The organism is Streptomyces sp. NPDC001787, from assembly GCF_040297465.1.
GTDB lineage: Bacteria > Actinomycetota > Actinomycetes > Streptomycetales > Streptomycetaceae > Streptomyces.
In genome coordinates this window covers 402001-458247 of the sequence record NZ_JBEOZE010000001.1, presented here as the reverse complement: position 1 = coordinate 458247, position 56247 = coordinate 402001, and the positions used below count along the sequence as shown (strand labels likewise).

At 71.2% G+C, this 56247-nt stretch carries 56 protein-coding genes and 2 riboswitches (2 of these 58 cut by a window edge); of the genes, 20 read left to right on the top strand and 36 right to left on the bottom strand.

The annotated features are described in order from the left end of the window. Positions 1 to 175 carry the final stretch of a phytoene desaturase family protein gene (locus tag ABT170_RS01950; RefSeq protein ID WP_351863446.1) on the top strand. The gene continues 1343 nt to the left of window position 1, outside the view, so 175 of the gene's 1518 nt are visible here — the last part of the coding sequence; its start codon lies beyond the left edge, outside the window; its stop codon occupies positions 173 to 175. 97 nt (positions 176 to 272) lie between these two features. Here ABT170_RS01950 and ABT170_RS01945 read toward each other — a convergent pair whose 3' ends face one another. The 5 genes from ABT170_RS01945 to ABT170_RS01925 form a co-directional block, all read right to left on the bottom strand. After that, entirely contained in the window at positions 273 to 1178 is a 906-nt protein-coding gene (locus ABT170_RS01945) for a hypothetical protein (protein ID WP_329945665.1), read from the bottom strand. 50 nt (positions 1179 to 1228) lie between these two features. Beyond that, entirely contained in the window at positions 1229 to 2146 is a 918-nt protein-coding gene (gene metF, locus ABT170_RS01940) for a methylenetetrahydrofolate reductase [NAD(P)H] (protein ID WP_329945664.1), read from the bottom strand. Positions 2147 to 2270: 124 nt separating this feature from the next. Further along, a complete protein-coding gene (gene thiE, locus ABT170_RS01935; protein WP_329945663.1) occupies positions 2271 to 2921 on the bottom strand; it encodes a thiamine phosphate synthase in 651 nt (216 codons plus the stop codon). 75 nt (positions 2922 to 2996) lie between these two features. Beyond that, entirely contained in the window at positions 2997 to 3362 is a 366-nt protein-coding gene (locus tag ABT170_RS01930) for an Rv2175c family DNA-binding protein (RefSeq protein ID WP_266929924.1), read from the bottom strand. A 69-nt stretch (positions 3363 to 3431) separates the two neighbouring features. After that, the gene (locus ABT170_RS01925; RefSeq protein WP_351863442.1) at positions 3432 to 4676 is read right to left on the bottom strand and encodes an NAD(P)/FAD-dependent oxidoreductase; all 1245 of its coding nucleotides are present in this window, start codon (positions 4674 to 4676) and stop codon (positions 3432 to 3434) included. A gap of 151 nt (positions 4677 to 4827) precedes the next feature. Further along, a riboswitch (TPP riboswitch) is annotated at positions 4828 to 4940 on the top strand. On the opposite strand from ABT170_RS01925, the gene thiO reads away from it, so the two are divergent. From thiO to ABT170_RS01900, 5 genes are all read left to right on the top strand, one after another. Continuing rightward, a complete protein-coding gene (gene thiO, locus ABT170_RS01920; RefSeq protein WP_329945661.1) occupies positions 4938 to 6137 on the top strand; it encodes a glycine oxidase ThiO in 1200 nt (399 codons plus the stop codon). It overlaps the preceding riboswitch by 3 nt. Beyond that, positions 6134 to 6448: a sulfur carrier protein ThiS gene (gene thiS, locus ABT170_RS01915; protein WP_502970458.1), complete on the top strand. Its 315-nt coding sequence runs from the start codon at positions 6134 to 6136 to the stop codon at positions 6446 to 6448. Before thiO ends, thiS begins: the two co-directional genes overlap by 4 nt. A gap of 2 nt (positions 6449 to 6450) precedes the next feature. After that, positions 6451 to 7245, top strand: coding sequence for a thiazole synthase (locus ABT170_RS01910; protein WP_329945660.1), 795 nt, complete (start codon positions 6451 to 6453; stop codon positions 7243 to 7245). A gap of 137 nt (positions 7246 to 7382) precedes the next feature. Continuing rightward, positions 7383 to 9305, top strand: coding sequence for a Stk1 family PASTA domain-containing Ser/Thr kinase (pknB, locus tag ABT170_RS01905; RefSeq protein ID WP_351863439.1), 1923 nt, complete (start codon positions 7383 to 7385; stop codon positions 9303 to 9305). A 3-nt stretch (positions 9306 to 9308) separates the two neighbouring features. Next, entirely contained in the window at positions 9309 to 10172 is an 864-nt protein-coding gene (locus tag ABT170_RS01900) for a deoxyribonuclease IV (protein ID WP_329945658.1), read from the top strand. Between the two features lie 91 nt (positions 10173 to 10263). On the opposite strand, the gene ABT170_RS01895 is transcribed toward ABT170_RS01900, so the two are convergent. After that, positions 10264 to 10896, bottom strand: coding sequence for a sulfite oxidase-like oxidoreductase (locus ABT170_RS01895; protein ID WP_329945657.1), 633 nt, complete (start codon positions 10894 to 10896; stop codon positions 10264 to 10266). 154 nt (positions 10897 to 11050) lie between these two features. Here ABT170_RS01895 and bfr point away from each other — a divergent pair, with 154 nt between their 5' ends. Further along, positions 11051 to 11530, top strand: coding sequence for a bacterioferritin (gene bfr / locus ABT170_RS01890; protein WP_266929938.1), 480 nt, complete (start codon positions 11051 to 11053; stop codon positions 11528 to 11530). Positions 11531 to 11559: 29 nt separating this feature from the next. Here bfr and ABT170_RS01885 read toward each other — a convergent pair whose 3' ends face one another. Beyond that, positions 11560 to 11826, bottom strand: a complete 267-nt coding sequence (locus ABT170_RS01885) for a (2Fe-2S)-binding protein (protein ID WP_329945656.1) — start codon at positions 11824 to 11826, stop codon at positions 11560 to 11562. A gap of 163 nt (positions 11827 to 11989) precedes the next feature. Continuing rightward, positions 11990 to 13336 (bottom strand): class II 3-deoxy-7-phosphoheptulonate synthase, encoded by a 1347-nt coding sequence (locus ABT170_RS01880; protein ID WP_329945759.1) that lies wholly within the window; start codon positions 13334 to 13336, stop codon positions 11990 to 11992. Positions 13337 to 13439: 103 nt separating this feature from the next. Here ABT170_RS01880 and ABT170_RS01875 point away from each other — a divergent pair, with 103 nt between their 5' ends. Both ABT170_RS01875 and ABT170_RS01870 read left to right on the top strand, forming a co-directional pair. Further along, positions 13440 to 13508, top strand: a complete 69-nt coding sequence (locus tag ABT170_RS01875) for a trp operon leader peptide (protein ID WP_351863589.1) — start codon at positions 13440 to 13442, stop codon at positions 13506 to 13508. Positions 13509 to 13604: 96 nt separating this feature from the next. Further along, the gene (locus ABT170_RS01870) at positions 13605 to 15491 is read left to right on the top strand and encodes an anthranilate synthase family protein (protein WP_329945655.1); all 1887 of its coding nucleotides are present in this window, start codon (positions 13605 to 13607) and stop codon (positions 15489 to 15491) included. Positions 15492 to 15536: 45 nt separating this feature from the next. Here ABT170_RS01870 and ABT170_RS01865 read toward each other — a convergent pair whose 3' ends face one another. From ABT170_RS01865 to ABT170_RS01850, 4 genes are all read right to left on the bottom strand, one after another. Further along, entirely contained in the window at positions 15537 to 16541 is a 1005-nt protein-coding gene (locus ABT170_RS01865) for a 2-hydroxyacid dehydrogenase (RefSeq protein ID WP_329945654.1), read from the bottom strand. 67 nt (positions 16542 to 16608) lie between these two features. After that, positions 16609 to 17301, bottom strand: coding sequence for a response regulator (locus ABT170_RS01860; protein WP_329945653.1), 693 nt, complete (start codon positions 17299 to 17301; stop codon positions 16609 to 16611). After that, on the bottom strand, positions 17298 to 18536 hold the full coding sequence (macS, locus tag ABT170_RS01855) for a MacS family sensor histidine kinase (protein WP_351863435.1): 1239 nt from the start codon (positions 18534 to 18536) through the stop codon (positions 17298 to 17300). The genes ABT170_RS01860 and macS overlap by 4 nt, the downstream gene beginning before the upstream one ends. Positions 18537 to 18569: 33 nt before the next feature. Then, on the bottom strand, positions 18570 to 19340 hold the full coding sequence (locus ABT170_RS01850) for a lysophospholipid acyltransferase family protein (RefSeq protein WP_502970457.1): 771 nt from the start codon (positions 19338 to 19340) through the stop codon (positions 18570 to 18572). A gap of 206 nt (positions 19341 to 19546) precedes the next feature. Here ABT170_RS01850 and ABT170_RS01845 point away from each other — a divergent pair, with 206 nt between their 5' ends. Next, a complete protein-coding gene (locus ABT170_RS01845; RefSeq protein WP_266929949.1) occupies positions 19547 to 20326 on the top strand; it encodes an alpha/beta hydrolase in 780 nt (259 codons plus the stop codon). After that, complete coding sequence (locus tag ABT170_RS01840; RefSeq protein ID WP_351863433.1) at positions 20319 to 21008, top strand: hypothetical protein; 690 nt, start codon at positions 20319 to 20321, stop codon at positions 21006 to 21008. The genes ABT170_RS01845 and ABT170_RS01840 overlap by 8 nt, the downstream gene beginning before the upstream one ends. 41 nt (positions 21009 to 21049) lie before the next feature. Here ABT170_RS01840 and ABT170_RS01835 read toward each other — a convergent pair whose 3' ends face one another. From ABT170_RS01835 to ABT170_RS01810, 6 genes are all read right to left on the bottom strand, one after another. Then, a complete protein-coding gene (locus tag ABT170_RS01835) occupies positions 21050 to 21817 on the bottom strand; it encodes an endonuclease/exonuclease/phosphatase family protein (RefSeq protein ID WP_351863431.1) in 768 nt (255 codons plus the stop codon). 104 nt (positions 21818 to 21921) lie between these two features. Then, complete coding sequence (locus ABT170_RS01830; protein WP_329945648.1) at positions 21922 to 22863, bottom strand: ROK family glucokinase; 942 nt, start codon at positions 22861 to 22863, stop codon at positions 21922 to 21924. A gap of 101 nt (positions 22864 to 22964) precedes the next feature. Continuing rightward, on the bottom strand, positions 22965 to 23444 hold the full coding sequence (locus ABT170_RS01825) for a DUF5304 domain-containing protein (RefSeq protein WP_329945647.1): 480 nt from the start codon (positions 23442 to 23444) through the stop codon (positions 22965 to 22967). Positions 23445 to 23527: 83 nt separating this feature from the next. Continuing rightward, a complete protein-coding gene (locus ABT170_RS01820; protein WP_351863428.1) occupies positions 23528 to 24727 on the bottom strand; it encodes an ArsA family ATPase in 1200 nt (399 codons plus the stop codon). 4 nt (positions 24728 to 24731) lie between these two features. Beyond that, positions 24732 to 25181, bottom strand: coding sequence for an SRPBCC family protein (locus tag ABT170_RS01815; protein WP_329945645.1), 450 nt, complete (start codon positions 25179 to 25181; stop codon positions 24732 to 24734). Positions 25182 to 25266: 85 nt separating this feature from the next. Further along, positions 25267 to 26085, bottom strand: a complete 819-nt coding sequence (locus ABT170_RS01810; RefSeq protein WP_329945644.1) for a metallophosphoesterase family protein — start codon at positions 26083 to 26085, stop codon at positions 25267 to 25269. Between the two features lie 442 nt (positions 26086 to 26527). On the opposite strand from ABT170_RS01810, the gene ABT170_RS01805 reads away from it, so the two are divergent. Continuing rightward, the gene (locus ABT170_RS01805) at positions 26528 to 28324 is read left to right on the top strand and encodes an AMP-dependent synthetase/ligase (protein WP_351863426.1); all 1797 of its coding nucleotides are present in this window, start codon (positions 26528 to 26530) and stop codon (positions 28322 to 28324) included. Positions 28325 to 28466: 142 nt separating this feature from the next. Here ABT170_RS01805 and ABT170_RS01800 read toward each other — a convergent pair whose 3' ends face one another. Continuing rightward, positions 28467 to 29609, bottom strand: a complete 1143-nt coding sequence (locus ABT170_RS01800) for a glycosyltransferase family 4 protein (protein ID WP_329945642.1) — start codon at positions 29607 to 29609, stop codon at positions 28467 to 28469. Between the two features lie 126 nt (positions 29610 to 29735). Here ABT170_RS01800 and ABT170_RS01795 point away from each other — a divergent pair, with 126 nt between their 5' ends. Beyond that, a complete protein-coding gene (locus ABT170_RS01795) occupies positions 29736 to 31022 on the top strand; it encodes a glycosyltransferase 87 family protein (protein WP_329945641.1) in 1287 nt (428 codons plus the stop codon). Here the strand turns inward: ABT170_RS01795 and ABT170_RS01790 are convergent. From ABT170_RS01790 to ABT170_RS01770, 5 genes are all read right to left on the bottom strand, one after another. Then, complete coding sequence (locus ABT170_RS01790; protein ID WP_502970464.1) at positions 30998 to 32194, bottom strand: hypothetical protein; 1197 nt, start codon at positions 32192 to 32194, stop codon at positions 30998 to 31000. The genes ABT170_RS01795 and ABT170_RS01790 overlap by 25 nt on opposite strands. 79 nt (positions 32195 to 32273) lie before the next feature. After that, positions 32274 to 33305, bottom strand: coding sequence for a C40 family peptidase (locus tag ABT170_RS01785; RefSeq protein WP_351863421.1), 1032 nt, complete (start codon positions 33303 to 33305; stop codon positions 32274 to 32276). Positions 33306 to 33540: 235 nt separating this feature from the next. After that, positions 33541 to 34569: a C40 family peptidase gene (locus tag ABT170_RS01780; RefSeq protein WP_329945638.1), complete on the bottom strand. Its 1029-nt coding sequence runs from the start codon at positions 34567 to 34569 to the stop codon at positions 33541 to 33543. A gap of 320 nt (positions 34570 to 34889) precedes the next feature. Continuing rightward, positions 34890 to 36251, bottom strand: a complete 1362-nt coding sequence (locus tag ABT170_RS01775; protein ID WP_351863419.1) for an NYN domain-containing protein — start codon at positions 36249 to 36251, stop codon at positions 34890 to 34892. Between the two features lie 37 nt (positions 36252 to 36288). Continuing rightward, positions 36289 to 36531, bottom strand: coding sequence for a hypothetical protein (locus tag ABT170_RS01770; protein ID WP_018555472.1), 243 nt, complete (start codon positions 36529 to 36531; stop codon positions 36289 to 36291). Between the two features lie 199 nt (positions 36532 to 36730). On the opposite strand from ABT170_RS01770, the gene ABT170_RS01765 reads away from it, so the two are divergent. Further along, on the top strand, positions 36731 to 37483 hold the full coding sequence (locus ABT170_RS01765; RefSeq protein ID WP_351863417.1) for a rhomboid family intramembrane serine protease: 753 nt from the start codon (positions 36731 to 36733) through the stop codon (positions 37481 to 37483). Further along, complete coding sequence (locus ABT170_RS01760) at positions 37480 to 37761, top strand: Lrp/AsnC family transcriptional regulator (protein WP_123470113.1); 282 nt, start codon at positions 37480 to 37482, stop codon at positions 37759 to 37761. Before ABT170_RS01765 ends, ABT170_RS01760 begins: the two co-directional genes overlap by 4 nt. An 80-nt stretch (positions 37762 to 37841) precedes the next feature. On the opposite strand, the gene ABT170_RS01755 is transcribed toward ABT170_RS01760, so the two are convergent. From ABT170_RS01755 to ctaE, 6 genes are all read right to left on the bottom strand, one after another. Then, complete coding sequence (locus ABT170_RS01755) at positions 37842 to 39218, bottom strand: aminotransferase class V-fold PLP-dependent enzyme (protein WP_329945635.1); 1377 nt, start codon at positions 39216 to 39218, stop codon at positions 37842 to 37844. A 173-nt stretch (positions 39219 to 39391) separates the two neighbouring features. Next, positions 39392 to 39509: riboswitch (SAM riboswitch) on the bottom strand. Positions 39510 to 39593: 84 nt separating this feature from the next. After that, positions 39594 to 40658 (bottom strand): anthranilate phosphoribosyltransferase, encoded by a 1065-nt coding sequence (trpD, locus tag ABT170_RS01750; protein ID WP_329945634.1) that lies wholly within the window; start codon positions 40656 to 40658, stop codon positions 39594 to 39596. A gap of 123 nt (positions 40659 to 40781) precedes the next feature. Further along, on the bottom strand, positions 40782 to 42431 hold the full coding sequence (gene qcrB, locus ABT170_RS01745) for a cytochrome bc1 complex cytochrome b subunit (RefSeq protein ID WP_329945633.1): 1650 nt from the start codon (positions 42429 to 42431) through the stop codon (positions 40782 to 40784). Next, complete coding sequence (qcrA, locus tag ABT170_RS01740) at positions 42428 to 43480, bottom strand: cytochrome bc1 complex Rieske iron-sulfur subunit (RefSeq protein WP_329945632.1); 1053 nt, start codon at positions 43478 to 43480, stop codon at positions 42428 to 42430. Before qcrA ends, qcrB begins: the two co-directional genes overlap by 4 nt. Further along, positions 43477 to 44286, bottom strand: coding sequence for a cytochrome bc1 complex diheme cytochrome c subunit (gene qcrC, locus ABT170_RS01735; RefSeq protein ID WP_329945631.1), 810 nt, complete (start codon positions 44284 to 44286; stop codon positions 43477 to 43479). The genes qcrA and qcrC overlap by 4 nt, the downstream gene beginning before the upstream one ends. 55 nt (positions 44287 to 44341) lie before the next feature. Then, positions 44342 to 44962: an aa3-type cytochrome oxidase subunit III gene (ctaE, locus tag ABT170_RS01730; RefSeq protein WP_266807862.1), complete on the bottom strand. Its 621-nt coding sequence runs from the start codon at positions 44960 to 44962 to the stop codon at positions 44342 to 44344. Positions 44963 to 45149: 187 nt separating this feature from the next. On the opposite strand from ctaE, the gene ABT170_RS01725 reads away from it, so the two are divergent. Beyond that, complete coding sequence (locus ABT170_RS01725) at positions 45150 to 45551, top strand: DNA-binding transcriptional response regulator (RefSeq protein ID WP_329945630.1); 402 nt, start codon at positions 45150 to 45152, stop codon at positions 45549 to 45551. A gap of 57 nt (positions 45552 to 45608) precedes the next feature. On the opposite strand, the gene ABT170_RS01720 is transcribed toward ABT170_RS01725, so the two are convergent. From ABT170_RS01720 to ctaC, 4 genes are all read right to left on the bottom strand, one after another. Then, positions 45609 to 46862 carry a L,D-transpeptidase gene (locus tag ABT170_RS01720; protein ID WP_329945629.1) on the bottom strand — a complete coding sequence of 418 codons (1254 nt, stop codon included), beginning with the start codon at positions 46860 to 46862 and terminating at the stop codon, positions 45609 to 45611. Between the two features lie 130 nt (positions 46863 to 46992). Next, the gene (locus tag ABT170_RS01715) at positions 46993 to 47391 is read right to left on the bottom strand and encodes a cytochrome c oxidase subunit 4 (protein WP_329945628.1); all 399 of its coding nucleotides are present in this window, start codon (positions 47389 to 47391) and stop codon (positions 46993 to 46995) included. Continuing rightward, positions 47388 to 49124, bottom strand: coding sequence for an aa3-type cytochrome oxidase subunit I (gene ctaD, locus ABT170_RS01710; RefSeq protein ID WP_351863412.1), 1737 nt, complete (start codon positions 49122 to 49124; stop codon positions 47388 to 47390). The genes ABT170_RS01715 and ctaD overlap by 4 nt, the downstream gene beginning before the upstream one ends. Then, positions 49121 to 50089, bottom strand: a complete 969-nt coding sequence (gene ctaC / locus ABT170_RS01705) for an aa3-type cytochrome oxidase subunit II (protein WP_329943189.1) — start codon at positions 50087 to 50089, stop codon at positions 49121 to 49123. Before ctaC ends, ctaD begins: the two co-directional genes overlap by 4 nt. A 270-nt stretch (positions 50090 to 50359) precedes the next feature. Here ctaC and ABT170_RS01700 point away from each other — a divergent pair, with 270 nt between their 5' ends. Beyond that, positions 50360 to 51742, top strand: a complete 1383-nt coding sequence (locus tag ABT170_RS01700) for a cysteine desulfurase/sulfurtransferase TusA family protein (protein ID WP_351863409.1) — start codon at positions 50360 to 50362, stop codon at positions 51740 to 51742. Here the strand turns inward: ABT170_RS01700 and ABT170_RS01695 are convergent, their stop codons facing one another. Next, the gene (locus ABT170_RS01695) at positions 51743 to 52717 is read right to left on the bottom strand and encodes a carbohydrate kinase family protein (RefSeq protein ID WP_329943191.1); all 975 of its coding nucleotides are present in this window, start codon (positions 52715 to 52717) and stop codon (positions 51743 to 51745) included. A gap of 159 nt (positions 52718 to 52876) precedes the next feature. On the opposite strand from ABT170_RS01695, the gene ABT170_RS01690 reads away from it, so the two are divergent. Both ABT170_RS01690 and ABT170_RS01685 read left to right on the top strand, forming a co-directional pair. Continuing rightward, positions 52877 to 53074, top strand: a complete 198-nt coding sequence (locus ABT170_RS01690) for a hypothetical protein (protein ID WP_329943192.1) — start codon at positions 52877 to 52879, stop codon at positions 53072 to 53074. 209 nt (positions 53075 to 53283) lie between these two features. Next, positions 53284 to 54729 (top strand): hypothetical protein, encoded by a 1446-nt coding sequence (locus tag ABT170_RS01685; RefSeq protein WP_351863407.1) that lies wholly within the window; start codon positions 53284 to 53286, stop codon positions 54727 to 54729. A gap of 72 nt (positions 54730 to 54801) precedes the next feature. Here ABT170_RS01685 and ABT170_RS01680 read toward each other — a convergent pair whose 3' ends face one another. After that, complete coding sequence (locus tag ABT170_RS01680; protein ID WP_329943194.1) at positions 54802 to 55158, bottom strand: HesB/IscA family protein; 357 nt, start codon at positions 55156 to 55158, stop codon at positions 54802 to 54804. Between the two features lie 221 nt (positions 55159 to 55379). Between ABT170_RS01680 and nadA the strand changes: the two genes are divergently transcribed. Further along, positions 55380 to 56247 carry the 5' portion of a quinolinate synthase NadA gene (gene nadA / locus ABT170_RS01675; RefSeq protein WP_351863405.1) on the top strand. 320 nt of this gene lie beyond the right edge of the window, so the window shows 868 of its 1188 coding nt (coding positions 1–868); the start codon lies at positions 55380 to 55382; the stop codon falls past the right edge of the window.

Here is a 56247-nt window from a genome sequence, read left to right as displayed (position 1 = left end):
GCTGGCCGGGGCGGGCGGCGCGTATCTGCACCCGGCGAACCTCACCCGGCTGCCGGGCCTGTATCTGGCGGGTGGCTGGTCGCACCCGGGCGGCGGCCTCGCGCACGCCGGGATGTCGGGAACACTGGTCGCCGGACTCGTCGTGGAGGGCGACGGCTTCCGCGGCTCCCGCTGAGCACGGGGACGGGCGGGGCCGGACGCGGGCAGGGGGACGGCCGTCGCGGGCCGTCCCCCTGCCCGGCGTTACGGGCGCTCAGTGGCGGTGCGGACGCTCAGTAGCGGTACTGCTCGTTCTGGCCGGTGTCGTAGCCGTTGCCGTACGGGGCGGGCTGCGCCGGCTGCTCCTGGGGCATCGGCGGGTACTGCTCGGTGTCGCGCTGCTGCGGGACCCAGACGCCCCCGGGCGGGGTGTCCGCGCCGTACTGCTGGGCGTGCGGGTCGGCGAACTGCTGCCGGCCCCCGTAGCCGTCGAAGCCGGTGCCGTAGCCGTCGTACGGGGCGTAGGGCGCCGGCCCGGTGGTGGTGCCGCTGCCGATGTACGGATCGGAGTAGGCCGCGTAACTCTGCTCGCCCGTGCCGTAGTCGTACTGCCCCGCGTAGGTGTCCTGGGCCGGGCTGCCGTAGTCGCCGTACTGCGGCTGCGCGCCGGTCCCGGGCTGCTCCGGAGTGCCGGAGCCGAAAGCGGGGCCGCCGCCGAATCCGGGGGCGCCGCCGGGGCCGTTGGCTCCGGCGGGCTGCGTGTCGCGGGTGTAGACGCCGTACTGCCCGGTGTCGTCGGGCATCGGCTGCGGCTCGTAGACCGATGCGACCGGTGCCGCGGCGGTCTCCTGGAGCGACTGCTCGAACTCCAGGTCCGAGACCTCCAGGGTGGGCTCCTTGGTGGCCGCCCGCCCGCCGCCGCGTCGGCGGCGGCTCTCACCCGGGCTGCCCCCGATGGCCCAGCCGGTCGAGAAGCCCCGCCGGAAGGAGAGCGTCACATAGGTCTGGCCGGTGGCGAAGGCGATCGCCCCGACGACGATGACCAGCACGGAGGGGATCAGCACGCCGATCACCACGCCGAGGAACCCGCCGAAGGCGAGGAGCCGCCAGCGCAGCCGTGCCTTGTACTGCAGCAGCACCTCGCCCAGCAGCCACAACGCCACAAAGCCGAATGCGATGTAGAGGACCGTCCAGCCCACGCCCGCCCCCTCCTACGGCCACCGCCCCGGTTGGTGGCGGGTACGGCCGGTCACGACTGCTTGTGCAGTCCGAGATTCTCGTAGATTTCGAGCGTTGCCGTCGAGTTGTTGAGCGTGATGAAGTGAAGTCCGGGCACACCTTCGGACTGCAGCTTCGCGCAGAACTCCGTTGCGAACTCGATGCCAATGGAGCGTACAGCGGCCGGCTCGTCCTTGACGGCGAGGATGCGCTCTTTCAACGACGCGGGGAGGGTCGCGTTGCTGAGCTGCGCAAACCTTTCCAACTGTTTCACGCTCGTGAGCGGCATGACTTCGGGAATGACGGGGGTTTCGCAACCCGCCGCGACCACGCGGTCACGCATACGGAGATAGTCATCCGGATTGAAGAACATCTGAGTGATCGCATAATCGGCACCGGCGCGGCACTTGTCCACGAAATGCCCGATGTCGGTCTCCCAGTCGGTCGACCGCGGGTGCATTTCGGGAAACGCGGCGACGCCCACGCAGAAGTCGCCGGACTCCTTGATGAGCCGGACGAGGTCGGCGGCGTACCGCACGCCCTGCGGGTGCTCGACCCACTCGCCCATCGGGTCGCCGGGCGGGTCGCCCCGTACCGCGAGGATGTTGCGGATCCCGGCGTCGGCGTACTGCCCGATCATGTTCCGCAGTTCCGCGACGGAGTGGTTGACCGCGGTGAGGTGGGCGACCGGGGTCAGCGTGGAGTCGGCGGCGATCTGCTGGGTCGCCTTGACCGTCCCGGCGCGCGTGGAGCCTCCGGCGCCGTACGTCACCGAGACGAAGCTCGGGCGCACCGCCTCGACCCGCCGCAGCGCATTCCAGAGGTTCCGCTCGCCCTTCTCGGTCTTGGGCGCCCAGAATTCGAAGGAATACGAGGTTTTGCCGGTCGCGAGCAGGTCCCGCACGGTGCTCGCGCGGTCTGTCCTGGTGGAAGGTGTGCCAAGGGCCATACTGGGAGGTTAACCAGGGCGGGGCGGTCCCCCAACCAGGCCCTCGCTTTTTGTCTGGATTGGCCTGATTGTTGTCCACCCTTCGGACACCATCGCCCGGGGGCGCCCGGACGGCCCGGGGCCCTCAGACGGCGTGCGCCCGGACGCGCCGCGCGAGCGCGCCGGCCGCCCCGGCGGGGTCGTCCGCCTCGGTGATCGCCCGGACGACGACGACCCGGCGGGCGCCCGCCTCCAGCACCTCGTCCAGATTGCCCGCGTCGATCCCGCCGATGGCGAACCAGGGGCGCGGCTGCCGGAGCGAGGCGGCGTAGCGGACGAGGCCGAGCCCGGGGGCGTACCGGCCGGGCTTGGTCGGGGTGGGCCAGCAGGGGCCGGTGCAGAAGTAGTCCACGCCCGGCGCGGCGACGGCCGCGTCGACCTCGGCTTCGGCATGCGTGGAGCGGCCGATCACCACGTCCCGGCCGATGATCGCGCGGGCGGCCGGCACCGGCAGGTCGCCCTGGCCCAGGTGCAGCACATCCGCGCCGATGGCGTGGGCGACATCGGCGCGGTCGTTCACGGCGAGGAGCTTGCCGTGGCGCCGGCAGGCGTCGGCGAACACTTCGAGGTGTTCCAGCTCCTCGGCCGCCTCCATGCCTTTTTCCCGCAGTTGGACGATGTCGACGCCGCCGGTGAGCACGGCGTCGAGGAACGCGGGAAGGTCACCCTGTCGCCTGCGGGCGTCCGTGCAGAGGTACAGCCGGGCGTCGGACAGCAGCTCGCGAGGCGTGGGCATGGCGGAATCCCCCCGGGGTTACCGCGGTGTACGGGCCGTGCGGCACGGCCCGTACCCCGCGTGCGGTTGTCTCGGTCAGACGGCGAGCGCCTGGGCGCGGCGCTTCACCTCCGTCCCGCGATTCTCGCTCAGGGCCTGCGCGGGGGTGCCGGGCAGGGTCGGGTCGGGAGTGAAGAGCCAGTCCAGCATCTCTTCGTCGGAGTAGCCGTCGTCCCTCAGGAGCGTCAGGGTCCCCGAGAGGCCCTTGACCACCTTGTCGCCGTCGATGAAGGCGGCAGGCACCTGGAGCGTCCGGTTCTCACCACGGCGTACGGCGATGAGCTGGCCTTCCTTGACCAGCTGCCGCACCCGCGTCACCTCGATATCGAGCATTTCCGCGATGTCGGGAAGGTGGAGCCAGGCAGGGACTAGAGCATCGATCTTTGCGTCAATCTCGGTCACGAGGACAAGCGTGCCATCTGGGACTGACAGTCGGAAGCCGGGCCGACCGTACGGGGGTCGCCCGTGCCGTCACAGGGCCGTCGACTTCAGCGGTACGGAGGGGTCCGCGGCCCGTACCGGGTCGATGGGCGCGCCCGACTCGATGAGCTTGCGCCCCTGCGCCAGATCGCGCGGCCGGCCGACGGCCAGGACGGCGATCAGCGCGCCGCCGCGCAGCCAGCACACCGACCAGGCGGGGTCGGCGGGGTCGCCGCGCCACAGCAGGGTGTCGGCCCGCGCGTGGTGGCCCGCGTACTGCACGAAGCGGCCGAACTGCTCGGACCAGAAGTACGGCACGGGGTCGTACACCCCGGGCCGCCCGTCCCCGTCGAGGGCGGCGATGTCCGCGGCGACGGTCCGGGGGCCCTGGAGGGCGTTGTCCCAGTGGTGGACCAGCAGGCGTTCGCCGTAGCGGGCGGAGGGGAAGGAGGCGCAGTCACCGACCGCGTACACATCGGGCAGCGAGGTGCGCAGCGCGCCGTCGGCGGTGACGGAGCCGTCCGGGCCCAGCGCGATGCCGGAGCCGGTCAGCCAGCCGGTGGCGGGCCGGGCGCCGATCCCGACGACCACCGCACCGGCCGGGAGCATCCGGCCGTCCGCGAGGACCACGGTGCCCTCCTCGACGCGGGCGACGCGGGCGCCGGTCAGGAGTTCGGCGCCGCTCTCGGCGTACCAGTCGGCCATCGGGGCGGCGACCTCCGCGGGCAGGGCGCCGGCGAGCGGGCGTTCGGCGGCCTCGACGACGGTGACCGCGCAGCCCGCGGCGCGGGCCGCGGTGGCGAACTCGGCGCCGATCCAGCCCGCCCCCACGACCACCACGTCGTGCTGCCGCTCCAGGACGGGGCGCAGCCGGGCGGCGTCGTCGAGGGTGCGCAGCAGATGGACCCCGGGCACTCCCTCGGAGCCCGGCAGCAGCACGGGTTCGGCGCCGGTGGCGATGACCAGGACGTCGTAGGGAACGGGACCGTCCGGTGTGTCCAGTTCATGTGCGCCGGAGCGCAGGGCGCTCACGTCCGCGCCCAGGCGCAGGGTGATGTCCAGCGCCTCGAAGTCGATGTCGAACGCGGAGTCCTCCGCCTTGCCGAGCAGGACCGCCTTGGACAGCGGTGGCCGGTCGTAGGGCTGGTGCGGTTCGGCGCCGATCAGGGTCACCGGCCCGGTGAAGCCCCGTTCGCGCAGGGCCACGGCGGTCTGTACTCCCGCCATGCCCGCTCCGACGATCACGACGCGGCGCGTCCGCTGCCGTGCTGCCTGCTGTTCCGTCTGCTCGCTCACCTGTCCACCATAAACACCTGACGTACCGTCAGGAAGCGGGTTCCGTCACCGCGCTCGTCCCGCAGCCTCCCGGTGCCCCCTCCCCCGCGCCCCGCCCCGCCCCGCCGGGGGGAGCGCCTCCCGGGGGCGACTGGGTTTAGGGTGGCGGACGGAAAACACTCGCGGGAGTCCGGGCGTACCGGGCTGAGAGGGAGGCTGGACGGCCTCCGACCGTACGAACCTGATCCGGGTCATGCCGGCGAAGGGAGGGGCTGGACGCCCATGCGTTCTTCTCGTGACGGAAGCCGATCCGACGTCCTCGTCGTCGGAGGCGGAATCATCGGTCTGGTGACCGCCTGGCGGGCGGCGCAGCGCGGGCTGCGGACCACGGTCGCCGATCCCGACCCCGGTGGCGGGGCCGCGCGGGTCGCGGCCGGAATGCTGGCCGCCGTCACCGAACTCCACTACGGCGAGCAGCTGCTGCTCGGTCTCAATGTCGCCTCCGCGGCCCGCTATCCGGCGTTCGCCGAGGAGCTGACGGCGGCGAGCGGACAGGACATCGGTTTTCGCGCCTGCGGCACGCTCGCCGTCGCGCTGGACTCCGACGACCGCGCCCATCTGCGCGAACTGCACGCCCTGCAACAGCGTTCGGGGCTGGAGTCCGAGTGGCTCAGCGGCCGTGAGTGCCGTCGGCTGGAGCCGATGCTGGCCCCCGGGGTACGCGGCGGACTGCGGGTCGACGGCGACCATCAGGTGGACCCCCGGCGGCTGGCCGCCGCGCTCCTGACCGCCTGCGAGCGGGCCGGGGTGGTCCTTCACCGGGACCGGGCCGAGCGGCTCACGGTCTCGGGCGGCCGGGCCGCCGGTGCCGTGCTCGCCGACGGCACGGAGCTCGCCGCCGACCAGGTGGTGCTCGCCGCGGGCAGTCTCAGCGGGCGGCTCGCCGGGCTGCCGGACGAGGTCGTACCGCCGGTACGCCCGGTCAAGGGCCAGGTGCTGCGGCTGACCGTGCCGCCCGCGTACGCCCCCTTCCTGAGCCGGACCGTGCGCGCCGTGGTCCGCGGCAGCCACCTCTATCTCGTCCCGCGCGAGAACGGCGAGCTGGTCGTCGGAGCCACCAGCGAGGAGCTGGGCTGGGACACCACCGTCACGGCCGGCGGGGTGTACGAGTTGCTGCGCGACGCGCACGAACTGGTGCCCGGCATCACCGAACTGCCCCTCACCGAGACCCGGGCGGGCCTGCGCCCCGCCTCCCCCGACAACGCCCCGCTGCTCGGCCCCACCGCCCTGCCCGGTCTCCTTCTCGCCACCGGCCACCACCGCAACGGGGTGCTGCTGACCCCCGTCACGGGTGACGCGATGGCGGAGGTGCTGATCTCCGGCGAGCTGCCCGAGGTGGCCCGCCCCTTCGCGCCGGGCCGCTTCGCGCCCGCCGCCCGTGTACCCGCCGCCGCCCCCGTACCCCAGGAGCAGCCCGCATGACCCGGCCCGACCCGACCCGCGCCTCCGCGCCCGCCCCCGCCGCCGCGCCCGTGACGGCCCCGGCTCCCGTTCCGGCCCCTGCCGCCCGTCCGGCCCCCGGCACGGGGTCCGTCTCGGTCTCCGTGAACGGCGAGGAACGCGCCCTGCCCGCCGGCACCGCGCTGGACGCCCTCGTCGCGACGCTGACCGCCGCGCACTCCGGAGTCGCCGCCGCCGTCAACGAGAGCGTCGTCCCGCGCGGCCGGTGGTCCACCACCACGCTCGGCGACGGCGACCGGGTCGAGGTCCTCACCGCCGTGCAGGGGGGCTGACCGTGTCCGACGATCTCCTCACCCTCGGTGGCACTCCCTTCACCTCCCGGCTGATCATGGGCACCGGCGGGGCACCGAGCCTCGACGTGCTCGAACGTTCCCTGGCCGCCTCCGGCACCGAGCTGACCACCGTCGCGATGCGCCGACTCGACCCGACCGTCCAGGGCTCGGTGCTCTCCGTCCTGGAGCGGCTCGCGATCAGGGTCCTGCCGAACACGGCGGGCTGCTTCACCGCGGGCGAGGCCGTACTGACCGCCCGGCTGGCCCGGGAGGCACTCGGCACCGACTGGGTCAAGCTGGAGGTGGTGGCCGACGAACGGACGCTGCTGCCCGACCCGATCGAGCTGCTGGACGCGGCCGAGACGCTGGTCGACGACGGGTTCACGGTCCTGCCGTACACCAACGACGACCCCGTGCTGGCCCGGAAGCTGGAGGACGTGGGGTGCGCGGCGATCATGCCGCTCGGCTCCCCCATCGGATCCGGCCTCGGCATCCGCAATCCGCACAACTTCCAGCTGATCGTCGAACGGGCCGGGGTGCCGGTGATCCTGGACGCCGGGGCCGGGACCGCCTCGGACGCCGCGCAGGCGATGGAGCTGGGGTGCTCGGCGGTGATGCTGGCCTCCGCCGTGACCCGGGCGCAGGAGCCCGAGCTGATGGCGGCGGCGATGCGGCACGCGGTGGAGGGCGGACGGCTGGCCCACCGGGCGGGCCGTATCCCGCGCCGGCATTTCGCCGAGGCCTCGTCCCCGGTGGCGGGGCGGGCGGTACTGGACCCGGAGCGCCCGGCGTTCTGACGGCCCGTGGCGCGTGGTTCCGGCGCACGCACAGCACCTTCACCATGTGCGTGTCCCTGTCACGGATCGGCTGCAGTACGGCCCCGGGACCGCCCCGGCCCGTCCGGCCCGTCCGTGGTGACTCGTAGACTCATCAGGTGGATACGACCCTCCAGGACCCTCTCGTCGGGCAGCTGCTCGACGGCCGGTATCGCGTCGAGGCGCGCATCGCCGTCGGCGGCATGGCCACCGTCTACCGGGCCGTGGACACCCGCCTCGACCGGGTGCTCGCCCTCAAGGTGATGCACCCGGCGCTCGCGACCGACGTCTCCTTCGTCGAGCGCTTCATCCGCGAGGCCAAGTCGGTGGCCCGGCTCGCGCACCCCAATGTCGTCGCGGTCTTCGACCAGGGGGCGCAGGGGGCGTACGTCTATCTCGCGATGGAGTACGTCGCGGGGTGCACCCTGCGCGACGTCCTGCGCGAGCGTGGCGCCCTCCAGCCCCGGGCCGCGCTGGACATCCTGGAGCCGGTCCTGGCCGCGCTCGGCGCAGCGCACCGGGCGGGCTTCGTGCACCGCGACATGAAGCCGGAGAACGTCCTGATCGGGGACGACGGCCGGGTGAAGGTCGCCGACTTCGGTCTCGTACGGGCCGTGGGCACCGTCACCGACAGCACCGGCTCGCTCCTGGGCACCGTGTCGTACCTCGCCCCCGAGCAGATCGAGCACGGTACGGCGGACACCCGCGCCGACGTGTACGCCTGCGGGGTCGTGCTGTACGAGATGCTGACCGGCGGCAAACCGCACACCGGCGAGACCGCGGCCCAGGTCATCTACCAGCACCTCAACGAGGACGTCCCGGCCCCCTCGGCCGTGGTCCCCGGCCTTCCGGTCGCGCTGGACAGCCTGGTGGCGAGCGCCACCGCCCGGAACGCCGGGATCCGCCCGCACGACGCGGTGGTGCTGCTCGCCGAGGCCCGGGAGGCCCGTGCCGGGCTCACCGACGAGGAACTGGACGCCGTACCGCCGCAGGCCCTGACCACGGACCACGACGGCGGTGAGGACCGTACGAGCGTGATCCCGCGGGTCCTGCCCGTGGACCAGGGCACCGACCACCGCACGAGCCGGCTGGAGATGCCGCCGGCCGGCCCGCCGGGGCCGGCCCGGACCCGGCGGCGCGGCCCCTTCGGCGGCCCGCGCCGCGGGCTGTACGCGGCCCTCACCGCCCTGGTGCTGGTACTGGGGATCGGAACGGGTGTCTGGTACATCAACTCCGGGCAGTTCACCCGGGTCCCCTCCCTGCTGGGCCAGACCCAGAAGACGGCCGAGCAGCGGCTCTCGGACGCCGGACTCGACCTGGGGGACGTCGACCGGGCGTACAGCGACACGGTCGACCGCGGCGCGGTGATCAGCAGCGACCCCGCGTCGGGCGAGCGGATCCGGGGCAACGGCTCGGTCGGGCTGGTCCTCTCGCGCGGCCCGGAGATCGTGGAGGTCCCCGACGCCGAGGGCCTCTCGCTCGGCGACGCGCGGCGTGAGCTGAAGAAGGCGGGCCTGGTTCCCGGGATGGTGACCAGGGAGTTCAGCGAGGACGTCGTCCGGGGCGATGTGATCCGTACGGACCCCGAGGCCGGCACGGAGCGCCACTCCGACTCGGCCGTCGCGCTGGTCGTCAGCAAGGGCAGCCCGGTCGACGTGCCGGATGTCACGGGGCTCTCGGTCGTGGACGCCACGGCCGCGCTGGACGAGGAGGGGCTCAAGGCCGAGGTGCTGCCCGACCGGGTCAACTCCCCCGAGGTCGCGGGCGACATCGCCCACCAGACGCCGGGCGAGGGCGCCGAGGCGGCGGAGGGCGACACGGTCCAGCTCACGGTCTCCAAGGGGCCGCGGATGCTGGACGTCCCCGACGTCACCGGCAAGGACGTCGACGAGGCGAGGAGCACACTGGAGGACGCGGGGTTCGAGGTCGAGGTCGACCGGCCGTTCCTCTCCTTCAGCGACACCGTCGCGAGCCAGTCCGTGGACGGCGGCGAACAGGCCGCCGAGGGCTCCACGATCACCATCAGGACCAAGGGACTCTAGGACATGCGCAATCCGGTGGGCGGCCACGTTCCGGTGGCCGGAGGCCTCGCCAAGGTCGGTCTCGGCCACGCCCGCGAGCTGGCCGCGGAGGCCGTACAGGTCTTCGTCGCCAATCCGCGCGGGTGGGCGGCGCCCGCCGGGAACCCGGCGCAGGACGACCTGTTCCGCTCCGAGTGCGCGGCCGCGTCCATCCCCGCGTACGTCCATGCCCCGTATCTGATCAACTTCGGCTCGCACACCGAGGCCACCGTCGAGAAGTCGGTGGAGTCACTGCGCCACTCGCTGCGCCGGGCCAGGGAGATCGGCGCGCGGGGAGTCGTGGTGCACACCGGTTCGGCGACCGGGGGACGGCCCCGCGCCCAGGCCCTGGCGCAGGTGCGTACGCACATGCGGCCGCTGCTGGACGAGCTGACGCACGACGACGACCCGGATCTGCTGCTGGAGTCGACCGCCGGCCAGGGATTCTCGCTCTGCTCGCGGACCTGGGACTTCGGCCCGTACTTCGAGGCGCTGGACTCCCACCCCAAGCTGGGCGTCTGCCTCGACACCTGCCACATCTACGCCGCGGGTCACGATCTGACCGGCCCGGCGGGCATGCGGCAGACCCTCGACCTGCTGGTGGACACGGTCGGGAAGGGCCGGCTGAAACTGATCCACGCCAATGACTCCAAGGACGTCGTGGGCGCGCACAAGGACCGGCACGAGAACATCGGCGCGGGTCACATCGGCGCGGAGCCGTTCGGGGAGCTGTTCTCGCACCCGGCGACCGAAGGCGTACCGCTGATCATCGAGACGCCCGGCGGCACGGCGGGACACAAAGCGGACGTGGCGCGGCTGAAGGAGCTGCGCGCTTCGGCGACCGCTTGAGGAATGCCCCCGTGGGGGCCTCCCCGCGGCACGCCGGACACGCCGCGGCGCACCGGTACCACCGCTGAGGGGCGTACCACCGCCGCACGGCTCAGAGTTCGGGGCCGTCCCCGGGCTCCTCCTGGTAGGAGTAGCGCTGCTCGCTCCAGGGGTCACCGATGTTGTGGTAGCCGCGCTCCTCCCAGAAGCCGCGCCGGTCCGCCCTCATGTACTCGATGCCCCGGACCCACTTCGGGCCCTTCCAGGCGTACAGATGGGGAACGACCAGGCGCAGCGGGAAGCCGTGCTCGGCGGTGAGGAGTTCGCCGTCCTTGTGGGTGGCGAACAGTGTGCGGTCCGAGACGAAGTCGGCGAGCCGCAGATTCGAGGAGAAGCCGTACTCCGCCCAGACCATCACATGGGTGACGTCGGGCGCGGGCGGCGCGAGTTCGACGACGTTCCTGGCGAGCACCCCGCCCCATTCGGCGCCCAGCATGCTGAATTTCGTCACGCAGTGCAGGTCGGCGACGACCGAGGAGAACGGCAGCGCCGAGAAATCCTGGTGATTCCAGCAGTGTTTGTCACCGTCCGCCGTGGCCCCGAAGACCCGGAATTCCCAGCGGTCGGGTTTGAACTTGGGAACAGGCCCGTAGTGGGTTACCGGCCAGCCGCGCTGCAGCCGCTGACCCGGCGGAAGCTCGGACTGCTCTGATTCGCGGTATTCCCGGCTTTCCGGCTGACCCATGACTCCATGGTGACAGACAGGCAGGGGTGGTCATGACCAGGGCAGAGGCGATTCGGGCAACTCGTACTAAGCATGCACTTACTGGACGGCCGGAAGGTGTGGTGCAAGGATGCGGCCAACTTGCCCAGTTCACCGGTTGGAAGGAGCCTCTGCGATGCAGGGCGACCCGGAAGTCATCGAGTATCTCAACGAACAGCTCACGGGCGAGCTGACTGCCATCAACCAGTACTGGTTGCACTACCGAATCCAGGAAAACAACGGCTGGACAAAGCTTGCGAAGTACACGCGGGCCGAGTCCATGGACGAGATGAAACACGCGGACCGGCTCACGGAACGCATTCTGTTCCTGGACGCGCTGCCCAACTATCAGCGCCTGTTCCATGTGCGGGTGGGGCAGACGGTCACCGAGATGTTCCAGGCGGACCGGCAGGTCGAGGTGGAGGCGATCGACCGCCTCAAGCGCGGCATCGAGGTCATGCGCGGCAAGGGCGACATCACCTCGGCGCGGATCTTCGAGGACATCCTGGAGGACGAGGAGCACCACATCGACTACCTCGACACCCAGCTGGAACTCATCGAGAAGCTCGGGGAGCCGCTCTACATCGCGCAGCTCATCGAGCAGCCGGACAGCTGACCCGCGGGAACGGCCACCGCGGGAGAGGATCAGGCTGCGTCGGAGAGCCGGACGTCCGGCGGCGCCGTGGCCACCGGCGCGGCGAGCGGACCGGCGGCCGGCTCCCGGCGCCGTTCCAGCAGTTCCCGGCGCGGGCATTCGCCACGCCCGAGGAGAGCCTGGATCCTGCGGACGCAGCCGCCGCAGTCGGTGCCCGCCTTGCAGGCGGAGGCTATCTGGCGGGGCGTGCAGGCCCCGGCGTCCGCATGCTGCTTGACCTGCTGTTCCGTAACGCCGAAACACGAGCAGACGTACATGCGGTTCACCTCCCGGCGGGATCGGTCGCTGGCGCCGTCCCGATCTATTCGGTGAGGCTAACCTAACCTTACCCGTCGCTCAAGGCGCGCAAAAGTCCCGGAACGCCCGGTGGGGCACGGATCACATCGATCCGTGCCCCACCGGTGGGACCGCGCGGGATCCCTACTGGTCGCGGTACATCTCGGCGACGAGGAAGGCCAGGTCGAGGGACTGGCTGCGGTTCAGGCGCGGGTCGCAGGCCGTCTCGTACCGCTGGTGCAGGTCGTCCACGAAGATCTCGTGGCCGCCGCCGACGCACTCGGTGACATCGTCACCGGTCAGCTCGACATGGATGCCGCCCGGGTGTGTGCCCAGGCCCTTGTGCACCTCGAAGAAGCCCTTGACCTCGTCCAGCACATCGTCGAAACGGCGCGTCTTGTGGCCGGAGGCGGCCTCGAAGGTGTTGCCGTGCATCGGGTCGGTCACCCACACCACCGTGGCGCCGGAGGCGGTGACCTTCTCGACGAGCTGGGGGAGCTTGTCGCGGACCTTGTCGGCGCCCATCCGGACGATGAAGGTCAGCCGGCCGGGCTCCCGGTCGGGGTCCAGCCGGTCGATGTAGCCGAGGGCCTCGTCGACGGTGGTCGTCGGGCCGAGCTTGACCCCGATGGGGTTGCGGATCTTCGAGGCGAACTCGATGTGCGCGCCGTCCATCTGGCGGGTGCGCTCGCCGATCCAGACCATGTGGCCGGAGGTGTCGTACAGCTCGCCGGTGCGCGAGTCGGTACGGGTGAGGGCCGACTCGTAGTCCAGCAGCAGCCCCTCGTGCGAGGAGTAGAACTCGACCGCCTTGAACTCGGCCGGATCCGTACCGCACGCCTTCATGAAGTTCAGCGCGTTGTCGATCTCGCGGGCCAGTGCCTCGTAGCGCTGGCCGGAGGGCGAGGACTTCACGAAGTCCTGGTTCCAGGCGTGCACCTGGCGCAGGTCGGCGTAACCGCCGGTGGTGAAGGCACGGACCAGGTTCAGCGTGGAAGCGGATGCGTGGTACATCTGCTTCAGCCGTTCCGGGTCCGGGATCCGGGCCTTCTCGGTGAAGGCGAAGCCGTTGACGGAGTCGCCCCGGTAGGTCGGCAGCGTCACCCCGTCGCGGGTCTCGGTCGGCTTGGAGCGCGGCTTGGAGTACTGGCCCGCGATCCGGCCCACCTTCACCACGGGCACGGAGGCCGCGTAGGTCAGGACGGCGCTCATCTGGAGCAGCGTCTTCAGCTTGGCCCGGATGTGCTCGGCGGACACGGCGTCGAAGGCCTCGGCACAGTCGCCGCCCTGCAGCAGGAACGCCTCGCCCTTGGCGACGGCTCCCAGGCGGGCGCGCAGCTGGTCGCACTCGCCGGCGAAGACGAGCGGCGGATATGACGCGAGGTCCGCGAGTACATCGCGCAGCGCCTCGGAGTCGGGGTACTCGGGCTGCTGCGCCGCGGGAAGGTCTCGCCAGGTGTGGCCACCGGCGACGGAGGTATTGGCGTTCACGGTCACACGGACAACATTACGGGGTCGCGGCGTGCGTCCATTCGAACGCTCAATAATTGAGACACGTTCTCCGGCGCCCCGGACGTCCGCTAGGGTTCGGGGCATGTTCGCGCAGCAGACCCGTATCTCCATCCAGAACTGGTGGTGGACCGCTCATCCGGCGGCCCGCTGACTCGACGCGCGTAACAGACTTCGCGAAGGCCGCCCGAGGGCGGCCTTCTTTGTGTTCCGGGGCCGTTCCTCCACCTCCATCCGGAAGGAACGACCCATGTCCGACCGTGTCACCGACCTCGTCCGCCGACTGCTCCAGGACGACTGCCCGCCGTTCGCACTGCTGCGCCGCCGCACTCCCGGCCATGACCACGACATCGTCGAGCTGCTGATCGGCGAGGTGCGGGAGGCGGACCGGCTGGCCGACCTGCCGGTGGGCGAGGCGCCCTCGCTCGCGCTGGTGCCGTTCCGGCAGATCGCCGAGCGCGGTTTCGACGTCCGCGACGACGGGACCCCGCTGTCCGTGCTGGTCGCGGACGAGACGTACGAGCTGCCGCTGGAGGAGGTCCTCGCCCGGCTGCCCGGCCATGAGGTGCGGGTCGAGAACGGGGGCTTCGACGTCCCCGACGAGGAGTACGCGGGGATCGTCCGGCGGGTCATCGAGGACGAGATCGGGCAGGGCGAGGGCGCGAACTTCGTGATCCGGCGGAACTTCCTGGGCGAGATCCCGGGATTCGGGCGGGCGGACGCGCTGGCGCTGTTCCGGCGGCTGCTGGCCGGTGAGCGGGGGGCGTACTGGACGTTCGTCGTCCACACGGGGGACCGGACGCTGGTCGGCGCCAGCCCCGAGGTGCATGTCCGGATGTCCGGCGGGACGGTCGTGATGAACCCGATCAGCGGGACGTACCGCTACCCGGCCGAGGGCCCCACCCCCGAGAGCCTGCTGGCCTTCCTCGGCGACCGCAAGGAGACCGAGGAGCTCTCCATGGTGGTCGACGAGGAACTGAAGATGATGTGCACCGTCGGCGACATGGGCGGGGTGGTGATCGGACCCCGGCTGAAGGAGATGGCCCACCTCGCGCACACCGAGTACGAACTGCGGGGCAGGTCCTCCCTGGACGTCCGGGAGGTGCTGCGGGAGACCATGTTCGCGGCGACGGTCACGGGCTCGCCCGTGCAGAACGCCTGCCGCGTCATCGAGCGGTACGAGCCCGGCGGCCGGGGCTACTACGCGGGCGCGCTGGCCCTGTTGCGCCGGGACGCGGGCGGGACGCAGACCCTGGACTCGCCGATCCTGATCAGGACCGCGGACATCTCGGCCGGCGGACGGCTGAAGGTACCGGTCGGCGCCACGCTCGTACGCCACTCGGACCCGGAGAGCGAGGTGGCCGAGACGCACGCGAAGGCGGCCGGGGTCCTGACGGCGCTGGGGGTACGGCCGGGGCGGCCCCGGGAGGAGGCGGCCCGGCCGCGGCTGGCGTCCGATCCTCGGGTGCAGGCGGCGCTGGACGACCGGCGCGGCGGGCTCGCGCCCTTCTGGCTGCGGATGCAGGAGCGCACGCGGGAGCGGGCCGGCCGTGCGCTGGTGGTGGACGGCGAGGACACCTTCACCGCGATGCTGGCCCATCTGCTGCGCTCCGCGGGGCTGGAGGTGTCGGTGCGCCGGTACGACGAGCCGGGGCTGCGGGAGGACCTTCGGGCGCACCGCGGGCCGGTCGTGCTGGGCCCCGGTCCCGGCAACCCGGGCGATCTCACGGACCCGAAGATGCGGCTGCTGCGCGGGTTCGCCGCCGAGCTGGTGCGCGATCACCGGCACGGGCTGCTGGGGGTCTGCCTGGGCCATGAGCTGATCGCGGCCGAGCTGGGGATGGACGTCGTGCGCAAGGCCGTGCCCCACCAGGGCGCGCAGACCCGGATCGAGCTGTTCGGCCGGCCGGAGACGGTCGGCTTCTACAACAGCTTCACCGCGCGCTGCGACGGGGCGAGCGCCGCCGAACTGGCCGCGCACGGCATCGAGGTGAGCCGGGACGAGGCCACCGGCGAGCTGCACGCGCTGCGCGGGGAGGGATTCGCCTCGGTGCAGTTCCACCCGGAGTCGGTGCTCACGATCCGCGGGGCCGCGATCGTGTCCGAGCTGCTGGCGGGGCTGCCGGTCCTCAGCTGAGAACGGCGGCCGGACGGCTGACGGTCCGTCCGGCCGCCGGGTCCGTCAGCTCTTCGGCGGTGCCGGGACGAGGACGTTCTCGCTGCTCCGGCGGGCCAGGTAGTCGGCGACGTTGCGTACGGTGGCGTCGATGATCTGGCCCACCGCGTCCTCGGTGTAGTACGCCTGGTGCGAGGTCACGATGACGTTGGGGAAGGTGACCAGCCGGGCCAGGGTGTCGTCGTCGACGCCCTCCAGGGACTTGTCCAGGAAGAAGAGCCCGGCCTCGGCCTCGTACACGTCCAGGCCGACACCCAGGAAGCGGCCCGCGCGCAGCTCACCGACCAGGGCGGTGGTGTCGATCAGGCCGCCCCTGCTGGAGTTGATGAGGATCGCGTCGTCCTTCATCGCGGCCAGGGCGGCCTTGCCGATGAGGTGGTGGGTGGAGGGGAGCAGCGGTACGTGCAGGCTGATCAGGTCGGCCTCGGCGAACAGCTGCTCCTTCTCCACGTACCGCATGCCGAGTTCGGTGCAGGCCGGGTTCTCGGCGACGTCCCAGCCCAGCAGCCTCATGCCGAAGCCGTGGGCGATCCGGGTGAACGCCTCGCCGATCTTCCCGGTGCCGACCACGCCGACGGTGCGGCCCCGCATGTCCCGGCCGAGCAGCCCGTCGAGGCGGAAGTCGAAGTCCCGGGTGCGGCTCGCGGCGCGGATGATGCGCCGGTTGACCGCCATGGCGAGCGTCCAGGCGAATTCGGCGACGGAGTACGGGGAGTAGGAGGAGACCCGGGCGACGCGCAGGGCGAGACGTTCGGCGACGTCCAGGTCGATGTTGTTGAAGCCGGTGGAGCGCTGGGCGATCATCTGGGTACCGCCCGCGGCGAGGGTCTGGAGGACCTTGCCGCCGAGGTCGGCGTTGACGCTGGTGGAGATGATCTCGTAGCCCGCCGCGATGGGGGCGGTGTCCCGGTTCAGGAAGACGTCCAGGCAGCGGACCTCGTGCTGTCCGGCGAACGCCTTCTCGATCAGGGGCTTCTCGTCGGACTGCACGCCGAACGCCAGGATTTCCACTGATTCTCCCGCTCTGTACGCATACCAGGGTGATGGGCCGGATATCGCGAATATACGGCCCGCCGGGTCAGGCGTCGTCGAGCCCGCGCTCAATGGCGTACCGCACGAGCTCCACCCGGTTGTGCAGCTGGAGCTTGCCGAGGGTGTTCTGCACGTGGTTCTGCACGGTGCGGTGCGAGATGACCAGCCGTTCGGCGATCTGTTTGTACGAGAGTCCCTTGGCGACCAGCCGCAGCACCTCCGTCTCGCGCTCGGTGAGCCGCGGGGCCTTCGGTTCGTCGGAGGCGACCGGGGCGGGGTCGGAGGCCAGCCTGCGGTACTCGCCGAGGACGAGCCCGGCGAGGCCGGGGGTGAAGACCGGGTCGCCCGCGGCGGTGGAGCGGACGGCGTCGGTCAGCTCCTGGGTGGAGGCGGACTTCAGCAGATAGCCGGTGGCGCCGGACTTCACCGCCTCCAGCACATCGGCGTGCTCACCGCTCGCGGAGAGCACCAGGACGCGCAGCCCCGGGTGGGAGCCGACCAGTTCCTTGCAGACCTGGACCCCCGGCATCCCGGGCAGGTTCAGGTCCAGGACGAGGACATCGGGATCCGCGGCCCTGGCGCGGCGTACGGCCTGCGGGCCGTCCCCGGCGGTCGCCACGACCTCGAAGCCGGACTCCGCGAGGTCGCGGGCCACCGCGTCGCGCCACATCGGGTGGTCGTCGACCACCATCACCTTGATGGGCCGCTCCGCGGCACCCCGCTCGTTGTGCGTACTCATCCGGCTGATTCTGCCTTCCCCCGGGAAACCTTCGGAACCTTCAACTCGACCTCGGTGCCCTGTCCCGGCACGGAGATCAGCTCTGCCGTGCCGCCGAGATCACGCAGCCGGCCGCGGATGGACAGGGCGACCCCGAGCCGCCCCTCCCCCTCCGCCTGGGCCAGACGCCCCTCCGGGATCCCGGGGCCGTCGTCCCGGACCGTGACGATCACCTCGTCCGGCTCGTCCTCGACCAGGATCCAGGCGTGCGCGTCCTGACCCGCGTGCACCCGCACATTGTCCAGCGCGGCACTGACAGCGGCGGCGAGCTCCCGCGCGGCCCCGGGCGGCAGCAGCACCGGAGCGCCCGGCTCCACGAAGCTGGTCCGGGAACCCGCGTGCGGGGCGAGCAGGGCACGCAGATCGCACACCTCGGCCCGGCCGGACCGCTCGGCCTCCCTGTCGTCGTCGACCTCGACCGTACGGACGACGGCGCCCTCGGCGGCGTCCTCGGAGAGCCGGGAGGTGGGCACCAGACCGCTGGAGACGAGCGTGCGCAGGGCGATCTCCTGCTCCCCCGCCATCCGGCCGAGTTCGGCGGCCTCGCCGCCGATGGCCGAACCCCGGCGCTGCACCATGGCGAGGACCTGGAGCACGCTGTCGTGGATGTCACGGGCCAGGCGCTCCCGCTCGCGGGTGGCGGCCTCGATCTCCAGGGCGCGGGCCAGGGTGCGTTCACTGGCGCGGGCGACCTCGACGACGTACCCGATGGCGATGGAGGCGACCCAGACCAGCAGGACGTTGTGGAAGGTGTCCCGGCTGGGATGGCCGCGCTCGATGATGTTGGCGACGGCGACGAAGGTGGAGGCGAAGGCCGCCCAGCGCCAGCCGCCCTTGATCGCGAAGGCCAGCACGGAACCGGCCGTCCAGATCGACGGGAGCGTAGGGCCGTCGACGTGCTGGGCGTCGAAGTCGGCGAGCGGGGTGAGCAGGATCCCGGAGAGGGCGACGACGAGGTCCATGCCCAGGAAGCGTTTGGTGCAGCTCACCGCGCCCGCGACCTTGGGCAGGGTGAACAGCGTCCACAGCACCATGACCACCAGGAAGGCGACGGCCACCCAGGGCCGTTCGTACTTGTCCCGGCCGAACACCGAGAGCAGCACCGCGTAGATCATCGTCAGTACGCGGTACGCGGTCAGCGCACGCCACAGCGGCTGCTCGACCGACATCCGTACGACCCGCTCGCGCCTGGCCATCACTTCACACCCCCCGGACGGACAACGACGCGGCTAGTCGCCGGACCGTTCCGTTCCGCCCTCGTCCGCCCCGTGACCCTGCTTGTGCGCGCGCTTCTCGTCCTCGGCCCGCCGCTTGGCCTCGTCGGCGATCCGGCGCTTGGCGGCGGTGGCGTAGATGTCCACGTACTCCTGGCCGGAGAGCTTCATGATCTCGTACATGACCTCGTCGGTCACCGAGCGCAGGATGAACCGGTCGCCGTCCATGCCCTGGTAGCGGCTGAAGTCGAGCGGCTTGCCGATCCTGATGCCCGGCCGCATCAGTTTGGGGATCACCTGGCCGGGCGGCTGGATCTTCTCCGTGTCGATCATCGCGACGGGGATGACGGGCGCTCCCGTGGCCAGTGCCACCCGGGCCAGACCGCCGGGCTTGCCGCGGTAGAGCCGTCCGTCGGGCGAGCGGGTGCCCTCGGGGTAGATCCCGAAGAGGCCGCCGCTCTCGATTACCTGGATGCCCGCCCTGATGGCCGCCTCACCGGCGCCCCGGGCGCCGGAGCGGTCGACCGGGAGCTGGCCGACGCCCTTGAAGAAGGCGGCGGTGAGCTTGCCCTTCACGCCGGGCGCGGTGAAGTACTCGGCCTTCGCGATGAAGGTGACCTTGCGGTCCAGGACGGCCGGCAGGAAGAACGAGTCGGAGAAGGACAGATGGTTGCTCGCGAGGATCGCCGGCCCGTGCTCGGGGATGTTCTCCAGGCCCTCCACCCACGGCCTGAAAGCGAGCTTCAACGAGCCGCCGATGGAGAACTTCATTGCGCCGTAGATCAACTCGGGTGCCTCCTGTGTGCTGTCGGTCAGACCTTAGCCTGTGCCCTCACCCGCTCTCCCGCCCGGCACGGGGCGGTGCTCCCGGCCGGTGCGGGCGGTACGGGCGGTGACGGCCCTGGTCGGTGTCAGTCCGGTCGCGTACGGTGAAGTCATCCTTCTCGCACTCCCCTCGCACGCCCCGCCAGCCTCACGAACAGGAGACCTTGGTGCCGGTCCTCCCTGGAGCCGAGCCGTTCCGCCACGAGGGCGGAGAGGTCGGCGTCCTCCTCTGTCATGGATTCACCGGATCGCCGCAGTCGCTGCGCCCCTGGGCCGACTATCTGGCCGAGCGCGGGCTCACCGTCTCGCTGCCGCTGCTGCCCGGACACGGCACCCGCTGGGAGGACATGGCGGTCACCGGCTGGCAGGACTGGTACGCCGAGGTGGACCGGGAGCTGCGGGCGCTTCGTGAGCGGTGCGAGCAGGTCTTCGTCTTCGGCCTGTCCATGGGCGGTGCGCTGACCCTGCGGCTGGCGGCGAAGCACGGGGACGCGATCAGCGGTCTGGTGCTCGTGAACCCGGCGAACAAGGTGCACGGCCTCTCCGCGTACGCCCTGCCGGTCGCCCGTCATCTGGTGCGTACGACCAAGGGGCTGGCCAGCGATATCGCGCTGGAGGGCGCCGAGGAGGTCGGCTACGGCCGGGTGCCGCTGCACGCGGCCCATTCGGTGCGGAAGTTCTTCCGGCTGGTCGACGCCGAGCTGCCCCAGGTGACCCAGCCGATCGTGCTGCTGCACAGCCCGCAGGACCATGTCGTGCCGCCCGCCGACTCGGCCCGGATCCTCAGCCGGGTGTCCTCGACGGATGTCGAGGAGATCCTGCTGGAACAGAGCTACCACGTGGCGACGTTGGACCACGATGCGGAGCGGATCTTCGATGAGAGCTACCGGTTCATCGGCCGCCTCGCACCCAGCGTCGGGAAGAAGGGGAGCACATCCGGTGGCTGAGCACGACGCGGAGCGCACAGGCAGCGACGAGGAGCGCGAACCACGCCCCGTGGAGGGCACGGCCGTTCCCGGGGGGACCGGGAGCGCCGAGGGGGCACCGGGCGGCAGGCCGGTCGACGAGGACGCCGCCTGGCAGGCGATCGTCGCCGGGTACGGCGAGGAGCCGCCGGACCCGCCGGGCGCCAAGCCGTTCAAGTCGATCGAGGATCTCGCCCTGCTGGAGGACGGCCAGCTGAACGTCCTGGGTCCGGACGCGGCTCCGGGCGACTCCGCCGACAAGGGGACCAAGCAGGCGCCCCCGAAGCCGCCGGAGAAGAAGCCGCTCGGCAGCTCGGTGGTCTTCGCCCCCGGTGTCGGCGGTCCGCGTGACTACGAGGTGGCGGAGCCGGGGAGCGGCGACACCGACGATCCGGACGACAGCGAGGAGGGCCACTTCGTGCCCCCCGAGCCGCCGGAGCTTCCGGAGGCCGATGTCACCGCGAAGTTCGCGTGGCTCGCGGTCGTCGGCGGCCCGGTCCTGATGCTGCTCGCGGTGCTGCTCCAGTGGGAGATGACGTGGTGGCTCTCCACGATCTGCATCGGCGGGTTCCTGGGCGGCTTCGCGACGCTGGTGGCCCGGATGCCCCATGACGACGAGGATTCCGACGGCTACGACGATCCGGGGCGCGGCGCGGTGGTCTGAGCCCCCGGGGCCGGACAGCCCCGGGGTCGTACCGGCCCGGGTCAGGCGGGCTCCGGGCCGGACGCGGGCACCCGGAGCACCGCCAGCACGGGCAGGTGGTCCGTGGCCGCCCGCAGGTCGGCCTCGTCGATGCCGGGCAGCCCCGCCGGGACACCGCAGCCGAGGACCTCGATGCCGTGCGTCGCGAAGACCGCGTCGATACGGCGTCGCGGGTCCCCGGGGGTGAAGGTGAGCTCGCCGCCCCACGGCGCCACGGCCCAGCAGTCCTGGAGCCGCCCGGCCACGTGCCGGAACGCCTTCCCGGTCGGTACGTCGTTGAGGTCGCCCGCCGCCACGGCGTGCGGCACGTCCATCGCCTCCAGCTGCCGCAGCAGCAGTTCGCTCTGGGCCAGGCGCTCCTCGCGCTGGAGGCTCAGATGGCAGCTCAGTACGCCGATCCGGGTGCCGGCGATCCGTACCACCGCCGTGGCGAAGCCCCTGCGGTGCAGCCCGGGGGTGCGGGGCAGCAGGATGTCCTCGGTGCGCTCGACCGTGGCCCGCAGCGAGCACAGCAGCATCGGCCCGGCCGCGGTGGCGCCGCCGCCGAGGACCACGAGACCGCTGCGCTTGGCGAGCCGCGCGGCGGCCTTGCGCCAGCGGAAGAAGCGCGGGGCCTCCTGGACGAGGACCAGGTCGGGGGCGCAGGCGCGGATGACCCGGGCCAGCGCCGCGGTGTCGTCGCGCATCGAGCGGACGTTGTAGGTGAGCACCCGGACGACGGCCGAACCGTCCGGCTCGGTGCGGGAGTCGGGCAACGGCGTCATGACCATGCGGGCCACGATACGACGGACGCCCGCCGCTGCCCCGAAGGGCGCGACGGGCGTCCGCTCGGTCCTGGGCCGCCGCCGGCTACCGCCCGCGCCGGCCCGCGCCGTCAGCCCTGGCGGGCCAGGTCGGCCGCGCCCACCAGACCGGCCTTGCCACCCAGTTGGGCGGCGAGCACCTGTGCGTGCGGGCGCCACTGGCCGCCGATCAGCCAGCGCCGGAACGACTTGCGGATCGGGTCGAGGACGAGTTCGCCCTCGTCCGAGACGCCGCCGCCGACAATGAACGCGGACGGATCGAAGAGCGAGGCGAGGTCGGCCAGCCCGGCGCCGGCCCAGCGGGCCAGCTCACGGAAGGAGTCCACGGCCACCGGGTCGCCCTGCCGGGCGGCCTGGCTGATGTGCTTGCCCTCGATGCCCTCCACGGTGCCGTCGCCGAGCGCGAGCAGGGCGGCGGCGTTCTCCGGGGTGGCGTTGGCGCGCTGCTTGGCGTACCGGACGAGCGCGCGGCCGGAGGCGTACTGCTCCCAGCAGCCCTGGCTGCCGCAGCCGCAGAGCAGACCGTCCGGGACGACCCGGATGTGGCCGAACTCGGCGGCCACGCCGAAGCGGCCACGCCGAAGCTTGTTGCCGATGATGATGCCGCCGCCGAGGCCGGTGCCGAGCGTGATGCAGATGACGTCGTCGTGGCCCTGGCCGGCACCGAAGCGGTATTCGCCCCAGGCCGCCGCGTTGGCGTCGTTCTCGACGACGACCGGCAGGCCGACGCGCTGCTCGACCTTGTCCTTGAGCGGCTCGTGGCGCCAGTTGATGTTCGGCGCGAAGAGTACGGTGGCGCGCTTGTCGTCGACGTATCCGGCGGCGCCGATGCCGACGGCCTCGATGTCGTGTCCCTCGCTCGCGCCGGCCACGGCCGAGCAGATGGCGTCGACGATGCCTTCGGCCGTCGGAGGGGTCGGTACCTTGAACGTCGAGAGGATCCGGCCCTCTTCGTCGACCACTCCAGCCGCGATCTTCGTGCCGCCGATATCGACGCCGATGGTGAGTCCCATGAATCCCTCAGTTCCGGTCGAGCCCCGCTAGGGCCAACCGTACCCGAGGCGGGGCATCGTCCGGTCCGTCCGTCCGTCCCGCCGGACCCGTTCCGGGCGGGTCAGTCCAGGTCGATGTGCTCGCTGCCGGCGGGGCCCTCGTCCCTCGGGTCGGAGGGGTCCTCGGCCGCCTGCTTGCGCGTACCGGAGGGAGCGCCGCTCCCGCCGGCGCCCTCCGTCGTCCGGGTCCAGCGGCCCTCCTGGCCCTCGACGGCCGAACGGTAGGCGGCCAGGAGCTCGTTGCCCGCCGCCGCGAGATGGTCGAAGAGGTCCGGGTTGCGTTCGATGACGGGTTCGACGGCCGTCCTCGCCTGCCGGATGACCTGCTGCACGGCTCCCTGCGCGGCCACGCCGAGCAGCGGCGACTGGAACGAGGCGACCTTGTCGGCCACGGCGTCGACCAGCTTGCGCAGTTCCTCGGCGGCGGAGCCGGGCTGCGGGCCGTACTGGGCGCGGCGGCGGGCCTTCTCCGCCGCGAGGTCCTCGGCGCAGGCCTCGGCCCACGCGTCGCCGTCGACGGGACGATCGGTGGCTTCACTCATGGCTGACTCCTGCGACGCGGGTTGCCGGCGACGGGCCGTACGGAACACGTACTACCGACGTTACCCGAACGGTGGTGTGCCGTTCAGGCTGTGCGCGGCCAGAGCGCCGGGTCCGGGGTGAACCGGACGCGCAGCACACCTTCGTGGAGTGCCGCGCCCGATACGGTGCAGCGCCGCAGCCCGGATTCGAGCCGCACGATCCGGTGGAACGGGCCCACGGTGAGCAGTAGTTCGTCGCCGCGGCGGACGAGCCGGAGGTCGGACTTGGCGGCTCCGGGCAGCGGCAGGCACCAGACGAGCGCCCGCTCGCGGCCGTCCTCGGCGGGGGCCTCCTCGATCCACCAGGGGTCGTCGGCCCGCCCCGGTGCCCGCTCGTCCGGCACGGCGGGGGTGAGGGCGTCGAGGTCGTCGAGACCCTGGGGGTCACGCCCGAGGTGGGGCACCTCGCACAGCGTGGTGCCGGGGGCCCACTCCGTGCGCCAGTGGTCCAGGCACTTCTCCTGCTGGGCCGCGAGCGCGGCGAACCAGGGGTCGGACGAGTGCCGGGGAAGCATCCGGCCGGCCACCAGGGTGTCGACGCGCAGCCCGTGCAGGGCGAGGCCGGTGCGGGCGGTGCGCAGGGCGTCCTCGGCGGCGGGTCCCGGTTCGGCGACCAGGCGGACGGTGGTCGCGCGGTCCTCGATCAGCGCCTGGACGGCGGCCAGCTCGGCGTCCTTGCGGGCAGCCGCCTCGTACAGCCACTGCGCGGGCATCGGGACCCCGGCGAGCTGGGCGAGCATCGGGCGCAGCGCGCGGGCGGCCTGCCGTTCCCGGGGCAGCAGGCGGCGCAGATAGCGGCGCAGCTGTTCGGGCAGGGCGAGCAGGGCGAGGGCTTCGCGCAGCGGTGGCAGGTCGACGACGAGGACGTCGTAGCCGGTTTCGGGCGAGGCCCAGTCGCCCTCGGCCGCGCGGCGCAGGGTGTGCAGGAGCGCGAGCGGGGCGCTGCCGGGCAGCTCGGTGAGTTCCTCGCCCTCCAGCCGGTTGGCGCCGAGGAGTTCGAGGACGCCCGCGGCCCGGTCCTGGAGTTCGAGGAGTTCGCCGCGGAAGTGGGCACCGGAGTCGATGCGGGCGCTGTACAGGTGGCCGGTGACCTCGGCGGGTTCCGGGCCGTCGGGGAAGCCGGGGACGGTGTCGGCGGAGATCAGGAGGGTGCGGCGGCCGCTGCGGGCGGCGGCCAGCGCGGTCGCCGCCGCGACGGTGGTACGGCCTGCGCCGCCGGGACCGGTGACCAGGACCGTACGCACCGGGTCAGGCCTGCGGGACGGACTCGACGCGCTTCTTCAGACCGGCCAGGGCGCGGTCGATGATGACCTTCTCCGCCTTGCGCTTGATCATGCCGAGGAGCGGGATCTTGACGTCGACGGCGAGCCGGTAGGTGACCTCGGTGCGGTCGCCGCCGCCGATGGGCACCAGGGCGTACGTGCCGTCCAGGGCGCGCAGCATCTGGGACTTCACCAGGCTCCAGCTGACCTCGTTCTCGCCGGTCCAGGTGTAGGCGAGGACATGGTCGTCCTTGATCGCTCCGGCGTCCAGGACGAGGCGGACCTGCTCGGCCCGGCCGCGGTCGTCGGTGGCCAGGACCTCGGCCTCCTTCACCTCGCCGGTCCACTCCGGGTAGCGGGCGAAGTCGGCGATCACGCCCATGACGTCGGCCGGTGCCGCCTCGATCGTGATGCTCGAGCTGGTGTGTTCAGCCATCGCCGTGGCCCTCCGTGCGGTGTACCGGTCGCGTTCGGCAGGAGCCTGCCGGTTGCAGGCTATCGCGTGCCCGCCCCCGCCCCGTTCACCAGGTGAGGGCCCAGGGCACCCCGGTCGAGGCGAAGTGCCCGACGTTGACGCACTCGGTCGTCCCTATCCGCATCCGGCGGACCAGCGGCTGGTGGACATGGCCGAACAGTGCGTACCGGGGGCGGGTCCGGCGGATGGCGGCGAGGAGGGCCCGGCTGCCGCGTTCGAAACGGCGGGCGACGGTGTCGTACGTCAGCTCCGGCACCTCGGGCGGGATGTGCGAGCAGAGCACGTCGACCGGACCGAGCGCCTCGACCTTGGCCGCGTACTCCTCGTCGCCGATCTCGTACGGGGTGTTCATCGGGGTCTTCAGCCCGCCGCCGACGAAGCCGAAGACCCGGCCGCCGATCTCGACGCGCTCACCGTCCAGGACGGTGGTCCCGGCGCGCGCGTACTCGGGCCACAGGGCGGGGACGTCGACGTTGCCGTAGGTGGCGTAGGTCGGGGTGGGGAAGGCGGCGAACAGCTCGGCGTACTGCTTGCGCACCGCACCGAGGATCGCGGCGTCGCGGTCCTTCCCCGCCCAGAGCGAGCGGCCGAACTCACGCGCCTCCTCGAAGCGGCGTTCGGTGCGCAGCGCGACGATGCGGTCCGCGTTCCGCTCGCCGAAGATGTCGGGGAAGATGCCGCGCGAATGGTCGGCGTAGTCGAGGAAGAGCACCAGGTCCCCCAGGCAGAGGAGGGCGTCCGCCCCGTCCCCGGCGCGGGCCAGCGCCTCGGTGTTGCCGTGCACATCGCTCACCACGTGGACACGTGTGGTGCGGCGCGCGGCCGCGTCCCGACCGTGCCGACCGTCCTGTTCGCTGCCTCGCATGGCGTTCACCCTAAGGGCTGTCCCGTGGTCCCCGGTGGATCGGTTCGCGGCTTCGGACGCGGGTGCGGCGCGAGGCGGAGGCGCGCCTCGCAGGGGACGCCCGAGGCGCCCCGTGACGGCGCCGCGCGTGTGCGTGCCGGGCGTCGCAGGTCAGGCGGGAAGTGCCGGAGGGCCCCGCGTCCCCCGGGGCCGTGTGCAGGGGCGGCCGGACCTGCGGTTACTTCCGAGTCGTGACAGGGGTGGACTACTGTGCGCGAGAGGACCACCCATGTGTGTGATGCATAAGACATCTGGCCGGAACCCCCTATCGGGAACCATGTACCGGTGGGTAACGTCCGGGCAGTCCAGTCGTGCTCACCCCACGGAGCACCTGCCAATCTTGGACCGCAGCCGGTGCGTCACACAGAGCCGTGGCACCGGAGCCCGATGAGGAGCAGCAGTCTTGCGCGAGTTCAGCCTTCCGGCCCTTTACGAGGTCCCGACGGACGGCAACCTGACGGATCTCATCCGCCGCAATGCCGCTCAGCATCCTGATGTCGCGGTGATGAGCCGCAAGGTGGCCGGTGTCTGGACGGACGTCACCGCCACCCGGTTCCTGGCCGAGGTGCGAGCCGCCGCCAAAGGGCTGATCGCCTCGGGCGTGCAGCCCGGCGACCGGGTCGCCCTGATGTCCCGTACGCGCTTCGAGTGGGTCCTGCTGGACTTCGCGATCTGGAGTGCGGGAGCGGTCACCGTGCCGGTCTACGAGACCAGCTCCGCCGAGCAGATCCAGTGGATCCTCGGTGACTCCGGCGCGGTCGCGGTGCTCGTGGAGAGCGACGGGCACGCCGAGGCGGTCGCCTCCGTACGGGACCGGCTGCCCGGGCTGTCGCACGTGTGGCAGATCGACAGCGGCGCGGTCGACGAGCTGACCGCGGCCGGCGCCGAGGTCTCGGACGAGACCCTGGACCTGCGCATGGTGAGCGCCAGGGCGGACGACCCGGCCACCATCGTCTACACCTCCGGCACCACGGGCCGCCCCAAGGGCTGTGTGCTGACGCACCGCAGCTTCTTCGCGGAGTGCGGCAACGTGGTGGAGCGGCTGAAGCCCCTCTTCCGTACCGGCGAGTGCTCGGTGCTGCTCTTCCTGCCCGCCGCGCATGTCTTCGGACGGCTGGTCGAGGTGGCCGCCGTGATGGCCCCGATCAGGCTCGGCTGTGTGCCGGACATCAAGAACCTCACCGATGAACTGGCCACGTTCCGGCCGACGCTGATCCTCGGTGTGCCGCGGGTCTTCGAGAAGGTCTACAACTCGGCGCGCGCCAAGGCGCAGGCCGACGGCAAGGGCAGGATCTTCGACCGGGCGGCCGACACCGCGATCGCCTACAGCCGTGCGCTGGGCACCCCGCAGGGTCCCTCGCTCGGCCTGCGGCTCAAGCACAGGCTCTTCGACAAGCTGGTCTTCGGCAAGCTCCGCGCGGTGCTCGGGGGGCGCGGCGAGTTCGCGATCTCCGGCGGCGCCCCGCTGGGCGAGCGGCTCGGGCACTTCTACCGGGGCATCGGCTTCACGGTGCTGGAGGGCTACGGCCTCACCGAGACCTGTGCGGCGACCGCGTTCAATCCGTGGGACCGGCAGAAGATCGGTACGGTCGGCCAGCCGCTGCCCGGTTCGGTCGTCCGGATCGCCGACGACGGCGAGGTCCTGCTGCACGGTGAGCACCTGTTCACCGGCTACTGGAACAACGAGGCGGCGACGGCCGAGGCGCTGGCCGACGGCTGGTTCCACACGGGTGACATCGGCACGCTCGACGAGGACGGCTATCTCGCGATCACCGGCCGCAAGAAGGAGATCATCGTCACGGCGGGCGGCAAGAACGTCGCCCCCGCCGTCATCGAGGACCGGATCCGCGCGCACGCCCTGGTCGCCGAGTGCATGGTGGTCGGCGACGGGCGGCCGTTCATCGGCGCGCTGATCACCGTCGACGAGGAGTTCCTGGTCCGCTGGGCCGAGGAGCACGGCAAGCCGGCCGGCTCCACGGCGGTGTCGCTGCGCGAGGACGCCGATCTGCTGGCCGCGGTGCAGCGGGCGGTGGACGACGGCAACGCCGCGGTGTCCAAGGCGGAGTCCGTACGCAAGTTCCGCATCCTGCCCACGCAGTTCACCGAGGAGGCGGGCCACATCACGCCGTCGCTGAAGCTGAAGCGCAATGTGGTGGCGAAGGACTTCGCGGACGAGGTCGAGTCGATCTACCGCGCCTGACACACGTACGAGGAAGGGGCCCGCACGGTGTGTGCGGGCCCCTTCCTCGTGTCCGGCCGGGTGGCGGGAGCGGCCCGGCCGGCTGCCCGGATGCCTCGGCTGCCCCTCGGCCGGCCCGGACGTCCGGATGCCCGTGCGCGGCTCAGAGCAGTGTCCTCAGCTCCTCGGCGAGCAGGTCCCAGCGCCACTTCTCCTCGACCCAGGCCCGGCCCCGCTCCCCCATGCTCCGCCGCAGCTCCGGATCGCCGAGCAGCGTGACGATCCGGTCGGCCGACTCCTCGGCGCTCCCGCCCCGCACCACCCACCCGGTCTCCCCGTCGAGCACCGCGTCGGGGGCACCGCCCGAGTCGCCCGCCACCACCGGCAGTCCGGTCGCGGAGGCCTCCAGGTAGACGATGCCCAGGCCCTCGACGTCGAGGCCGCCGCGCCGGGTGCGGCACGGCATGGCGAAGACGTCCCCCGCGCCGTAGTGGGCGGGCAGCTCCGCCCACGGCACCGGGCCGGTGAAGCGCACCGAGTCCAGCACGCCCGTCTCGGCGGCCAGCCGCTTCAGGTCCTTGGCGTACGGGCCGCCGCCGACGATCAGGAGCACGGCGTCCGGCACCTGAGCCAGGATCGCGGGCATGGCGAGGATCAGCGTGTCCTGGCCCTTGCGCGGCACCAGCCGCGACACACAGACGACGACGGGCCGGTCGGTGAGTCCGAGGCGGGCCCTGACCCGGTCCCCGCCGGACGCCGGGTGGAAGGTCTTCTCGTCGACCCCGGGCGGCAGCTGGACCATCCGGGCGGCCGCCTCGGGGGTGAGCGCGGCGGCGATCCGGGAGCGGGTGTACTCACCGAGGTACGTGATGGTGTCCGTACCCTCGCCGATCCGGCGCAGCAGTTGCCGGGACGCGGGCAGCTGGGCCCAGCCCGCCTCGTGCCCGTGGGTGGTGGCCACGATGCGGCGGGCGCCGGCCCTGCGCAGGGCCGGCGCCATCAGACCGAGCGGGGCGGCGGCGCCGAACCAGACGGAGGTGCAGCCGTGTGCGCGCAGCAGTCCTACGGCCTGCCGGGTGACCCGCGGGGTCGGCAGCAGCATGGTCGTACGGTCGCGCACGACGGTGAACGGCTGCTCCGCGTCGAAGGCGGCGGTGGCCGCGACACCCTCGGCACCCCGCTTCCAGGTCGAGGCGTAGACGACGAGTTGTCCGGGGTCCAGGCGCAGCGCCATGTTGTGCAGGAACGCCTGGATACCGCCGGGGCGGGGCGGGAAATCGTTCGTCACGATCAAGGTCTTGTCCATCGCCGCCGACAGTACCCAACGGCCGCGCTTCATGGCTCACGCACGGTCCCGCCCGGCATCATGACTCCCCGGGGCACGGGACGGGCACGGGCGGGACGGCGACGAGCGGGACGGGCAGGGCAGCGGATGGGGCCGGTGAAGGGTGCGGCGACGGGAGCCTGGGGCGCGCGGCTGCCGCCGCTCGTGGTGTGGGCACTGACCAGGGCGGCGCTGCTGCTGTGTGTGTTCAAGGTGTTCACGGTGCCGGGCCCGGACGTCACGGTGGATGTCTCGGTGATCTACCGGGGCTGGTACGACGTCCTGCGGACGGGCACGTACCCGCTGGACGACATCACCTGGCAGTACCCGCCCGCCGCGGCGCTGGCCATGCTGTCACCGGCGCTGCTGCCGTTCCTGGAGTACGCGGCGGCGTTCTTCGTGCTGGTGCTGCTGTGCGACGCGCTGGTCCTGGGGCTGCTGCTGTACGCCGGGCGGCGCCCGGGGATACAGGACGCGGGCGCGTGGGTGTGGGTGGCGGGGGTGCCGCTGCTGGGCCCGACCGCGTACGCCCGGTACGACCTGATGGTGACGGCGCTCGCCGTGGCGGCGCTGCTGGCCGGGCTGCGCCGCCCCCGGGTGCTGGGGGCGCTGGCCGGGTTCGGGGCGCTGCTGAAGGTGTGGCCGGTGCTGCTGCTGGTGGGTACCCGGCGCGGGCGGGCGACGCGCGGGGCGTGGGTCTCCGCGGCGGTGACGGGCGCGGTGGTGGCCGCGGGGTGCGCCCTGGCCATGCCGGGCGCCTTCGCGTTCGTGGAGTTCCAGCGGGAGCGGGGCACCGAGATCGAGTCGCTGGGGGCGCTGTTCTTCCACGGGGCCCGGCACTTCGGCTGGGAGGGACGGGTGGAGCTGCACTACGGCTCGCTGGAGTTCCTGGGACCCCACGTACCGCTGGTCTCGGCGCTGGCGCTGGGGCTGAGCCTGTCCGCGTTCGGCTGGCTGCTGGTGTGGCGGCTGCGGGCCCGTGAGTTCTCGGTGCGCACCCCGGCGGACGCGGCGTTCACGGCGGTGCTGCTGTTCACCACGACCAGTCGGGTGATCAGCCCGCAGTACCTGGTGTGGCTGGTCGGGCTCGCGGCGGTCTGTCTGGTGTTCCGGGGCGGCCGGACGGCGCTGCCCGCCTGTCTGGTGCTGCTGGCGACCGGCGTGACCCTGCTGGAGTTCCCGCTCGGGTTCGGGCATGTGGTGGCCAGTGACGCGACGGGGGTGGGTCTGCTGGTGGTCCGCAACGGTCTGCTGGTGGCGGCCTCGGTCATCGCCGGGCGGCGGCTGTGGCGGGAGACGGTGCCGGGGCGCGGGCGGCCCCCGGGGCGGGCGGGCCGGGGCGCCGCGGAGACGCTGTCCGGGGCGGTCGCTCAGCCCAGCCGGGCGCTCAGGTAGTCCCGCCAGGACTCCGTGAAGTCCTGGGGCGTCGTGTCCAGGACGGTGCGCAGCGCGTGCTCCACCGACCCGTCCCGGCCGGGGTGGCGCCCCACGGCCTCGTAGAAGGCGATCAGCTTCTCCTCGCCCCACCGGTCGGCGATCAGCGCGCAGGCCAGCCAGCCGCCCTCGTAGGCCCCGGCGAGCTTCCCGGCGTCCCCGGCGAAGGCGAAGTCCTTGTCCGCGGGCAGTTCGGCGGGCCGCTCGCCGCGCCGTACGGCCTCGGCCAGTTCGGGCGCGATCTGCTCCGCCGGGCGGTCCTCCGCGCGGTAGGCCGTCCAGTCGGCGAAGCCCTCGGAGAGCCACATCGGGGTGGCCGCGGACGTCCCGGGCCGGGTCGCCACATGGGTGGTCTCGTGGGTCAGGACGACCCGTCGGCCGAAGGTGCCGAGCATCGCGTACGCCTGCGGGTTGACGATCACCCGGTCGGCCAGGGCGGGGCGCCAGCCGGTGCCGCCGACCTCGCCGGTGGTGACGGCGGCTATGCCCCGGTAGCTCGCCTCCGGTGAGCCCAGCAGCTTCGCCATGTCCTCGACGGAGTCCGGTACGAGCACCACCACCCGGCGCGCCCAGGACCGGGGCCAGGCGCCGGAGACGGCCGGAACGGCGAGGTCGGCGGTGTCCGCGATCCGGCGCAGCTCCCCCTCGTCCCTGCCGACGCCCAGGACGAGGCTGTGCGCGCCGCGCACGACCCGGACGTCGCCCTGCTGCCAGAGCTGGTCCGCGGCGTCCTTGCCGGGCCGGTCGGCGGCGATGTACCAGCGCTCCCCCGCCCCGGCGCGGGTCAGCTCCAGGGTGCGGCGGGTGGCCATCGGGGCGCTGTCGTATCCGGCGATCCGGTAGCGCAGCTCGACATCGGCGGTGGCCCCGCGCTCGCCGTGCCCGCTGACGCCCTTGAGTTCGTACGTCCAGGACTTCAGGGGTACGTCGGCGAGGTTGGCCAGTTCGGTGCGCTGGGCGGCCCGCAGCTTCGTGGCCCGGGGGTCGAGCACGGACAGGAAGGCGGTGGGGTCGTGGGCCAGGACGGCGGCGGCCCGGTCGTCCAGGACCGCACCGATCTCCCGGGCCGTGGGGCCGGTGGCGGGGGCGTCGGGGCCGGCGCAGGCGGACGTCAGCAGCAGCCCGGCGAGCACGGCACCCGCCGTACGCCGTCCGCGGGGTCTGCCCCGCCGCGCGTCACCCCTGAGAACAGCCACCCTGCCGATCGTACGGTCAGATACGGGTGACCGAGGAGACGGGCATCATGCCGACGGGGTCGAAGCGCACCCTGGCCCCGGGGTAGGGGGCGTGGATGACCTGGCCGTTTCCCACGTACATCCCGATATGGCTGGCGTCCGCGCGGTAGGCGACCAGATCTCCCGGCCGTGCCTGGGAGAGCGGCACCATCCGGCCCGCGTACCGCTGGGCCTGCGAGGTGCGCGGCAGGCCGACCCCGGCCTGGGCGTACGCCCAGCGCATCAGCCCCGAACAGTCGAATCCCGAGGGCCCCTCGGCGCCCCACACATAGGGACGGCCGAGCGCCCGCGTGGCCGCCGCCACGGCGGCCATCCCCCTGGGTGAGCCGGGGAGGACACCGGTGAGGTCCACGGCCGCCCCGCCGCGGCCGGAGCGCGAGGCCCGGTCGAAGGAGGCGCGCTCCCCTGCGGGCAGCTCCTCCAGCAGCCGGCGGGCGCGGGCGAGCTTGGCCTCGACGGTGCGCTTGTGGCGGATGACGGCGTTCCGGCCGGCTTCCAGTTCGGCCAGCGATCCGGCGGCCTCCGCGCGGGTCTGCGCGACCTTGCGCTGGGCCCGGCGGAGCCTGTCCAGGACCAGTGACTGACGGCTGTTCACCCGTTCCAGGGTGGCGGCCCGGTCGAGATAGGTGTCGGGGTCCGAGGAGAGCAGCAGGGCGAGCGAGGGGTCGATGGCGCCGGAGCGGTACTGCGCGCCGGCGAGCGAACCGAGCGCCATACGCATCCGGTTGATGCCCTCCTGGCCGCGCGCCGCCCGGTCCTGGGCGCGGTCCACCTCCCCGCGCAGCCGCTCGACCCGCTCCCCGGCCTCGTTGAACTTCTCGGTGGCCCTCTCCGCCTCCCCGTACAGCCGGTCCACCTCGGCCCTGGCCGCCTCGGGGCTGTCCTGCGGGTCGGCGCTCGCCGGGGCCCCCGTGAGCGTCGCCGCCGCGGTGGCCGCGGCGGCCGTGAGGACAGTGGCCCGGACGCTCCGGCCGAGGCCGGACTGGGTGGAACGGCGATGGGACACCACAGGAAGCCGCACTTCCTTCCGCTGACGCAGAGGTGCGCAGCCCCTGCCGCCCGGGGCGGGCGGACCGACGACCGGGAGCTGCACAGCAGCCAGACAGTAATCGGACGGCTACGCGGCGGCCAAAGACCGCGCCGGGGGCGCGCGGGGGTGTCACACAGCTCCGCCCCGCCGGTGACCTCGGTCTCCGGCGGGGCGGGGCGTCAGTGGAGCGGGGCGTAATTCGCCCGTTCGGGCGTCAGGCGACGCGGACGCCGAACTGGAAGGTGCCCATGTATTCCATCGACTCGTAGCGGACGTTGGCGCCCGGCTTCGGAGCGTGCAGGATCTGGTTGCCGCCCGCGTACAGGCCCACGTGCGAGGTGTTGTTGAAGAACACCAGGTCGCCCGGCTTCAGCGCGCTGCGCCCGATCCGCTGACCGTCGTTGACCTGGGTGTAGGTGACACGGGAGATCTGGACGTTGGCCTGGGCGTAGGCCCACTGCGTCAGCCCGGAGCAGTCGTAGGAGCTGGGGCCGGTGCCGCCGGGGTAGTACGGCTTGCCGATCTGGGTCGCGGCGGCCTGGAGGGCGGCGGCGCCGCGGGCGGAGGCGGGAACCTCGTTGCCCAGCTCGACCCGGTCGCCCGCGGCGCGGCTGGCGCGCTGCTCGTCCGCGTCCATCTTGGCGCGCTCGGCAGCGGTCAGGGTGTTGAGCAGCCGCTGGGCCTCGGCGAGCTTGGCCGAGGACTTCTTCTTGTTCTCGCCGAGCGTCTTGCGGACCTCGGCGAGGTCGCCCAGCTTCGCCTGCGCTTCCTTGCGCTGCTGCGCGAGGGTGCGCTGCTTGGACTGGATCTTCTGGAGCGACTCGGTCTGCTTGGCCGTCAGCTGGTCCAGCGCGGAGGCCTGGTCGAGGAAGTCGTCCGGGTCCGAGGCGAGGAAGAGCTGGACGGACGGGTCGATACCGCCGGAGCGGTACTGCGCGGTGGCGATCGAACCCAGCTCGCCGCGCAGGGTGTTGAGCTCGTCCTGGCCGCGGGCGACCTTGTCCTGGAGCGCATCGACCTGCTTCTTGAGCTTGTCCTGCTGCTCCTTGGCCCCGTTGAACTTCTCGGTGGCCGCCTCCGCCTCGTGGTAGAGCTTGTCGACCTCCGACTTGACGTCGGCCTTGCTCGGCTTGGGGTCGGCGTGGGCGGCCTGGGAGGACAGGGCCACTGCCGCAGCGGCGGCCGCGGTGAGCACGTTCACGCGGGCGCGGCTCGGCTGCTTGGGACGACGGTGGGACGCCACGAAGGCGAGCTCCTTCTTCCTCGAGCCGCCTACCGGGCTGTGGGGGACTTGAATCCCCGGCTCCGTGCATGTCACGGACTCGGCGGTGCCTTCGCCGCCACCCCGAATGGGTGATCAACCGTGCGAAGGTTCGAGGCCTGACCTTAGTGACCATCTTGTGATCAGTTCAAATCCTCACAAGAAAAAACTCACCACTTCAGGCACTTCTTTACACACATCACACCGCGTGTAGCGGCGACTTGACGGTACGTTCCGGAAATCCCGGCATGCCACACATGTCGCGCATGTCGAACTAGCCGGTCATGTCCGGCCATGCGCCCTCATACGCGGGAGAGCCGCTTCAGCAGCAGGGCGGACGCGACCGGCCGGGCCCCCGCCTTGGCCACCCCGTCCGCCACCTCACGGTCGGTGGAGACCACCACGACGGGCCGGCCGGGCGGTTCCGCGCGGGCCAGTTGACGGATCAGCTCGTCCGCCGTGACCCCCGCCTTGCTGAACAGCACCCGGACCCCGCGCGGCGGGGCCAGCAGCACCGGCGCGGCCAGCTCGGCCCCGTCGAACACACAGGTCATCTCGGCGCCGGTCTGCGCCGCGAGCACCGAGAGACCGCCCAGCAGCCGCAACCGCTGCTTCTCCAGCGGCATCTGCGGATATCCGGTCTTGGTGACGTTGTAGCCGTCCACGATCAGATGGGCCTGCGGCAGCGCGAGCAGCTGGTCCAGCAGCGCCGGGTCCGTCTCCGAAAGGGCCCTGGCGGCAATGTCCTTGGGCGACATCCGGCCCGGCTCCACCGCCTCGACGCCATCGGCGGGACGGATCGTCGAGGGCGGCAGTGCCAGTTCGCGGCGCAGCCCGCGGGCCGCGTCCAGCACCGTGTCGAGCAGCAGCCGCAGACGCATGTCCTCGACGGAACGCCCCTCCCTGGCCGCTCTGCGGCTCGCCTCGACGGACGACTCCGCCTCGCCGAGCCGCGCCTTGAGCCGCCGCGACTCGCTCTCGGCCGCGGAGACCTGGGCGGCCGTCTCGGCCCGCAGCGCGTCGGCCTCGGCCGCGCTCCGGCGCAGCGCCGCCTCGCTGCGCTTCACCTCGCTCTGGGCGCTGCGCAGTTTGCGGTGGAGGGACTCGGCCTCCTTGCGGGCCGCGTCCAGCTCGGTGCGCAGCCGCTCCGTCTCGCTCCTGGTCAGCGCCCGCGCCTGGGCCAGTTCCTCGCGCAGCCGCTCCAGCTCGCGCCGGGTCTCCTCGTCGGCCCGCTCGGCGTCGGCGCGCTGGACCTCCTCGCCGGCGGCCTCGACCAGCTTGACCCAGCCGGCCGGGCGCAGCACATAGGCGGCCGCGGCCACCTCGACGGGATCGGCGGCGGCGGGCGGCGCGCCCGCCTCCAGCGCGCCGGCCAGCTCGGGCTGGGCCTGGGCGATCCGCTCGCCGATGCGCTGCCGGAACAGCGGATCGCTCGCCAGGGCGGCCGCCATCGCGTTCCCGGCGAACTTGGCGCGCCGGGTCGGGGTGAAACGGGCATACTGCCGCAGCTGGGCGGGCAGTTCGCTGACCGTCAGGCCACCGAAGGCGTCCGCGACCAGTGCGACGACCCGCCGCCGTACGCCCTCGGGCAGCGGGCGGTCGAGCACCTCGACGGCACCGTCGGCCGCATCGGCCGGTTCGGCGCCGTTAGTCGGCTGCTCCACCATCCGTCACCCCAAATTGTCTGTCCGGGCGGCCCCCTCAGGAGTCGGCACCAGGCCTGTCCACCAGTTCGATCTGGTCCACCGCGTTGCACCAACGACACCGGACCGACTCGATGGTCTCACTGACCACCTCGCGCTCCTCGACACTCGACTCCCCGGCCAGGTCGAGATGAACGTACTCGACGACCTTGGAGGACCTCGTCACATCGAAGCGAGTGAGATTGCCGCAGAGCGTGCAGCGCCAGCGAGTAGCGTCGGTCGGCTGGGGAACCGTCGTCATCGTTGCGTCCTCTTTCGTCGTTCGTCCGTCCACCGGGCCTCGGCCGCGCGCGGCCGGGTCCCGTGCTGTCCTGTTCCAAGGATCTCGCGGTGCGCCGTCGAACTGCGGAAGTCCTGGCGCAACCCTACGGCCTCGCGTATACCCATCGGCACGGCGAGGCGCTCTGTCCGCTTCTCCACCGGTGCGTCATGCTCTGTGCATGATCGATTGGCGGGACGCCGGTTGGCGGGACAGGGCCGGAAGAATCCGGGCCGCGGCCGCGGCGGGCGGCGCTCCGGTCACCTATGGACTGATCGCGCTGAGCTGCGCCGTCTTCCTGGTCGGTCCGCTGTCCGGGTTCAGCCCCGGCTACGGCACCGGCGACACCCTGCTCGCCGCGCAGGCCGCGTACTTCGAGCGGTGGGGCGTCATCCCGGCCGAGCTGTGGGACGGCTCCGCGCACGCGGCGCTCACCCCGCTCACCGCACTGTTCGTGCACGGAAGCTGGCTGCACCTGCTGGGCAACCTGCTCTTTCTGTATGTGTTCGGCGCGATGACCGAGGAGCGGATGGGCCACGCGGAGTTCACGTTCTTCTATCTCGGCTGCGGCTATCTGGCGCTGGTCTGCTACGCGGCGACGCACGCCGGGTCCGACCAGACCCTGGTCGGCGCGTCGGGGGCGATCTCCGCCGTGCTCGGCGCGTTCCTCCGCCTCTTCCCCAGGGCCCGCGTCACCAGCCTCTTCCCGTTCCTCTTCTTCCTGCCGCTGCGTTTCCCCGCCTGGATCGTGCTGATCTTCTGGTTCGTCCTGCAGTGGCTGGCCGCCCGGGCCGCGGGCAGCGGCCCCGGGGTCGCGTATCTGGCGCATGTGGCGGGGTTCGCCGCCGGGTTCCTCTACGCCTGGGGGCGCTGTCGGGGTGGGGCTAGAGTGAAGAGTCCCACCACGGCCACCGAGGGAGAAAGCCAGCCGTGATCACCGCGATCGTGCTCATCAAGACCAGCGTGGACCGGATTCCCGAGATCGCCGAGGCCGTCGCCGCGCTGGACAGCGTCAGCGAGGTCTTCTCCGTCACCGGTACGTACGACCTCATCGCCATGGTCCGGGTGGCCAAGCACGACGATCTCGCCGATGTCATCCCCGGCCGGATCAGCAAGATCCCGGGCGTCGAGGGGACCGACACCCATGTGGCGTTCCGTACGTACTCCCAGCACGACCTGGAGGCGGCCTTCGCCATCGGCCTGGACGCGTAGCGGCGGGTACGGCTTCGGCCGGGTACGGGGCAGTCGCCCGGTACCCGGCCGAAGCCGTTTCGCGCACCCGCGTCCGCGGGTCAGACCTGTGCCGCACCCCGGTCCGGGACGCAGCGGCCGCCCTCGGTGCGGTACTTCCACTGGGCGCCCTCGCGGACCAGTTCCCCCACCGCCCGTACGAAGCGCTCGATGTGCTCGTCCGGCGTACCGGCACCGAAGCTGACCCGGATGGCGTTCAGCGAGCGCTCGCCCGGCTCGGCCTCGGGGGCGCCGCACTCCCCCGGGTCCTGCGGGTCACTGCCCAGCAGGGTGCGGACCAGCGGGTGGGCGCAGAACAGACCGTCGCGGACGCCGATGCCGTACTCCGCGGAGAGCGCGGCGGCGAAGTGCGAGCTGTTCCAGCCCTCCACCACGAACGAGATGACGCCGACCCGCGGGGCGTCGTCGCCGAACAGCGAGAGCACCTTGACCGCGGGGACCTCGGCGAGTCCCGCGCGGACCCGGGCGACGAGCCGCTGCTCACGGGCGACCAGGTCGTCGAAGCCGGCCTCGGCCAGCGCCTTGCAGGCCGAGGCGATGGAGTAGACGCCGATGACATTGGGCGAACCGGCCTCGTGGCGGGCCGCGGTGGTGTGCCAGTCCACGTCCACGCCGCCGTCGGCGCGCCGGGCGACCTTGCGGGAGGCACCGCCGCCGGCCAGGTAGGGCTCGGCCTCCTGGAGCCAGTCGGCGCGGCCCGCGAGGACACCGGAGCCGAACGGCGCGTACAGCTTGTGTCCGGAGAAGGCGACCCAGTCGACGTCCAGCCCGGCGATGTCCACGGGGTGGTGCGGGGCGAGCTGGGCGGCGTCCAGGACGATCCGGGCACCGTGCGCGTGGGCGGCGGCGGCCAGTTCCTTCACGGGCCACAGCTCACCGGTGACGTTGGAGGCGCCGGTGACGCACACCAGGGCCGGGCCGTAGGGGTCGCGGTCGGCGAGCGCCCGCTCCAGGGTCTCGACCGCCTGGGCCGGTGTGCGCGGCGCGTTGAGGTAGGTGACCCGGGCGTCGCGCCAGGGCAGCAGGGAGGCGTGGTGCTCGGTCTCGTACACGAACACCTGGCAGTCGGCGGGGAGTGCGGCGGCCAGCAGGTTGAGCGAGTCGGTGGTCGAGCGGGTGAAGATCACCTGGTCCTCGGCCCGGCAGCCGAGGAACTCCGCGACGACCGCGCGGCTGTTCTCGAAGAGGTCGGTGGAGAGCTGCGAAAGGTATCCGGCACCGCGGTGGACGCTGCCGTAGTACGGGGCGTACGCGGCGACGTCGTCCCACACCCGCTGGAGCGCCGGGGCACTCGCCGCGTAGTCGAGGGCCGCGTAGGTGACCTCGCCGCCCGTGACGAGCGGAACAGTGACGTTCTCCCCCAGAACCGGCAGAGGGGCACAAAGGGAACGGTCGGTGGCAGCGGTGGAGACAGACATGGCGAACTCCCGTAACAGGCAGGCGAAATCCATGCGCCGGCGGATACGCGGCAGCGCAGGAGAGGGGAAAAGAGGTGCGCGGAGAAGGGCGTCGAGCCCTATCGCATTCGCTTGCTCACAAGAGGCTCCCTAGGGACCAGGACCCCGGGGGTTGGCATACAACGATGCCGAGGGGCCCGCGCTTGCCGCAGACCTCGCTGCCTACGGCCTGGTCTTCACCCGGGGCACCCCGCCACGGACGGAGGGTTGCCGGACAGCGGGCCGGGGCCGTAGTCGCTGTCACTCATGACCTGCGCAGCATCTTGCCATACGTACCGGCATGCGCAAGGGCGCGGTCCGTCATCCGGACCGCGCCCTCGGCCACACCTTCCGCGTTCAGGCGTTGCTGACCGCCACCCAGCGCTCCAGCGCCCGCTTGGCCGCACCGGAGTCGACCGAATCGGCGGCCTCGGCGGTCTTCGCCGCGATCCGCTCGCTCAGCGTGCCCTCGCCCTGGTCCAGCGCGACCAGGGCCGCGGCCGCGTTGAGCAGCACGGCATCGCGTACGGGCCCCCGCTCACCGTCCAGCAGCCGGCGGGCGACATCGGCGTTGTACGAGGCGTCGGCCCCCCGCAGGGCCTCGACCGGCACCAGCTCCAGGCCCACGTCGCGCGGGTCGAAGGCCTCCTCGCGCACCCGGCCGTCACGGACCACCCAGACCCGTGAGGTGGCGGTGGTCGTCAGCTCGTCCAGGCCGTCGTCGCCGCGGAAGACGAGGGCCGAGTTGCCCCGGTCGGCGAGCACGCCCGCGACGATGGGCGCCATCCGCGCGTCGGCGACACCGACGGCCTGGGCCCGCACCCGGGCCGGGTTGGTCAGCGGCCCCAGGATGTTGAAGGTGGTCTGCGCGCCCAGCTCCTTGCGGGCCTTGGCCGCGTACCGCAGGGCGGGGTGGAACTTCACGGCGAAGCAGAAGGTGATGCCCGCCTCCTCCGCCACCGCGACGACCCGCTGCGGGGAGAGGTCGAGGTTGACGCCCAGCTTCTCCAGCACGTCGGAGGAGCCGCTGGCCGAGGAGGCGGCACGGTTGCCGTGCTTGACCACCTTGGCACCGGTGCCCGCGATGACGATCGCCGCCATCGTGGAGATGTTGACGGTCTTGGCCAGGTCGCCGCCGGTGCCGACGATGTCGACCGTGCGGCCCGGTACATGGATGGTGTTGGCGTGCTCGTACATCGCCCGGACGAGTCCGGAGACCTCGTCGACCGTCTCGCCCTTGGCGCGCAGCGCGACCGCGAAGCCGGCGATCTGCGCGTCGGTCGCCTCGCCGCTCATGATGCGGTCCATGGCCCAGGCGGTGTCGTCCGACGTGAGGTCCTCGCGGCGCAGCAGCGGGTTCAGCACGCCGGGCCAGGAACGGTCCGCCACGCTGTCGCCGCCGTTCGGGGTCACAACGTTCATGGTCCGCTCCAGGGGTCCACAGCCGGTAAAGGGAATGGCTCCACCCTATCCAGCGCCGGGGACAGCGAAGAGCCCCGTCCATCGAATGGACGGGGCTCCCGCTGTGGCGATCAGTTCAAGCGATCAGTGGTGACCGTGGCCGCTGGTGATCTCCTTGTACTCCTCGGCGGTGGGCTTGGCGATCTGGTTGTTCTCGCCGTAGAAGCCCTTGCTGAGCTTGACGCGCAGCTTCTCCAGCAGGGAGACCTTCCGCTTGACGCCGTTCTCGTCGACCGCGGGGCCGATCTCGGCGGGCTTGTACTGCTCGTGCGCCGTGAGCGTGTGCAGCTGGCCCTGGCTGAGCGGCTCGTGGATCTCGACGAACTCACCGTGCGGCAGGCGCTTGATCATGCCGGACTCGCGTCCGTGCAGCACCTTCTCCTTGTCGCGGCGCTGAAGGCCGAGGCAGATCCGCTTGGTGATGATGAACGCGATGACCGGTCCGGCGAAGAAGAAGATCCGGACGAACCACGAGATGGCGTTCAGCGACAGGTGGAAGTGCGTGGCCCACAGGTCGTTTCCACCGCCCACGAGGCCGATGAAGTACGCCGTGATCCAGGCGACACCGAAGGCCGTACGGGTCGGGGCGTTGCGCGGGCGGTCCAGGATGTGGTGCTCGCGCTTGTCCCCGGTGACCCAGGACTCGATGAACGGCCAGACCGCGATCGCGGTGAGGACGACACCGAAGAGCACCAGGGGGATGAACACACCCAGGACCAGCGTGTGGCCCCAGAGGTTGACCTCCCAGCCGGGCATCACACGCACCAGACCCTCGGCGAAGCCCATGTACCAGTCGGGCTGGGCTCCGGTGGAGACCTGGTCGATGCGGTACGGGCCGATGGCCCAGATCGGGTTGATCGAGGCGATGCCCGCGATCAGCGCGATGATGCCGAAGACCAGGAAGAAGAACCCTCCGGCCTTCGCCATGTACACCGGCAGCAGGGGCATGCCGACGACGTTCTTGTTGGTCCGGCCCGGACCCGCGAACTGCGTGTGCTTGTGGTAGAAGACCAGGATCAGGTGGCCGACCAGCAGCCCGAGCATGATGCCCGGCAGCAGCAGGATGTGGACCGAGTAGAACCGGGCGACGAAGTCGCCGCCGGGGAACTCTCCACCGAACAGGAACATCGAGATGTACGTGCCCACGATCGGCACGGACAGGATCGCGCCCTGGGTGAAGCGGACACCCGTACCGGAGAGCAGGTCGTCCGGGAGGGAGTAGCCGGTGAAGCCGGTGAACATGCCCAGCACGAACAGCAGGAAGCCGAACAGCCAGTTGATCTCACGCGGCTTGCGGAACGCGCCCGTGAAGAAGACGCGCATCATGTGCACGAACATGGCGGCGAGGAAGATCAGCGCGGCCCAGTGGTGGATCTGCCGCATGAGCAGACCACCGCGGACGTCGAAGCTGATGTCCAGCGTCGAGGCGTAGGCCTCGGACATCCGGATGCCCTGCATCGGCTCGTACGAGCCGTGGTACACGACCTCGTTCATGCTCGGGTGGAAGAACAGCGTCAGATACACACCCGTGAGGATGATGATGATGAAGCTGTAGAGCGCGACCTCACCGAGCATGAAGGACCAGTGGTCCGGGAAGATCTTGCGCATGTTGGCCTTGGCCAGGCTGTAGATGCCCAGCCGGCCGTCCGCCCAGTCGGCCACCCGCTCGCCGGCGGGCGCCTTGCGCTCGCTCGCCGCGTCAGCGGTCGCTGTGTTGGTCGTCGAAGTACTCATCCGCGCTCCCAGAAGGCAGCACCGACGGGCTCATCGAAGTCGCCGAGCGCCTGAAGGTTGCCCTCAGTGTTCACGCCGATCCGCAGCTGCGGGAGAGGGTGACCGGCCGGACCGAAGATGACGCGAGCGCCGTCGGAAAGGTCGAAGGTGGACTGGTGGCACGGGCAGAGCACGTGGTGCGTCTGCTGCTCGTAGAGGCTGATCGGGCAGCCGACGTGAGTGCAGATCTTCGAGAAGGCCACGATGCCCTCGTGGGCCCAGTCGCGCTGCTGCTTGTCCTTGATGTCGTCCGGCTCGATGCGGACGATCATCAGGGCAGCCTTGCCCATCTGCGTCTGGAAGTCGTGCGCCTCCGGGTCCAGGCCCTCGGGCATCGCGAAGGTCAGCGAACCGACGACGATGTCCTCGGGACGCAGCGGCTCCATCGTGTTCATGTTGATGAGCTGCTTGCCCCTGGCCCACAGGGTGTGACGGAGCTTCTTCTCCGGCAGCGGACCGAGGTCGCGCAGCAGCACCACACCGGAGAGCGGCACCAGGGCCAGCGCGCCGAACATGGTGTTCCGGATCAGCTTGCGCCGTCCGAAGGCGGACTCCTCGGCACCGGCCTTGAAGTCGGCGAGAACCTTCGCCTTGACCTCGGGGGCCGCCTCGATGGCGTGCCGGTCGTCGGCGACCTCGACATCGGACATCAGGGTGCGCGCCCAGTGGACGGCCCCCGCGCCGATGAAGAAGAGCGCCACGCCCAGGGTCACGCCCAGGGAGAAGTTGAGCGCGCTCACATGGCCGAAGGGCCAGATGAAGACGATCTTGTCCACCGGGAAGATGACGTAGGAGGCGATGAAGCCCACCGTCGCCAGCATCGACAGGGTGAACATGAACGCGACGGCCCGCTCGGAGCGCTTCGCGGCACGTTCGTCGATGTCCTGGATGCGCGGCTTGTGGGCCGGCAGCCCCGGGTCGGCGAACGGGTCGTCCGTACCCTCTACCGCGCCGTGCGCGGTCTCCTGCTCTGCGGGCAGGGTCTCTTCTGGAATCTCTTGGCTACTCATGACTTCTTGGCCTTAGCGGTGTGGGCCGCGACCCAAACGGCAACTGCGATCAGTGCGCCCAGCCCGAAGATCCACGCGAACAGACCCTCGCTGACCGGTCCGAGTCCGCCGAGGGAGAGTCCTCCGGGGTTCTCGGACTCGGCACCGTTGACGGTCTTGATGTACGCGATGATGTCCTTCTTCTCCTGCTCCGGCATCGTGGTGTCGGGGAAGGAGGGCATGCTCTGCGGGCCGGTCTGCATGGCCTCGTAGATGTGCTTCGGGCTCACGCCCTCAAGGGTGGGGGCGTACTTGCCGTGTGTCAGCGCGCCGCCCTCACCGGTGAAGTTGTGGCACTGGGCGCAGTTGGTGCGGAACAGGTCGCCGCCCTTGGCGACGTCTGCTCCCGCCGGGTCGACCTGCTTCTCGGTCGGCGTGATCGGACCGGCGCCGAGCGACGCCACGTACGCCGCGAGCTGGTCGATCTCGGCCTGGGTGTAGATGACCTTCTTCTTCGGTACCTGGGCGCCCGGCTGCTGTGCCGGCATACGGCCCGTACCGACCTGGAAGTCGACGGCGGCGGAGCCCACGCCGACAAGCTGCGGCCCGTCGGTGGTGCCCTGACCGCCGGCTCCGTGGCAGCTGGCGCAGCCGACGGAGTAGAGCTTCTTGCCCTCCTCGATGGCGAGGGACTGGGCGGTTTCATCGGCCTGCGCCTTGCCCGCAGGCGCAAACGCGGCGTACAGCCCCCCGGTAGCCGCCAGCGCGAGGAGTAGTACGACGATCGCCGCCAGTGGATGGCGTCGTCGTGCGGAGAGCTTTTTCACGGATTACCCCGGTGTCAGGATCTTCTGCGTCGATGGTGGGTGGGTGCGAGCCCGGTTACTTGATCATGTAGATCGTGGCGAAGAGGCCGATCCACACGACATCGACGAAGTGCCAGTAGTAGGACACGACGATGGCGGCGGTCGCCTGTTCGTGGGTGAACCTCTTGGCCGCGTATGTTCTGCCGAGAACCAGCAGGAAGGCGATGAGACCGCCTGTCACATGCAGACCGTGGAAGCCGGTGGTCAGGTAGAACACCGAGCCGTACGGGTCGGACGACAGGGAGAGCCCCGCGTCCTTGACCAGCTCGGTGTACTCCAGGACCTGGCCGCCGATGAAGATCGCACCCATCACGAAGGTGATGATGAACCAGGTGCGGAGCTTCTTCACATCGCCCCGCTCCGCGGCGAAAACGCCGAGCTGGCAGGTGAGTGAGGAAAGCACCAGGATCGTGGTGTTCGTCGCCGAGAACGGGAAGTTCAGATGATGAGCCATCTCCTTCCAGTGATCCGGTCCCATCACCGATCGCAGGGTGAAGTACATCGCGAAGAGGGCCGCGAAGAACATCAGCTCGGAACTCAACCAGATGATGGTTCCGACGCTGGTGAGGTTCGGTCGATTGACCGACGGGTGCGCGTGCCCGGTTTCTACTGTCGTTGCTGTCGCCACGACCGACATTATGTCGGTCGCTTATCCCGCCCTCACTCCGGGGGGTGCCGTTCGGTGTGTCAGAGGGGTGTGTCCTCCCCGAACGGCCCATCGAATCGGTGTCATTACCGGTGCTGACAGGCTGTCGGTCGGAGTACGATCCGCGCATCGGTTCATGCCCAGCGAGCCCCGAAGACACAGATGTCACGGAGGAACAATGCAGCCGACCGCCACGGTCCTGGTCTACAGCGACGACGCCAACATCCGCGAGCAGGTGAGGCTGGCAGCCGGTCGCAGGCCTGCGGCGGACGTGCCACCGGTGGAGTTCCTGGAGTGCGCCACCCTGCCCGCCGTCCTGTCCGCCCTGGACGGCGGCGGCATCGACATCTGCGTGCTGGACGGGGAGACGGCTCCCGCGGGCGGCATGGGCGTCTGCCGGCAGATCAAGGACGAGATCTTCGACTGCCCGCCGGCGCTCGTGCTGATCGGCCGCCCGCAGGACGCCTGGCTGGCCACCTGGAGCCGCGCGGACGCCGCGGTGACCCTGCCGGTCGAACCGGTCGAGTTCGCGGACGCCCTGGCCGCCCTGCTGCGCTCCCGGCTCTCCGTGGGGGCCTGAGGGCCCCCACGGGGCCCTGGGGAGACGTTCCGGGGGGCGGTGCACTCCACTGCCGGGTCAGACCTGGGGGCGCAGGCGCGCGGCCTGGACCGTGTTCGCGCTGTCCGGCGCCCCGCTGTGCAGGGCACTGCCCTTCTGCCACTTCTCCCAGGTCAGGTTCCAGTCGCCGAAGCCGTTGTCGAACGGGGTCATCGTCTCGCCCTCGCTGCCGACGACCTTGACGATGTCGCCCTCGCGGACGGTGTCGAAGAACCACTCGGCGTCGCCGGTGCTCATGCCCGTACAGCCGTGGCTGACGTTCGCGCTGCCCTGCGAGCCGGTGGACCAGGGGGCGGCGTGGACGTACTCGCCGCTCCAGGTGACCCGGGTCGCGTAGTAGACCGGCAGGTCGTACGACTCGGAGGAGCCGGCCGCGATGCCGATGCTCTCCCCGCGCATGCGTACGTAGTACTCCTTGCCGAGCACCACCTTGACGCCGTTGCGGGTGGAGAAGCCGGGCTTGCCGGTGGTGACCGGAATGGTGTTGATCACTTCTCCGTTGCGCAGCACCGTCATCGAGTGGTCCGCGGCGTCGGTCACGGCCTCGATGCGGTCGCCGGTGGTGAGCTTCAGCGGCTTGGCGGCGGCCCCGTAGAGGGCGTTGGTCACCTTGATGCCCGTGAGGTTGCTGCGGACCTCGATGGTGGCCCTGGCGGGCCAGTAGTCCTGCGGGCGGTAGTGCAGGGTCTTGTCGTCCACCCAGTACCAGGAGCCGGTCACCGCGGGCGTGGAGCGGACCTTCAGGGCGCGCTCCACGGTGGCCCGTGAGGCCTTGTCCGCGACCGGAGCGCTCAGTTCCGCCGTAATGGGCTGTCCGACGCCGTAGGTGCCCGCCCGGGGGCCGAAGGAGACGCTCAGCAGCTTCTTGGGCGAGGCGGTGTCGAACGTGAGCGTACGGGTGCCAGGAGCCCCGTCGTCGTCCTCGGTGGAGACCCTGACGGTGTATCCGGTGCCGGCCGCCAGCGGGGCCGTGGAGTGCCAGCGCCTGCCGTCGGCGGTGAGCTCGCCCGCCAGATGGCGACCGCCCCGGTCCACCGCCGACACATCCGTGATCCGGGTGTCGTCATCCGTGACGGTGACTTCCAGGGGCTTGTCCGGGTCGGCCTTGTGGCCCTCGGACGGACCGTTGAAGGAGACCTGGTCACCCGCGTCGTACGGCTTCTCCGCGAGCGGATGGCCATCGGGTCCCCCACAGGCCGTCGCCCCTGCGACCAGGGTCACGACCAGCAGAGTGCAGCTCACTACGGTGCGGATGCGGGGCGTCTGGTTCATGAACCCACGCTAAGAAGATTCATCCGATCCAGCGCGTTCAGTGCCTGCAAACGAGCGAGGGGCCCGGACCGCTCGGCTGAGCGGTGCGGGCCCCTCGCGGGGTGCTGCGGGTGTTACGGGTGGTGCGGTGTCACTGGGTGCGGTTCTCACCGCGGTAGTACTCGAAGACCCAGCCGAAGAGTCCGATCAGCAGGATCGGGGCCGAGAAGTAGAGCAGCCACCAGCCGAAGACGACGCCCATGAAGGCGAAGGCGCCGCCGACCGCCAGCGAGAGCGGCTGCCAGCTGTGCGGGGAGAAGAACCCCACCTCGCCGGCCTCGTCCGCGACATCGGCTTCCTTGTTGTCCTGGGCCATCTGGTCGACCCGGTTGGCCGTGAAGGCCAGGTAGAAGCCGATCATGACGCTCAGGCCGAAGGCCAGGACGAGCGCGGTGGTGCCCACCGGCTCCTTGGACCACACACCGTAGGTGACGGCCATGGCGAGCATGAAGACGCTCAGCCAGATGAACATCTTGCCTTGGATCTTCACTTGCCCGCCTCCTTGCCGCCGGCGAGGGCCTTGTCGGCCTCGGAGTGGTGCTCCAGCTGTTCGAGCGCCGAGATCTCCGGGTGGTGCAGGTCGAACGCCGGGGATTCGGAACGGATCCGCGGCAGGGTGAGGAAGTTGTGCCGCGGCGGCGGGCAGGAGGTCGCCCACTCCAGCGAGCGGCCGTAGCCCCACGGGTCGTCGACCTCGATCTTCTTGCCGTACTTGGCGGTCTTCCACACGTTGTAGAAGAACGGCAGCATCGACAGGCCGAGCAGGAACGAGGAGATCGTCGAGATCGTGTTCAGCGCGGTGTAGCCGTCGGCGGCGAGGTAGTCCGCGTAACGACGCGGCATGCCCTCGGCACCGAGCCAGTGCTGCACCAGGAACGTGCCGTGGAAGCCCACGAACAGCGTCCAGAACGTGATCTTGCCGAGCCGCTCGTCCAGCATCTTGCCCGTGAACTTCGGCCACCAGAAGTGGAATCCGGAGAACATCGCGAAGACCACGGTGCCGAAGATGACGTAGTGGAAGTGCGCGACGACGAAGTACGAGTCGGAGACGTGGAAGTCCAGCGGGGGCGAGGCCAGGATGACGCCGGTCAGACCACCGAAGGTGAAGGTGACCAGGAAGCCGACGGCCCAGAGCATCGGTGTCTCGAAGGACAACGACCCCTTCCACATGGTGCCGATCCAGTTGAAGAACTTCACCCCGGTCGGTACCGCGATCAGGAAGGTCATGAAGGAGAAGAACGGCAGCAGCACACCGCCGGTGACGTACATGTGGTGGGCCCACACGGTCACCGAGAGGCCCGCGATGGCGATCGTCGCGCTGATCAGGCCGATGTAGCCGAACATCGGCTTACGGCTGAACACCGGGATCACTTCGGAAATGATCCCGAAGAACGGCAGGGCGATGATGTACACCTCTGGATGGCCGAAGAACCAGAAGAGGTGTTGCCAGAGCAGTGCGCCGCCATTGGCCGCGTCGAAGATGTGCGCACCGAACTTGCGGTCCGCCTCCAGCGCGAAGAGCGCGGCGGCCAGGACCGGGAAGGCCAGCAGGACCAGCACACCGGTCAGCAGGACGTTCCAGACGAAGATCGGCATGCGGAACATCGTCATGCCGGGTGCGCGCATGCAGATGATCGTGGTGATGAAGTTGACCGAACCGAGGATCGTGCCGAAGCCGGAGAAGGCCAGACCCATGATCCACATGTCGGCGCCGATGCCCGGCGAGCGGACCGCGTCCGACAGCGGGGAGTAGGCGAACCAGCCGAAGTCGGCCGCACCCTGCGGGGTGAGGAAGCCCGCCACCGCGATGATCGAGCCGAAGAGGTACAGCCAGTACGCGAACATGTTCAGCCGCGGGAACGCCACGTCGGGCGCACCGATCTGGAGAGGCATGATCCAGTTCGCGAATCCGGCGAACAGCGGCGTCGCGAACATCAGCAGCATGATCGTGCCGTGCATCGTGAACGCCTGGTTGAACTGCTCGTTCGACATGATCTGCGTGCCGGGACGGGCCAGCTCGGCGCGCATGAAGAGCGCCATCAGTCCGCCGATGCAGAAGAACACGAACGACGTGACCAGGTAGAGCGTGCCGATCGTCTTGTGGTCAGTGGTGGTCAGCCACTTGATGACGACGTTTCCCGGCTGCTTGCGCCGTACCGGCAGCTCGTCCTCGTACGAGTCGTCTGCTGCCTCGGCACCCTGAGGTTCGTTGAGGATGCTCACAGTTTGTTCGTCTCCGCATTCCTGGCCGGGTCCGTCTGCTCGATGCCTGCCGGCACGTAGCCCGTCTGACCCTTCTCCGCCAGCTCCTTGAGGTGCTGCTGGTAACGCTCGGGAGAGACGATCTTGACGTTGAAGAGCATCCGGGAGTGGTCGGCGCCGCAGAGCTCGGCGCACTTGCCCATGTAGGTGCCCTCCCTGGTGGGAGTGACCTCGAACGCGTTGGTGTGGCCCGGGATGACGTCCTGCTTCATGAGGAACGGCACCACCCAGAAGGAGTGGATGACGTCACGCGAAGTGAGGACGAAGCGGACCTTCTCACCCTTCGGCAGCCACAGGGTCGGACCCGGGTTGCCGTTCTGCGGGTTACGGGTGCCGGGGATGCCCACGTCGTAGACGCCGCCGGCGTCCTTGGGGAAGTCCTTGCGGTACCGGTCGGGAATGGCGTCGAGCTCCTTGGGGATCTCGCTGCCGGCGGAAGGCTGGCCTTCCACCTTCTCGATGTAGTTGAAGCCCCAGCTCCACTGGTAGCCGACCACGTTGATGGTGTGGGCCGGCTTGTCGGAGAGCTCGAGGAGCTTCGATTCATCGCGCGCGGTGAAGTAGAAGAGCACCGAGACGATGATGAGGGGAACCACTGTGTACAACGCCTCGATGGGCATGTTGTACCTGGTCTGCGGAGGTACCTCCACCTTGGTCCGGCTACGCCGGTGGAAGATGACGCTCCAGATGATCAGCCCCCAGACAAGGACACCCGTGACGAGCGCTGCCGCCCACGAGCCTTGCCAGAGGGAGAGGATCCGAGGCGCCTCTTCCGTTACCGGGGTGGGCATACCGAGGCGAGGGAAATCCTCCCAGTTGTATGAACAACCGGAGGCCGTCGCCAGGACCAGGCCCGCAGTCAGCACCTGCGGCAGCTTCCGCCGCATCGGGCGCCGCGACGAGCGGTCGGAGCCGTTGGGACTCACGTAGCGCCTTCCCGAGAGTCTCGCCCGCACGGTCGGCGCGCCCGTCTCGCTGGTCGGTCGCCGGCCCTGACGCGGGCAGGGGTTTGGATGTTTATGCGGACCAAACCCTACTGGACGCTATTTGGGGTCGCGCGGGGAGGGTGCCCAACGCGCCGCCCGACTCCCCGAAGGGGTGGAATCCGGGCCTCCGGCCGCCATCTGACGCCCCCTCTCCCGTCGCGGCGGGCGGTCGGCTCCGGGGTGGGCGCGGGGGCGGGCTAGCGTGGCGGCGTGCCCTACTTCGACGCCGCCTCCGCCGCACCCCTGCACCCCGTCGCCCGCCAGGCGCTGCTTGCCGCCCTGGACGAGGGCTGGGCCGATCCCGCCAGGCTCTACCGGGAGGGGCGGCGCGCCCGGCTGCTGCTGGACACGGCCCGGGAGGCGGCGGCGGACGCGGCCGGCTGCCGTCCGGACGAGCTGGTGTTCACCTCTTCGGGGACGACGGCGGTGCACGCCGGAATCGCCGGGGCGCTCGCCGGGCGCCGGCGTGTCGGACGCCATCTGGTCCACTCCGCGGTCGAACATTCGTCGGTACTCCATTCGGCCGCGGCCCATGAGGCCGCGGGCGGGTCGTGCTCGGAGGTGCCGGCCGGCCGGTCGGGGGCGGTGAGCCCAAAGGCGTACGCCGGGGCCCTGCGCGCCGACACCGCGCTGGCCTGCCTCCAGTCGGCCAACCACGAGGTGGGCACCGAACAGCCGGTGGCCGAGGTGGCCGGGATCTGTGCCGCCGCCGGGGTACCGCTGCTGGTGGACGCGGCCCAGTCGCTGGGGTGGGGGCCGGTGCCCGGCGGCTGGTCGCTGCTGACCGCCTCCGCCCACAAGTGGGGCGGGCCGGCGGGGGTCGGGCTGCTGGCCGTGCGCAAGGGGGTCCGCTTCTCCCCCCAAGGCCCCTTCGGGGAACGGGAGTCGGGGCGGGCGGCCGGGTTCGAGAACATCCCGGCGATCGTGGCGGCGGCGGCCTCGCTGCGGGCGGTGCGCGCCGAGGCGGCGGCCGAATCGGTACGGCTGCGGGCCCTGGTGGAGCTGATCCGGACCTCGGTGGCCGCGCGGGTGCCGGATGTGGAGGTGGTGGGCGACCCGGAGCGGCGGCTGCCGCATCTGGTCACCTTCTCCTGTCTCTATGTCGACGGGGAGACACTGCTGGATGAACTGAACCGGGAGGGATTTTCCGTATCGTCCGGTTCGTCCTGCACCAGCAGCACACTGACGCCGAGCCATGTGCTCAAGGCGATGGGCGTGCTGTCCGAGGGAAATGTCCGGGTCTCGCTCCCGGCGGGCACCACCCGGGCCGATGTCGACCGCTTCCTCGACGTCCTGCCGGGCGTGGTGGCCGGGGTCCGGGAGAAGCTGGGCGCCCCGGTGGCGGCACCCGTCTCCCCCGCCCCCGCAGAGTCCCTCGTCGTCGACGCGCTGGGCCGGCGCTGCCCGATTCCGGTGATCGAACTCGCAAAGGTGATCGGAGAGGTGCCCGTGGGCGGCACGGTGACGGTCCTGGCCGACGACGAGGCGGCGCGCCTGGACATCCCGGCCTGGTGCGAGATGCGCGGTCAGGAGTACGTGGGTGAGGAGCCGGCGGACCGGGGCTCGGCCTATGTGGTCCGCCGGCTCGGCTGACTACACCAGGTGGACGCGCACCTCGGCGGCGGCCTCGTCGCCGTACGCCTTGGTGAAGCGGTCCATGAAGTCGGTGCGGCGCAGGGTGTACTCCTGGGTGCCGACCGTCTCGATGACCAGGGTGGCCAGCATGCAGCCGACCTGGGCCGCGCGCTCCAGGGAGACGCCCCAGGCCAGACCGGAGAGGAAACCGGCCCGGAAGGCGTCGCCGACGCCGGTCGGGTCGGCCTTGGCCTCCTCGTCCGGGCAGCCAACCTCGATCGTCGCCTCGCCGGCCCGCTCGATCCGGACACCGCGGGCGCCGAGTGTGGTGACCCGGTGGCCGACCTTGGCCAGGATCTCCTCGTCGCTCCAGCCGGTCTTGGACTCGATGAGCCCCTTCTCGTACTCGTTGGAGAAGAGGTACGTGGCACCGTCCAGCAGGATCCGGATCTCCTCGCCGTCCATGCGCGCGATCTGCTGGGAGAAGTCCGCGGCGAACGGGATGCCCCGGGTGCGGCACTCCTCGGTGTGCCGGAGCATCGCCTCGGGGTCGTCGGCGCCGATCGAGACCAGGTCGAGCCCGCCGAACCGGTCGGCGACGCTCTTCAGCTCGATCAGCCGTGCCTCGCTCATCGCTCCCGTGTAGAAGGAGCCGATCTGGTTGTGGTCGGCGTCGGTCGTGCAGACGAAGCGGGCGGTGTGCAGGACCTCGGAGATCCGTACGGAGCCGGTTTCGACGCCGTGCCGGTCGAGCCAGGCGCGGTACTCGTCGAAGTCGGCGCCGGCGGCGCCGACGAGGACCGGACCGGTGCCGAGCAGGCCCATGCCGAAGCAGATGTTCGCGGCGACACCGCCCCGGCGCACATCGAGGTTGTCGACGAGGAAGGAGAGGGAGACCGTATGCAGCTGATCCGCGACCAGCTGGTCGGCGAAACGGCCGGGGAAGGTCATGAGGTGATCGGTGGCGATGGAGCCGGTGACTGCAATACGCACGGGGAGAATGCTCCTGCGGAAGGCGAAGGGAACGCGGAGCGCGCCCTCCGGGACGGCGTGACAGTTCACGCTACCGGGTGATCGCCTCCTGACCGAGAGGGGAAAACTACCCGATAGTAGGTCTTTCTACCTGAGCACGACCGTGCATACGGTGCGGATATGTCGAAGCACATCGCACCGCGTGAGTCCGAGATGAGCCTTGCCGAGCTGCGCGGTGACTGCGCGCGAATGGCGCCGCACTGGGTGGTACCGGCGAGGGCGGTCGCGGCCCCGGTGGCACCGTCCCTGATCCACGGGGTATCGGTGCCTCCCGCGTCCGCCCGGCTGATCGACTCGATGTCCGAGTACGGCGACTGAGGCCGGTCCGAGCCCCGGAACCGGCTGCGGCAAACGGCTCTTTCCGGCCGGTTCCCGCCGGTCCGGCCGGGGCTCCGGCCGGCGGGCGCGGGACTCCCCCGCGCCCGCCGGTGGAACCGCGCGCTCCCCTGCTCCGTCCCACCGTTGTCCACCACCCGGAGGACACACGGCAGACACCGTGACGGCGATGCAGTCGAAGGAGCGATCCGGTGAGCACCGAGCGACCCGACAACGACGTGACCGGTCCCCGGCGGCGGCGTCCGCCGCTCGCGGTGGTCTCGGTGGCGGCAGCGGTGCTGCTGGCCGGCGGCGGCGGCGCGTACTGGGCCTCGACCGCCTCGGAGGGCGGCGGTACGGACAGTGGTGCCGCGCCCCGCAGCGACGGCGCGGCCCCCGTACTGTCCCTGGACGCGTCGGAGACGCCCGGGGAGACCCCTGGGGCGCCGCCCCGGGGCATCGCCCCGGGTGAACCGGACCCTGGGGGCTCCGGCATCGTCTACCGCGCCTCCGGCGAGCTGCCCGACGGCCCGGACTCGGCGGCCGTCCACCGTGCGACGGGCACCGTCACCGCGGCCGAGGTCACCCGGCTGGCGAAGGCCCTCGGCCTCACCGGCACCCCGCACACCGAGGGCACCTCCTGGGCGGTGGGCGCGGGCAAGGACGGCCCCTCCCTCAAGGTCACCAAGCAGGCGCCGGGCACCTGGACGTTCGCCCGGTACGGCTCCGGGGGCCCGGCCCCCTGCGAGCCCGGCAGGATGTGCGCGAACGGGGACGGAGGGCCGGGCGCGGCGGACCCGGTGAGCGACAGGGCGGCCAAGGCGGCCGCGGCACCCGTGCTCAAGGCGGCCGGTCAGGACGACGCGGCCCTCGACGCGGGCCAGCTGATGGGCGCCGTACGGGTGGTGAACGCCGACCCGGTGGTCGACGGGCTGCCCACGTACGGCTGGCAGACCGGGATCCAGGTGGGCCCCGGCGGCGAGGTGGTCGGCGGCAGCGGGCATCTGAAGGCCCTGGAGAAGGGCGACACCTATCCGGCGGTCGGCGCGGACGAGGCGCTGAAGCAGCTGAACGCCGCCGGCCGGAACAGCGGCCCGCCGGACGTCGGCGGCTGCGCCGTCCCCGTACCGCTGGAGGACGGACAGCAGCCCCTGAAGCCCACGAAGCCGTCCCAGCCGCAGTGCGTGCCGTCGAACGGCAAGCCGGCGCCGGTCACACGGACGGTCCACAAGGCGGTGTTCGGGCTGGCCCTGAACCACGTGGACGGGCGGCAGACCCTCGTACCGTCCTGGCTCTTCTCGGTACGGTCGGCGCCCGGCGGGCCGGAGAGCACCGTCACCCAGGTGGCCGTGGCCCCCGATTTCCTGACGAAGCCGGACGCCCCGCAGCAGCCGGGCGACCGGAAGGTCACCTCCTACAGCGCGGACGGCCGGACGCTGGAGGTAACGTTCTGGGGCGGCGTGTGCGCCACGTACACGGCGAGCGCCGAGGAGAGCGCGGGTCAGGTGCGGGTGTCGGTGACCGAGGCCAAGCAGGACGGCGACAAGGTCTGCGTCATGATCGCCAAGGAGCTGAAGCGGACGGTGACGCTGGACGCGCCGCTGGGCGACCGCAGGGTCGTCGACGCGGAGTCGGGCAATGCGGTGCCGCGCGGCTGAACACGGTCCGGACACACGACGGCGGCGGCCCCCGGGAAGGGATCCCGGGGGCCGCCGCCGTCGGTCCGCCGCCTAGCTGAAGGAGTCGCCGCAGGCGCAGGAACCCGTGGCGTTCGGGTTGTCGATCGTGAAGCCCTGCTTCTCGATGGTGTCGACGAAGTCGATGGAGGCGCCGCCCAGGTACGGGGCGCTCATCCGGTCGGTGACGACCTTGACGCCGTCGAAGTCCTTCACGACGTCGCCGTCGAGCGAACGCTCGTCGAAGAAGAGCTGGTAGCGCAGGCCCGAGCAACCGCCGGGCTGAACGGCGACGCGCAGCGCCAGGTCCTCGCGGCCCTCCTGCTCCAGCAGGCCCTTGACCTTGGCTGCGGCGGCGTCCGAAAGGAGGATGCCGTCGTTCACGGTGGTGGTCTCGTCCGATACGGACATCTGCTTCTCTCCCGGGTTGTACGGACTGCTTGCCGACGTTTCAACCGTCGGGGCCGCGGATTCATTCCGGGCCAGGTGCCTGTCTGTTCCTTTCATGCTCGCACACCACCCGGGCAGCCGGATGCGTCACATCGACGCTATCGGCATCGTCAACGTGACGCGAAGCGGTTATGATAAATAACGTCAAATAGACGAAAAGGCTAGTCCGCAGAGAAGAGAGGGTGCGTGACGTGACCACCGCCCAGCCCCTGGATGTACAGCCGTCGCCCCTCGCGCTGCTGCTGCTCGGCCGCGAGGCCGACCCGAAGAGCGAGCGCGGCGTGGAGTGCCCCGGCGACCTCCCCTCCCCGTCCGACCCGGACCTGGTGGAGCGCGCCCGTGCCGCGAAGGAGAAGCTCGGGGACAAGGTCTTCGTCCTCGGCCACCACTACCAGCGCGACGAGGTCATCCAGTTCGCGGACGTCACCGGCGACTCGTTCAAGCTCGCCCGGGACGCGGCGGCGCGCCCGGAGGCCGAGTACATCGTCTTCTGCGGCGTGCACTTCATGGCCGAGTCGGCGGACATCCTGACCTCGGACGACCAGAAGGTCGTGCTGCCGGACCTGGCGGCGGGCTGCTCGATGGCCGACATGGCCACCGCCGAGCAGGTCGCCGAGTGCTGGGACGTCCTGACCGAGGCCGGTGTCGCCGAACAGGTCGTGCCCGTCTCGTACATGAACTCCTCCGCCGACATCAAGGCCTTCACCGGCAGGCACGGCGGCACGATCTGCACCTCGTCCAACGCGAAGACGGCCCTGGAGTGGGCCTTCGAGCAGGGCGAGAAGGTGCTCTTCCTCCCCGACCAGCACCTCGGCCGGAACACCGCGGTGCGGGACATGGGGATGACACTGGAGGACTGCGTCCTCTACAACCCGCACAAGCCGGGCGGCGGCCTGACCACCGAGGAACTGCGCGCCGCGAAGATGATCCTGTGGCGTGGGCACTGCTCGGTGCACGGGCGCTTCTCGGTCGAGTCCGTCAACGACGTGCGCGCCCGCATACCCGGCGTCAATGTGCTGGTGCACCCGGAGTGCAAGCACGAGGTCGTGG

Excerpts from the sequence above, each read along its gene's own strand:
- metF (WP_329945664.1), bottom strand. The coding sequence starts at position 2,146 with ATGGCCCTTGGCACACCTTCCACCAGGACAGACCGCGCGAGCACCGTG.
- thiE (WP_329945663.1), bottom strand. The coding sequence starts at position 2,921 with ATGCCCACGCCTCGCGAGCTGCTGTCCGACGCCCGGCTGTACCTCTGC.
- thiO (WP_329945661.1), top strand. The coding sequence starts at position 4,938 with ATGCGTTCTTCTCGTGACGGAAGCCGATCCGACGTCCTCGTCGTCGGA.
- thiS (WP_502970458.1), top strand. The coding sequence starts at position 6,134 with ATGACCCGGCCCGACCCGACCCGCGCCTCCGCGCCCGCCCCCGCCGCC.
- ABT170_RS01900 (WP_329945658.1), top strand. The coding sequence starts at position 9,309 with ATGCGCAATCCGGTGGGCGGCCACGTTCCGGTGGCCGGAGGCCTCGCC.
- ABT170_RS01895 (WP_329945657.1), bottom strand. The coding sequence starts at position 10,896 with ATGGGTCAGCCGGAAAGCCGGGAATACCGCGAATCAGAGCAGTCCGAG.
- bfr (WP_266929938.1), top strand. The coding sequence starts at position 11,051 with ATGCAGGGCGACCCGGAAGTCATCGAGTATCTCAACGAACAGCTCACG.
- ABT170_RS01885 (WP_329945656.1), bottom strand. The coding sequence starts at position 11,826 with ATGTACGTCTGCTCGTGTTTCGGCGTTACGGAACAGCAGGTCAAGCAG.
- ABT170_RS01870 (WP_329945655.1), top strand. The coding sequence starts at position 13,605 with ATGTCCGACCGTGTCACCGACCTCGTCCGCCGACTGCTCCAGGACGAC.
- ABT170_RS01860 (WP_329945653.1), bottom strand. The coding sequence starts at position 17,301 with ATGAGTACGCACAACGAGCGGGGTGCCGCGGAGCGGCCCATCAAGGTG.
- macS (WP_351863435.1), bottom strand. The coding sequence starts at position 18,536 with ATGGCCAGGCGCGAGCGGGTCGTACGGATGTCGGTCGAGCAGCCGCTG.
- ABT170_RS01835 (WP_351863431.1), bottom strand. The coding sequence starts at position 21,817 with ATGGTCATGACGCCGTTGCCCGACTCCCGCACCGAGCCGGACGGTTCG.
- ABT170_RS01830 (WP_329945648.1), bottom strand. The coding sequence starts at position 22,863 with ATGGGACTCACCATCGGCGTCGATATCGGCGGCACGAAGATCGCGGCT.
- ABT170_RS01825 (WP_329945647.1), bottom strand. The coding sequence starts at position 23,444 with ATGAGTGAAGCCACCGATCGTCCCGTCGACGGCGACGCGTGGGCCGAG.
- ABT170_RS01815 (WP_329945645.1), bottom strand. The coding sequence starts at position 25,181 with ATGGCTGAACACACCAGCTCGAGCATCACGATCGAGGCGGCACCGGCC.
- ABT170_RS01810 (WP_329945644.1), bottom strand. The coding sequence starts at position 26,085 with ATGCGAGGCAGCGAACAGGACGGTCGGCACGGTCGGGACGCGGCCGCG.
- ABT170_RS01800 (WP_329945642.1), bottom strand. The coding sequence starts at position 29,609 with ATGGACAAGACCTTGATCGTGACGAACGATTTCCCGCCCCGCCCCGGC.
- ABT170_RS01795 (WP_329945641.1), top strand. The coding sequence starts at position 29,736 with ATGGGGCCGGTGAAGGGTGCGGCGACGGGAGCCTGGGGCGCGCGGCTG.
- ABT170_RS01770 (WP_018555472.1), bottom strand. The coding sequence starts at position 36,531 with ATGACGACGGTTCCCCAGCCGACCGACGCTACTCGCTGGCGCTGCACG.
- ABT170_RS01765 (WP_351863417.1), top strand. The coding sequence starts at position 36,731 with ATGATCGATTGGCGGGACGCCGGTTGGCGGGACAGGGCCGGAAGAATC.
- ABT170_RS01755 (WP_329945635.1), bottom strand. The coding sequence starts at position 39,218 with ATGTCTGTCTCCACCGCTGCCACCGACCGTTCCCTTTGTGCCCCTCTG.
- trpD (WP_329945634.1), bottom strand. The coding sequence starts at position 40,658 with ATGAACGTTGTGACCCCGAACGGCGGCGACAGCGTGGCGGACCGTTCC.
- qcrB (WP_329945633.1), bottom strand. The coding sequence starts at position 42,431 with ATGAGTACTTCGACGACCAACACAGCGACCGCTGACGCGGCGAGCGAG.
- qcrA (WP_329945632.1), bottom strand. The coding sequence starts at position 43,480 with ATGAGTAGCCAAGAGATTCCAGAAGAGACCCTGCCCGCAGAGCAGGAG.
- ctaE (WP_266807862.1), bottom strand. The coding sequence starts at position 44,962 with ATGTCGGTCGTGGCGACAGCAACGACAGTAGAAACCGGGCACGCGCAC.
- ABT170_RS01725 (WP_329945630.1), top strand. The coding sequence starts at position 45,150 with ATGCAGCCGACCGCCACGGTCCTGGTCTACAGCGACGACGCCAACATC.
- ABT170_RS01720 (WP_329945629.1), bottom strand. The coding sequence starts at position 46,862 with ATGAACCAGACGCCCCGCATCCGCACCGTAGTGAGCTGCACTCTGCTG.
- ABT170_RS01690 (WP_329943192.1), top strand. The coding sequence starts at position 52,877 with ATGTCGAAGCACATCGCACCGCGTGAGTCCGAGATGAGCCTTGCCGAG.
- ABT170_RS01680 (WP_329943194.1), bottom strand. The coding sequence starts at position 55,158 with ATGTCCGTATCGGACGAGACCACCACCGTGAACGACGGCATCCTCCTT.